The organism is Undibacterium sp. RuRC25W (assembly GCF_049339825.1).
Taxonomy (GTDB): Bacteria; Pseudomonadota; Gammaproteobacteria; order Burkholderiales; family Burkholderiaceae_D; genus Undibacterium.
The window spans coordinates 1-57671 of the sequence record NZ_JBMPPD010000015.1 but is presented as its reverse complement, the minus strand read 5'-3'; the positions used below and the strand labels follow the sequence as shown (position 1 = coordinate 57671).

Annotated in this window: 48 protein-coding genes; 27 read left to right on the top strand and 21 right to left on the bottom strand. The window is 46.6% G+C overall.

Going from position 1 to position 57671, the window contains the following annotated elements:
* Positions 1-452: 452 nt before the first annotated feature.
* The gene (locus tag ACO0KV_RS08980) at positions 453-1772 is read left to right on the top strand and encodes a dicarboxylate/amino acid:cation symporter (protein WP_423041979.1); all 1320 of its coding nucleotides are present in this window, start codon (positions 453-455) and stop codon (positions 1770-1772) included.
* A 92-nt stretch (positions 1773-1864) separates the two neighbouring features.
* Here the strand turns inward: ACO0KV_RS08980 and ACO0KV_RS08975 are convergent, their stop codons facing one another.
* Entirely contained in the window at positions 1865-3121 is a 1257-nt protein-coding gene (locus ACO0KV_RS08975; protein WP_423041977.1) for a TCR/Tet family MFS transporter, read from the bottom strand.
* Between the two features lie 302 nt (positions 3122-3423).
* Here ACO0KV_RS08975 and ACO0KV_RS08970 point away from each other — a divergent pair, with 302 nt between their 5' ends.
* From ACO0KV_RS08970 to ACO0KV_RS08960, 3 genes are all read left to right on the top strand, one after another.
* Positions 3424-4728, top strand: a complete 1305-nt coding sequence (locus ACO0KV_RS08970) for a hemolysin family protein (protein WP_423041975.1) — start codon at positions 3424-3426, stop codon at positions 4726-4728.
* A 71-nt stretch (positions 4729-4799) separates the two neighbouring features.
* Positions 4800-6074: an Hsp70 family protein gene (locus tag ACO0KV_RS08965; RefSeq protein ID WP_423041973.1), complete on the top strand. Its 1275-nt coding sequence runs from the start codon at positions 4800-4802 to the stop codon at positions 6072-6074.
* 76 nt (positions 6075-6150) lie between these two features.
* Positions 6151-8373 (top strand): EAL domain-containing protein, encoded by a 2223-nt coding sequence (locus tag ACO0KV_RS08960; RefSeq protein WP_423041971.1) that lies wholly within the window; start codon positions 6151-6153, stop codon positions 8371-8373.
* Positions 8374-8415: 42 nt separating this feature from the next.
* Here ACO0KV_RS08960 and ACO0KV_RS08955 read toward each other — a convergent pair whose 3' ends face one another.
* Positions 8416-8940 (bottom strand): Spy/CpxP family protein refolding chaperone, encoded by a 525-nt coding sequence (locus ACO0KV_RS08955; RefSeq protein ID WP_423041969.1) that lies wholly within the window; start codon positions 8938-8940, stop codon positions 8416-8418.
* A 374-nt stretch (positions 8941-9314) separates the two neighbouring features.
* Here ACO0KV_RS08955 and ACO0KV_RS08950 point away from each other — a divergent pair, with 374 nt between their 5' ends.
* The 3 genes from ACO0KV_RS08950 to ACO0KV_RS08940 all read left to right on the top strand — a co-directional run bounded on the left by ACO0KV_RS08950 (position 9315) and on the right by ACO0KV_RS08940 (position 12264).
* Positions 9315-10043, top strand: coding sequence for a response regulator (locus ACO0KV_RS08950; RefSeq protein WP_423041967.1), 729 nt, complete (start codon positions 9315-9317; stop codon positions 10041-10043).
* Positions 10040-11395, top strand: coding sequence for an ATP-binding protein (locus ACO0KV_RS08945; protein ID WP_423041965.1), 1356 nt, complete (start codon positions 10040-10042; stop codon positions 11393-11395). The genes ACO0KV_RS08950 and ACO0KV_RS08945 overlap by 4 nt, the downstream gene beginning before the upstream one ends.
* Positions 11396-11793: 398 nt before the next feature.
* On the top strand, positions 11794-12264 hold the full coding sequence (locus tag ACO0KV_RS08940; RefSeq protein ID WP_423042023.1) for a DUF2721 domain-containing protein: 471 nt from the start codon (positions 11794-11796) through the stop codon (positions 12262-12264).
* A gap of 11 nt (positions 12265-12275) precedes the next feature.
* On the opposite strand, the gene ACO0KV_RS08935 is transcribed toward ACO0KV_RS08940, so the two are convergent.
* Positions 12276-13706 carry a hypothetical protein gene (locus ACO0KV_RS08935; protein WP_423041963.1) on the bottom strand — a complete coding sequence of 477 codons (1431 nt, stop codon included), beginning with the start codon at positions 13704-13706 and terminating at the stop codon, positions 12276-12278.
* Positions 13707-13959: 253 nt separating this feature from the next.
* On the opposite strand from ACO0KV_RS08935, the gene ACO0KV_RS08930 reads away from it, so the two are divergent.
* From ACO0KV_RS08930 to ACO0KV_RS08920, 3 genes are all read left to right on the top strand, one after another.
* Positions 13960-15621: a long-chain fatty acid--CoA ligase gene (locus ACO0KV_RS08930; protein WP_423041961.1), complete on the top strand. Its 1662-nt coding sequence runs from the start codon at positions 13960-13962 to the stop codon at positions 15619-15621.
* A gap of 326 nt (positions 15622-15947) precedes the next feature.
* Complete coding sequence (locus ACO0KV_RS08925; RefSeq protein ID WP_423041959.1) at positions 15948-17618, top strand: methyl-accepting chemotaxis protein; 1671 nt, start codon at positions 15948-15950, stop codon at positions 17616-17618.
* A gap of 62 nt (positions 17619-17680) precedes the next feature.
* Positions 17681-18526, top strand: a complete 846-nt coding sequence (locus ACO0KV_RS08920) for an HDOD domain-containing protein (protein ID WP_423041957.1) — start codon at positions 17681-17683, stop codon at positions 18524-18526.
* Positions 18527-18580: 54 nt separating this feature from the next.
* On the opposite strand, the gene ACO0KV_RS08915 is transcribed toward ACO0KV_RS08920, so the two are convergent.
* Together ACO0KV_RS08915 and ACO0KV_RS08910 are read right to left on the bottom strand one after the other, a co-directional pair.
* Positions 18581-18796: a SlyX family protein gene (locus tag ACO0KV_RS08915; protein ID WP_423041955.1), complete on the bottom strand. Its 216-nt coding sequence runs from the start codon at positions 18794-18796 to the stop codon at positions 18581-18583.
* A gap of 343 nt (positions 18797-19139) precedes the next feature.
* Complete coding sequence (locus ACO0KV_RS08910) at positions 19140-19454, bottom strand: hypothetical protein (protein ID WP_423041953.1); 315 nt, start codon at positions 19452-19454, stop codon at positions 19140-19142.
* A 533-nt stretch (positions 19455-19987) separates the two neighbouring features.
* Between ACO0KV_RS08910 and ACO0KV_RS08905 the strand changes: the two genes are divergently transcribed.
* Both ACO0KV_RS08905 and ACO0KV_RS08900 read left to right on the top strand, forming a co-directional pair.
* Positions 19988-20488, top strand: coding sequence for a chemotaxis protein CheW (locus ACO0KV_RS08905; protein WP_423041951.1), 501 nt, complete (start codon positions 19988-19990; stop codon positions 20486-20488).
* A gap of 90 nt (positions 20489-20578) precedes the next feature.
* Positions 20579-22111: a DUF4080 domain-containing protein gene (locus tag ACO0KV_RS08900; protein WP_423041949.1), complete on the top strand. Its 1533-nt coding sequence runs from the start codon at positions 20579-20581 to the stop codon at positions 22109-22111.
* Positions 22112-22166: 55 nt separating this feature from the next.
* On the opposite strand, the gene ACO0KV_RS08895 is transcribed toward ACO0KV_RS08900, so the two are convergent.
* Positions 22167-22988: a substrate-binding periplasmic protein gene (locus ACO0KV_RS08895; RefSeq protein WP_423041947.1), complete on the bottom strand. Its 822-nt coding sequence runs from the start codon at positions 22986-22988 to the stop codon at positions 22167-22169.
* Between the two features lie 73 nt (positions 22989-23061).
* Positions 23062-23376: a metal-sensitive transcriptional regulator gene (locus ACO0KV_RS08890; RefSeq protein ID WP_423041945.1), complete on the bottom strand. Its 315-nt coding sequence runs from the start codon at positions 23374-23376 to the stop codon at positions 23062-23064.
* Between the two features lie 427 nt (positions 23377-23803).
* Here ACO0KV_RS08890 and ACO0KV_RS08885 point away from each other — a divergent pair, with 427 nt between their 5' ends.
* Both ACO0KV_RS08885 and ACO0KV_RS08880 read left to right on the top strand, forming a co-directional pair.
* On the top strand, positions 23804-25693 hold the full coding sequence (locus tag ACO0KV_RS08885) for an IucA/IucC family protein (protein ID WP_423041943.1): 1890 nt from the start codon (positions 23804-23806) through the stop codon (positions 25691-25693).
* A 256-nt stretch (positions 25694-25949) separates the two neighbouring features.
* Complete coding sequence (locus ACO0KV_RS08880; RefSeq protein WP_423041941.1) at positions 25950-27092, top strand: PepSY-associated TM helix domain-containing protein; 1143 nt, start codon at positions 25950-25952, stop codon at positions 27090-27092.
* A 28-nt stretch (positions 27093-27120) separates the two neighbouring features.
* On the opposite strand, the gene ACO0KV_RS08875 is transcribed toward ACO0KV_RS08880, so the two are convergent.
* On the bottom strand, positions 27121-27993 hold the full coding sequence (locus ACO0KV_RS08875) for a Dyp-type peroxidase (protein WP_423041939.1): 873 nt from the start codon (positions 27991-27993) through the stop codon (positions 27121-27123).
* A gap of 256 nt (positions 27994-28249) precedes the next feature.
* On the opposite strand from ACO0KV_RS08875, the gene alaC reads away from it, so the two are divergent.
* Positions 28250-29500 (top strand): alanine transaminase, encoded by a 1251-nt coding sequence (gene alaC, locus ACO0KV_RS08870; protein WP_423041937.1) that lies wholly within the window; start codon positions 28250-28252, stop codon positions 29498-29500.
* Positions 29501-29595: 95 nt separating this feature from the next.
* On the opposite strand, the gene ACO0KV_RS08865 is transcribed toward alaC, so the two are convergent.
* Positions 29596-30090, bottom strand: a complete 495-nt coding sequence (locus tag ACO0KV_RS08865; protein WP_423041935.1) for a hypothetical protein — start codon at positions 30088-30090, stop codon at positions 29596-29598.
* Between the two features lie 11 nt (positions 30091-30101).
* Positions 30102-30587, bottom strand: a complete 486-nt coding sequence (locus ACO0KV_RS08860) for an asparaginase domain-containing protein (protein WP_423041933.1) — start codon at positions 30585-30587, stop codon at positions 30102-30104.
* A 134-nt stretch (positions 30588-30721) separates the two neighbouring features.
* Between ACO0KV_RS08860 and ACO0KV_RS08855 the strand changes: the two genes are divergently transcribed.
* Both ACO0KV_RS08855 and ACO0KV_RS08850 read left to right on the top strand, forming a co-directional pair.
* Positions 30722-31498, top strand: a complete 777-nt coding sequence (locus tag ACO0KV_RS08855; protein ID WP_423041931.1) for an L-asparaginase — start codon at positions 30722-30724, stop codon at positions 31496-31498.
* Positions 31499-31556: 58 nt separating this feature from the next.
* A complete protein-coding gene (locus tag ACO0KV_RS08850) occupies positions 31557-32108 on the top strand; it encodes a GNAT family N-acetyltransferase (protein ID WP_423041929.1) in 552 nt (183 codons plus the stop codon).
* Between the two features lie 36 nt (positions 32109-32144).
* Here the strand turns inward: ACO0KV_RS08850 and ACO0KV_RS08845 are convergent, their stop codons facing one another.
* Positions 32145-33119, bottom strand: a complete 975-nt coding sequence (locus ACO0KV_RS08845; RefSeq protein ID WP_423041927.1) for a D-2-hydroxyacid dehydrogenase family protein — start codon at positions 33117-33119, stop codon at positions 32145-32147.
* A gap of 351 nt (positions 33120-33470) precedes the next feature.
* Between ACO0KV_RS08845 and ACO0KV_RS08840 the strand changes: the two genes are divergently transcribed.
* Complete coding sequence (locus ACO0KV_RS08840; RefSeq protein ID WP_423041925.1) at positions 33471-35321, top strand: phosphoenolpyruvate carboxykinase (GTP); 1851 nt, start codon at positions 33471-33473, stop codon at positions 35319-35321.
* Positions 35322-35437: 116 nt separating this feature from the next.
* On the opposite strand, the gene ACO0KV_RS08835 is transcribed toward ACO0KV_RS08840, so the two are convergent.
* Both ACO0KV_RS08835 and ACO0KV_RS08830 read right to left on the bottom strand, forming a co-directional pair.
* Positions 35438-35809 carry a DUF2798 domain-containing protein gene (locus ACO0KV_RS08835; protein WP_423041923.1) on the bottom strand — a complete coding sequence of 124 codons (372 nt, stop codon included), beginning with the start codon at positions 35807-35809 and terminating at the stop codon, positions 35438-35440.
* Positions 35810-35844: 35 nt separating this feature from the next.
* The gene (locus ACO0KV_RS08830; RefSeq protein ID WP_423041921.1) at positions 35845-36162 is read right to left on the bottom strand and encodes a hypothetical protein; all 318 of its coding nucleotides are present in this window, start codon (positions 36160-36162) and stop codon (positions 35845-35847) included.
* Positions 36163-36298: 136 nt separating this feature from the next.
* On the opposite strand from ACO0KV_RS08830, the gene ACO0KV_RS08825 reads away from it, so the two are divergent.
* The 4 genes from ACO0KV_RS08825 (at position 36299) to ACO0KV_RS08810 (ending at position 40453) form a co-directional block, all read left to right on the top strand.
* Positions 36299-37279: a LysR family transcriptional regulator gene (locus tag ACO0KV_RS08825; protein WP_423041919.1), complete on the top strand. Its 981-nt coding sequence runs from the start codon at positions 36299-36301 to the stop codon at positions 37277-37279.
* Positions 37280-37444: 165 nt separating this feature from the next.
* Positions 37445-37690 carry a hypothetical protein gene (locus tag ACO0KV_RS08820; RefSeq protein WP_423041917.1) on the top strand — a complete coding sequence of 82 codons (246 nt, stop codon included), beginning with the start codon at positions 37445-37447 and terminating at the stop codon, positions 37688-37690.
* Between the two features lie 46 nt (positions 37691-37736).
* Positions 37737-39641 (top strand): sensor histidine kinase, encoded by a 1905-nt coding sequence (locus ACO0KV_RS08815; RefSeq protein WP_423041915.1) that lies wholly within the window; start codon positions 37737-37739, stop codon positions 39639-39641.
* Positions 39642-39742: 101 nt separating this feature from the next.
* Entirely contained in the window at positions 39743-40453 is a 711-nt protein-coding gene (locus ACO0KV_RS08810; RefSeq protein ID WP_423041913.1) for a riboflavin synthase subunit alpha, read from the top strand.
* Between the two features lie 95 nt (positions 40454-40548).
* Here the strand turns inward: ACO0KV_RS08810 and ACO0KV_RS08805 are convergent, their stop codons facing one another.
* The 3 genes from ACO0KV_RS08805 to ACO0KV_RS08795 all read right to left on the bottom strand — a co-directional run bounded on the left by ACO0KV_RS08805 (position 40549) and on the right by ACO0KV_RS08795 (position 43520).
* Positions 40549-40935: a carboxymuconolactone decarboxylase family protein gene (locus ACO0KV_RS08805; protein ID WP_423041911.1), complete on the bottom strand. Its 387-nt coding sequence runs from the start codon at positions 40933-40935 to the stop codon at positions 40549-40551.
* A 92-nt stretch (positions 40936-41027) separates the two neighbouring features.
* Positions 41028-42992: a GAF domain-containing sensor histidine kinase gene (locus ACO0KV_RS08800; RefSeq protein ID WP_423041909.1), complete on the bottom strand. Its 1965-nt coding sequence runs from the start codon at positions 42990-42992 to the stop codon at positions 41028-41030.
* Positions 42993-43061: 69 nt separating this feature from the next.
* Positions 43062-43520 carry an Lrp/AsnC ligand binding domain-containing protein gene (locus ACO0KV_RS08795; protein WP_110254407.1) on the bottom strand — a complete coding sequence of 153 codons (459 nt, stop codon included), beginning with the start codon at positions 43518-43520 and terminating at the stop codon, positions 43062-43064.
* Between the two features lie 150 nt (positions 43521-43670).
* Between ACO0KV_RS08795 and putA the strand changes: the two genes are divergently transcribed.
* The 4 genes from putA to ACO0KV_RS08775 all read left to right on the top strand — a co-directional run bounded on the left by putA (position 43671) and on the right by ACO0KV_RS08775 (position 50716).
* A complete protein-coding gene (gene putA / locus ACO0KV_RS08790) occupies positions 43671-47330 on the top strand; it encodes a trifunctional transcriptional regulator/proline dehydrogenase/L-glutamate gamma-semialdehyde dehydrogenase (RefSeq protein WP_423041907.1) in 3660 nt (1219 codons plus the stop codon).
* A 408-nt stretch (positions 47331-47738) separates the two neighbouring features.
* Positions 47739-49301 (top strand): alpha/beta hydrolase, encoded by a 1563-nt coding sequence (locus tag ACO0KV_RS08785; protein ID WP_423041905.1) that lies wholly within the window; start codon positions 47739-47741, stop codon positions 49299-49301.
* Between the two features lie 15 nt (positions 49302-49316).
* Positions 49317-49991 (top strand): OmpW/AlkL family protein, encoded by a 675-nt coding sequence (locus ACO0KV_RS08780; protein WP_423041903.1) that lies wholly within the window; start codon positions 49317-49319, stop codon positions 49989-49991.
* Between the two features lie 518 nt (positions 49992-50509).
* The gene (locus ACO0KV_RS08775) at positions 50510-50716 is read left to right on the top strand and encodes a hypothetical protein (RefSeq protein WP_423041901.1); all 207 of its coding nucleotides are present in this window, start codon (positions 50510-50512) and stop codon (positions 50714-50716) included.
* A 226-nt stretch (positions 50717-50942) separates the two neighbouring features.
* On the opposite strand, the gene ACO0KV_RS08770 is transcribed toward ACO0KV_RS08775, so the two are convergent.
* From ACO0KV_RS08770 to ACO0KV_RS08755, 4 genes are all read right to left on the bottom strand, one after another.
* Entirely contained in the window at positions 50943-52247 is a 1305-nt protein-coding gene (locus ACO0KV_RS08770; protein WP_423041899.1) for an amidohydrolase family protein, read from the bottom strand.
* 1080 nt (positions 52248-53327) lie between these two features.
* On the bottom strand, positions 53328-54452 hold the full coding sequence (locus tag ACO0KV_RS08765; protein ID WP_423041897.1) for a hypothetical protein: 1125 nt from the start codon (positions 54450-54452) through the stop codon (positions 53328-53330).
* A 32-nt stretch (positions 54453-54484) separates the two neighbouring features.
* On the bottom strand, positions 54485-55699 hold the full coding sequence (locus ACO0KV_RS08760) for a DUF3419 family protein (RefSeq protein ID WP_423041895.1): 1215 nt from the start codon (positions 55697-55699) through the stop codon (positions 54485-54487).
* A 248-nt stretch (positions 55700-55947) separates the two neighbouring features.
* Positions 55948-56310, bottom strand: a complete 363-nt coding sequence (locus ACO0KV_RS08755; protein WP_423041893.1) for a hypothetical protein — start codon at positions 56308-56310, stop codon at positions 55948-55950.
* A gap of 269 nt (positions 56311-56579) precedes the next feature.
* On the opposite strand from ACO0KV_RS08755, the gene ACO0KV_RS08750 reads away from it, so the two are divergent.
* Complete coding sequence (locus ACO0KV_RS08750; protein ID WP_423041891.1) at positions 56580-56843, top strand: hypothetical protein; 264 nt, start codon at positions 56580-56582, stop codon at positions 56841-56843.
* A gap of 392 nt (positions 56844-57235) precedes the next feature.
* On the opposite strand, the gene ACO0KV_RS08745 is transcribed toward ACO0KV_RS08750, so the two are convergent.
* Positions 57236-57565 carry a DUF5672 family protein gene (locus tag ACO0KV_RS08745; RefSeq protein ID WP_423042021.1) on the bottom strand — a complete coding sequence of 110 codons (330 nt, stop codon included), beginning with the start codon at positions 57563-57565 and terminating at the stop codon, positions 57236-57238.
* Positions 57566-57671: the final 106 nt, after the last annotated feature.

Below are 57671 nucleotides of genomic sequence, written 5' to 3'. Positions count from 1 at the left end.
CGTGTTGCAACCTGTCGCGTCCCATACAACACTTTGGTTTCTAAGGGTTAAAATGAAGAGAACGTTTGGAGTTACCTCTTTTTTACAAAATATTTTTTGAAATAAATGATATAAAGCCAATTTTCAACGGAGCTATATAAAAGCAATTTCTTTGAAAATCTGATAAATGTAACTAAAAAACGTTTTAATTAGCAAAATACCTATATTTAGTTGTCTTTAAACTATTTAAGTTATTAGCTTATAGAAAATGGTTCTGCTTGCAGCATTCGTGTTTACCTGCAATCGGTGTGGAAAGCCACAATAGCCGCTGAGTGCTTAATTTTTGATAATGGGTTTTGATAGACAATGTTAACAATACGTTGAGATAACGTATCAGCCGACGGAACATGAGTCCGCAACGGCGTTGCCTGTTTTGATCAAGGCAACACCTTCCTTTATAACGGAGACACAATATGCAGCAACAACCGATCTACAAATCCCTGTATTTTCAGGTGATTGTCGCCATTCTTTTAGGCGTCATGCTTGGACATTTTTATCCCCAATCTGGCGCCGCCATGAAACCGCTCGGTGATGGATTCATCAAGCTAATCAAAATGATGATCGCGCCGATCATTTTTTGTACGGTCGTCATCGGCATCGCCGGCATGGAAGACATGAAAAAGGTTGGTAAAACAGGCGGTATGGCATTGTTGTACTTTGAAATTGTCAGCACCTTGGCACTGATCGTTGGCTTATTTATGGTCAACATTCTGCAACCAGGTGCAGGGATGCATATTGATATACATACCCTCGATACCAAAGGAATCGCCGCTTATACTGAACCAGGCAAAATGCAAACGACTGTCGATTTCTTGATGGCGATCATTCCTTCGACTCTTGTTGATGCGTTTGCCAAAGGCGAAATTTTGCAGGTGTTGCTCATTGCGGTGTTCTTTGGCTTTGCATTACATCGCTTTGGTGGTCGTGGCACGCTGGTATTTGATTTCATCGAAAAAATCTCCCAGGTCCTGTTTGCGATCGTTGGCTACATCATGAAAGTGGCACCAATCGGTGCATTCGGTGCGATGGCGTTCACGATCGGTAAATTCGGAGTTAAATCTTTGCTGTCGCTGGGTTACCTAATGGGGACGTTTTACGGTACTTGCCTCGTGTTCATCTTCGTCATCCTTGGTCTGATTGCGCGTATCCACGGTTTTAGTATCTGGAAATTCGTTAAATATATCAAAGAAGAGTTGCTGATTGTCCTCGGCACGTCGTCTTCCGAATCCGCATTACCAGGGATTATCGGCAAGTTAGAAAAACTTGGCGTTAAAAAATCCGTCGTTGGTCTGGTGATTCCTACGGGCTATTCGTTCAATCTGGATGGCACATCGATCTATCTGACCATGGCAGCCGTCTTCATTGCGCAAGCGACCGATACGCCAATGACGCTGGTTCAGCAATTGACCTTGTTAGCCGTCTTGTTGCTGACTTCCAAAGGAGCAGCAGGCGTGACAGGTAGTGGTTTTATCGTTCTGGCAGCAACGCTGTCCGCAGCGAGTGATGTTCCAGTAGCGGGTCTGGCGTTAATCCTCGGTATCGATCGTTTTATGTCCGAAGCGCGTGCCTTAACGAATCTGATCGGTAACGGCGTAGCAACGGTGGTTGTGGGCAGATGGGGTAATGACGTTGACATGGATCGCCTCACGAAGGTCTTAGACAACAAGCCAGTCGCGGAAATGACACAACAGGATGAACATGAAGCAATGATCTCAACTGCAAAGCATTTGTGATTATTATCAGATAACAGATCAACTGAGTCAGACAAAAAAATAGCGAACCGTCGGTTCGCTATTTTTTTTGCAGTAACATTGGCATTACCGTTTTACTGGGTTTTTTTTACTTTCCGCATATGAAGGTAAGCCATAATTAATGCTAACAACTGCACGGAAGCTGCCATAAAAAATGGCGCACCCAGCAATAGACTTCCGCGCGGGGCATGACTTACCTGGGCTAACAGGGTTGTTCCAGCAAGTGTCGCAGCAACGCTCATAATGCTTGCCAGTGCACTCAATGAACCCATCGCAACGCCCTGAGAACGCGCATCCACGGCCCGTGAGAAGTATGCCTGCAACGCGGGTCCCGCCGCAAAGGCGAGTATATTGCACAGAATCAGGACATACATCATCCACCCCTGAGTGACCAGACCATATAAGGTCAGCGCTGTACATGAAGAAATCAGTCCAAACAGAATCGCGTTCGCATCACCGACGCGTTTAATGTAACGCCCCAAAAATACCCCTTGCATGACCACGCTGGAGATACCCACCATAAATAACGAAAGACCGTTTTGCATGGGTGTCCAGCCAAAGCGCAACTCCGTGGATAACACCCACGTGGTCTGAAGGGTAAATTGGGCAAACATGGTCAACCCGTACACCCATACCAGCGAACCCACGCCACGCAAATGTGCCAGCCCGCTCAGACCGGCAAACGGGTTCGCTGATGTCATGGAGAATGGCTTACGGTTAGACAGTGGCAAAGACTCCGGCAAAGAGAAATAGCCATACACAACATTTGACAAAGATACGATGGCGGCCAGGTAAAACGGATAATGGATATTCGCCTCACCAAGCAATCCACCCGTGACTGGGCCACAGATGAAACCCAACCCAAACATCGCGCCGATCTTACCCAAGGCTTTGCTGCGATTTTCCGGTGAAGAAACGTCGGCAATATACGCATTAGCGACCGACAAATTCCCTGCGGTTACGCCACCTAATGCACGTATGATAAGAAGCCAGTAAATGCTGGTCGCTTGTGTAAGCAATAAAAAGTTCAACCCCAGCCCAAAAACACATGTCAGCAATACTGGACGACGCCCATACCGATCACTGAGTGCACCAATGACTGGCGCAAAGAAAAACTGCATCACACCGTAGATAGCAACGATAGCGCCATACCACTGCGCCTGCGCATCGGCTTGTTGCGTAAAACTACCGACCAAGCGTGGCAATACCGGGATAATCAATCCAATCCCCAGAATATCGAGAAATACCGTAATCAGTACAAACCGTACATTCGTTGAAAACGTCGTTGTGGTCGGTCCAGCAGTACTGGTAGAAAGATCAGGTGAAGTCATCCTTGCAAGCTTTCAGTGAAGACAAAAGAGGAGTGGCGTCAGGGTCACGCTTGTGCAGCTAAGAAACAACACTGAACAACAATGTGCATTGCTGGGTTATCTCTGGCTGTCATTTTGATGCAATTGCAATAGTATATGATTCAAAGAATAGAACCCGTACAGAATTTTTTTGCACCGAGTTCTTTTCTCCGCTTTAACGATGTCCTTCCAGCATGCGCCAACATAATGCACACGTGGAAAGTAAATCGTTTGCTGATCGTAAAGCGGAGTTAACACGACCTCACATGGATTTCGGAGTACTTATGCCTTTATTTGATCACTTTCTGGTGATTGCCTTGTTAGTGGCAATCAGCGCATTTTTCTCGATGTCAGAGATCTCGCTGGCGGCTGCGCGCAAAGTGAAATTACAGATGCTGGAATCTGAAGGAGAATTACGTGCCGCCAAAGTATTAGAACTACAACAAGCACCGGGACATTTTTTTACGGTGGTGCAAATTGGTCTCAACGGTGTAGCAATTCTCGGCGGTATTTTGGGTGAGCAAGCGTTGACCCCCTATTTTGCGAAGGTGTTTCATACCTTGTTGGGTGACGATGCATGGATTGATACCGCTGGCTTTCTGAGTTCTTTTTTGTTTGTCACGTCAATTTTTATTCTGTTTGCTGATCTGATGCCAAAAAAACTAGCCATGATTGCACCCGAATCTGTCGCTATTGTCGTTGTCACACCGATGCTGCTCTGCGTCCGCTTATTTAAGCCTTTAGTCTGGGTATTTAATGGACTCTCGAATCTAATTTTTAATTTATTAAAGTTGCCCATGGAACGCAACGAGCAAATCACCTCAGATGAGATTTACGCCATGGTTGATGCTGGTGCCGAGGCCGGCGTCTTGCAAGCGCGTGAACATCACATGATAGGCAATGTGTTTGAACTGGAAAGCCGCACGGTACCAAGTGCGATGTCGCAGCGGGATAGTATTGTGTATTTCACATTGCAAGACAGTGATGTCGTCATCCGGCAAAAAATTGCTGAGCATCCGCATACAAAATTTCTGGTCTGTGACGGCCATATTGATCACGTCGTCGGCTACGTCGAATCCAAAGACATCTTAAAGCGTGTACTGACGAACCAAGCGTTTTCTAAAGTGCAGGAATTATCCATCCGTACCGCATTAGCAGTACCTGACTCGCTGACATTATCAGAGATGTTGGAGCAATTTAAGGGTACACGCGAGGATTTTGCCGTCATTTTGAACGAATATGCGCTAGTCGTCGGTGTCATCACACTCAACGACGTATTAAGTACGCTCATGGGAAATCTGGTTCACCCCTTCCTTGAAGATCAGATCGTTCAGCGCGACGCGAATTCATGGCTAATTGACGGCGCGACAACAATTGAAGATGTCTGCCGCGCGCTGGATATTGATTCCTTGCCGGAGCAGGGCAGCTATGAGACTATTGCAGGATTCATGATGACGATGCTCAAGAAAATACCAAAACGTACGGATTACGTGATGGTCGGCTCGTACAAATTTGAAGTTGTCGATATTGACCATTACCGTATCGACCAATTGCTGGTAGTACGCGTCGAAGACGTTCCAGCCTCCTAACAATTATTTGCAGAATTCTAACGCCGCCAGCATCAGGTTGACGGCGTTTTCGTTTTAATCAGGAAAGTTTCATGTCTCAAGCTTGCGGAGTAGATTTTGGCACCTCAAATTCAACAGTGGGTTGGCATCAGGCCAATCGGCCAGCACTGTTAACCCTCGAACAGGATAAGCTGACCCTGCCATCGGTGGTCTTTTTTAATGCTGAAGATGAGGAAGTCAGCTATGGCCGCGCGGCGCTGAGTAACTATCTTGCGGGCTACGAGGGACGCCTGATGCGTTCCATGAAAAGCTTGCTGGGAACGAGTCTGATGGATGGTCAGACTGAAGTACTAGGAAAAAGTATCGCATTTCGTGACTTGTTAGGACAGTTTATCGGCGAACTCAAACACCGCGCCGAAACCTCTGCGGGTCAGCAATTTGACTATGCAGTTCTGGGGCGTCCTGTGCATTTTATTGATGATAACAAAAATGCTGACCGCATAGCGCAAAATACCTTAGAAGATATTGCGCTGGAAACGGGCTTTAAAGAAGTTCACTTCCAGTTTGAACCCATCGCTGCCGCGTTCGACTACGAGTCACGGATCACCAAAGAAGAGCTGGTGCTCGTCGCCGATATTGGCGGTGGTACCTCTGACTTTTCACTTGTTCGGCTGTCACCTGAGCGCTCGCATGTCCTGGACCGCAGTGCGGATATTCTGAGCAATGGTGGCATTCATATTGGCGGTACAGATTTTGACAAGTATCTGAGTCTGGCACACATCATGCCGTTGCTTGGACTTGGTGGAAAATTGTCAAATCTGACGGATATTCCCTCCAGTTATTACTATAATCTGGCAACATGGCATACCATCAATCAGGTCTACACCCAAAAGGTTGGACGAGAGCTGGCTGACGTGTACCGCGATATCCAGAATCCTGAATACCGGATGCGTTTTGACCGTTTAATCAACCTTGTCGAAGACAAGGATGGACACTGGCTCGCGATTAAAGCAGAGGAAGCTAAAATTTTGCTTTCTGACAAAGACATGGTAACTTTACAACTAGAACGTTTACGTAGCAAACAAGCATCAACTGCCTGTTCCTTAACTATCGAGCAAACAGGTTTGCAATCAGCAATCGGTCATTTAAGTGTCAGTATCGCCAATGCAGTATCGGCTGTCATTGACGATGCAGGAATCCGGCCTGACCAGGTCGATACTGTATTTTTTACAGGCGGTTCTAGTGGTGTACGTGGTCTGCGCCAGCAAATTGCAGCCATCGTCCCCAACGCTCGTAATGTTGAAGGTGATTTATTTGGAAGTATTGGTGCCGGGCTTGGCTTGGATGCTGCACGCCGATTCGCCTAAGCCTGCGCTTTTCGTTTTTTCGTATAAGGCTATACTGAAAAGCTAGTCCTATAGATGTCCCCTCTTGGGAGGTTGCATGGCGATCGATGACGACGATTTGTTCATTGAAGAAGACTTAGACGAAAGCCCATTATCAGCGCCGTCTCATCGCCAGCGAAGCTGGAAAATTGCCATTGTTGACGATGATGATGACGTCCACAAAACAACCTGTTTTGCACTTCAATACACGCAAATTCTGAATCGTCCTCTAGAGTTTATTCATACCTACTCCAAAGAAGAAACCCGGCGCGTATTTGCCACTGAATCTGACATCGCCGTCGTTCTGCTCGATGTCGTGATGGAAACGGAGCATGCTGGTCTGGAGCTCGTCAGCTACATCAGAGACGAGCTCCGATGGCACGATACGCGAATCATTCTGCGCACTGGTCAGCCAGGCTATGCCCCAGAGGAAGATGCGATTCGTGATTATGATATCAACGACTATAAAACAAAAAACGAACTCACCCGTAAAAAGTTGCTGACATCCTTAACTGCCGCCATCCGCTCTTACGATCAGATCCGGACTATCGACGCCAGCCGTCGCGGTCTGCATCAAATCATTATGTCGAGCGCCTCATTTACCGTTGAACATGGTATTGACGCTTTTGCTGCTGGTGTGATCACCCAAATTGCAGCCCTCTGCGGCGTCCCACCAGAGGGACTGTTGTGTGCGCAAGGAGAACCCTTCGAAAGTAATCATCGACAGCAATTTAATGTCATTGCCTCGGCTGGACAATATAGTCGACTCATGAATTGCGCGATCGACGATATCGGTGACAAGAAAATTGAGGATGCACTTCACTATGTCCTGACCAATCGCGAATCGCTATTTAGTGAGCATCATATGACCTTGTATTTTTCGGGTCGTGGAAATCGCCCACTAGCAGCATATATAGACCTGCCATATGCGTTGTCAGAAATCAACCATCACTTATTGGAAGTCTTTTGTTCAAATATCGGTGTATGCCTCGACAACCTCAGCCTCGTGAATCAGCTGAAAAATCATGCCTATCGGGATCAATTATTGATGCTGCCGAACCGCTTGACATTTATCGACCACATCAATGAACTGATCAAAAATAAAGTCCCGCAGCAAATGCTGGCATTAATTGATATCGACGACTTTGCAGAAATTAATGACGTACTAGGTCACCATTACGGCGACCTTCTATTGCAAGCGGTTGCTGACCGGTTACGTACCGATCTCGGCGACGAGATTTTCTTGGCGCGTATATCCGGTGACGTCTTTGGCTTGCTGGGTCATCAGTCACAATTACTGCCCGAAAAAATAAAACAATTATTCAGCTCCCCTTTTATTTTTGATGACACCGCACACGCAGTGTCGACGTCGACGGGTATGGTCGAGCTGGCTGGCTATGAAACTGACGGGGCTGAAGCATTAAAAGATGCCAGCATTGCCTTAAAACGGAGTAAGATCTACCAGCGCGGTAGTTACACGTTGTTTACCCGGAAGATGGGTCTGGAAATACGCGAACGGGCAACACTGATGCAGCATTTGCACGAAGCATTTGATGCCGAACGTCTTTTTTTAATGTATCAACCACAGATTGATCTCAGTACCAAACGCTTTATTGGTCTAGAAGCATTGATACGCTGGCGCACGGATGATGGCCAGATGATTCCACCAAACGATTTTATTCCATTGGCCGAATACTCAGGTCTGATCATCAGTCTGGGTGCCTGGGTCTTACGTACCGCCTGTTTTTTAATGGTCAGGCTACAGCAGGCTGGACTCGCACCGGAGAGAATGGCCGTCAATGTCTCCGTCGTTCAGTTCAGGCAAGATGATTTTGTCGAGAATGTACGTAAAGCGCTCGCTGATAGCGGTTTAAGGCCAGATAGTCTGGAGTTAGAGATCACCGAATCGGTAACGATGGCCAGTGCCAGTATGTTTGAATCACGCTTACATGATCTGAAAAAAATGGGGATTCATATTGCAATTGACGATTTTGGTACCGGATTTTCATCCCTCAGTTATTTAGACAAGCTGCCTGTCGACCGTCTTAAAATCGACCGCGCTTTTGTCCAGCAGATTGATACACCAACCGGTCCGAGGATTGCAGAACTAATTACACAACTAGGTAAAAAATTAGGTCTGAAAGTCATTGCAGAGGGGATCGAGACGCAAACTCACTGGGATATTTTAAAAGCAATGGGATGCAATGAGGGGCAGGGGTTTTTCCTCGGTAAACCGATGTCTGAGGATGTGTTGTTGGAATGGGTTAAGGCGCGCATTTAAAAAACAGGCGAGGGGTGGATAAAATACGCTCGCCTGTCTTATTCAGTGTGCAATCAATGACTGCTTATCCATTTGTCTAGCCATCCGCTCCTGCATTTCTTTTTGCGCACGAGCGTGAGTTTCATCAAATATTTTCTGTTGCTCCGGTGTCAATGCAGCATAAAACACTTTGACGGCTTCTAACCTCGTCTGCATTAAGTTTTCACGATGCTTCATTTTTTCCAACGAGCGTGCCATTCTCTCAGGCGTACTTAATTTATCGGCGTCTTGATTGAACGGTTCCTCCACCACTGATGCTGGCGTCATTGCCTGTGTAAAAGTTTTCCATGCTGGCTCCTGAGCTGGCATAATTTTTAATTTATCATGCAGTTCAGATTGATGTTTTGCCATTTGCTCTTTCCGCTTTTCTTGCCATTTTTCAATCTCTTGCGGAGAACGAATTGGAGAATGCTCTCCATTCATGGAAGCAACAGGAAGAGTGGCGTTTGTTTGAGCAAAGGCTCCGCCAACGACGTTCACACCTGCAATAGCAAGTAGGATTAATAATGTTAATTTCAATTTTTTCATGTCTATCACTTTTCAAACTGACAGGACTTACGCAGAACTACCATTGTGGAGCACGGCAACAGATAGCCTTTAGGGGACAATGACAGTTTTGCATAAATCCTCATTGAAACAATTTTGATTCTCTGATGTTCACAATAATTCAGCATCAATAATTCGGCATTTATGAGGATTCACCAGACGGTACTAACCTGAGCATATAGTGCGCTTTGCTTGTATCTTGCGATTATCTATTTGCTGCTCTTTGTATCCGTGCGTAACATAGAAGAAGCAAATTGCAAAATTGATGATGCTAAGTTTCCAGACAAAGGTTTATCATAACAAGCTGATACAAAATCACCATTTTTTTGCGGGGAACCAAGCTCATAATGGGACATATGGATACATCAAATAAAATTCTTATCGTTGACGATGACCGTGAGATCCGTAATCTACTCGCGGAATATCTTGATCACAATGGCTACACCGCAATTATGGCGGCCGACGGTCCCACCATGTGGGCAGCTATGCTGGAACATCACTTTGAACTGATTGTTCTTGATCTGAACCTGCCTGGTGACGACGGATTAACGTTATGCAGAAATTTGCGTGGCAAGTCGAATGTTCCGGTCATCATGTTGACAGCCCGCGGCGAACCACTCGACCGAATTATTGGTCTGGAGATGGGTGCCGATGATTATTTACCAAAACCATTCGAACCACGCGAGTTATTAGCGCGTATTCGGAGCGTGCTACGCCGCACGCAGCATACGAACTCTCATTCCGGCGGTGATGCTGCCCAGAAAATCAAATTCGCTGGCTGGACGCTGGACATGACAGCACGGCATCTGATCAGCCCAGACGACATGATCGTTTCTTTATCCGGTGCAGAATTCAGAATGCTGAACATATTTCTGGAGCATCCAAACCGTATCCTCAATCGTGATCAGTTATTAAACATGACCCACGGTCGTGATGCTGATCCGTTTGATCGCTCGATTGATATTCAGATCAGTCGTTTAAGACAAAAATTACGCGAAGATGCTCGGACACCGCAAATCATCAAAACTGTACGTAATGGTGGCTATGTGTTGGCTGTTAGCGTGGTGACAGAAAAAAATACATGAATATTCTGTCGTCAATGTGGGGGCGGGTGTTTTCCGTACTGATGGTGGGTATGGTTTCTTCCACCGCATTGACTGGCTGGCTGGCCTTTGGTGAGCGTGAAAGAACGCTCATGCAATACCGAGTTTCACACAATATCGAACGTACGGAACAGATGGCGCGCGCCTTGGACGTGTTACCAACGTCCAGCCGAGAGCAATTTTTGGCGGCAGCGCCACCAATGGGTCTGCAGGTTGCCTCCGCACCATCAGAAAGCACGCCTGCGACGCCTGAATCCGATTATGCAAAAGCCGTTAGTGAAAAGCTGGGAGAAAGTTTCCATGTCACCTCATTACCAACGGATGCAGCTTTATGCCCACGCCAGCCGAAAGGAACAAACGTACCCCATCTCCCGTGTGAAACACTAGGGATTACCTTGCATGATGGTACGGGCCTGCGTTTAACGGTGACGCCACCTCGCTCGACACCGCCATTGCATTCTGATTTTGTACAGTATTTGCTCATGTTTTTGGTCAGCATCGCAATTTTGTCCTATGTCATTGCAAAAATGGCGATGCGTCCGCTTCAACAAATGGCTGAAGCAGCGATGGCACTCGGGCAAGATATCAATAGTCCGGCACTACCTGAAAAAGGTACGAGCGAAATTCAACAGGCGACACGGGCTTTCAATGCCATGCAGGGGCGTATTCGCCACCATATTTCACAGCGCACACACATGCTCGCAGCGATTACGCATGATTTACAAACGCCATTAACACGTTTGCGGTTGCGCTTAGAAAAAGTGAGTGATCCAGAGTTACGTGACAAGCTCATTGGTGATCTCTCGGCCATGCAAATGATGATACGCGAAGGACTAGATTTGGCTCGTAGTATGGACAGTAGCGAGGCACTCCGGCCACTGGATATTGACTCATTGATCGACAGCGTTTGCAGCGATGCAGTCGAGGCTGGACAGCAAGTGAGCTTTTCAGGCCTTCCAGGAATTACCATTCTGGCAAAACCGCAGGCATTGCGGCGCTGTCTGACCAATTTGATTGATAATGCAGTCAAATATGGTCATTATGCAAAAATTAGCCTGAAATTAGAAAAAGATGACGCAACTGACGTCCTTAAAATCTTGATCCATGATGGGGGAGCCGGTATTCCAGCCGACTTTCAGAGAAAGGTGTTTGAACCGTTCTTTCGTATGGAAACCTCCCGCTCGCGCGAATCTGGTGGTACCGGCCTCGGTTTAACCATTGCACAAAATATTGCCCAACAACATGGTGGACAACTTCAGTTAAGCAATCTGCCAGAGGGTGGCTTAGAAGTGGCACTCACCCTTCCTGTTCATCAGTCTTCTGAAAGAAGCTGATTCTCCTCTCCTGACAAAATTCTTCTCAGTAACCCTCTGAGAGGATAAACGATCATCTCAGCCACACTTTGTGGTTCAATGGCAGACTTGAGCACGTCATCGACATCGGTTAACATAGCGTTGTCTATAGCATGAAGGCTATCAGCTATGTCTGGAGACCTTTCGGTCTGAGCTCACGTAGCCGAGAGATATCTGCTTTCTTTGATGTATCCTGCACTCATCGCTAACAAATAAATATCCAATGTAACCGGTGGCGTTGTCTTGTAATTCAAGGTAAGTCAGAAAATTGGTCAGACAATTGCTATGAACACTATCTGTCACTCTGCTACGCAGCTGAGCGCCACACCACTAAAGTAATTTGAGCGTTAATCCTAACAATAAGAGAAAATATAATCATGATTAATTTACAACTAGGTGATGTGGGTCATACTATCCAGCTGGCGATTGCGCCTGTGTTTTTACTCACGGGTGTTGGAACGAAACTCTCGGTACTCACCAGTCGCCTAGCGCGCATCATCGACCGCGCGCGCGTCGTTGAACAATTGCTGCGTACAGAAGAAGGTAAACGCATCGAGATGGAAGCGGAGCTAGAAGAAGAACTCGATGAGTTATATCGCCGTTCGCATTTGATCAACCGAGCAATCACTCTCAGTACGACAACGGGCTTGCTCATTTGTCTGGTGATTGCAGCATTGTTTTTAGGTGATGCGACGGGACTAACACTTGATAAATTGATCGCTGCCTTGTTTGTCGGCGGGATTTTATCGCTGATCGGCAGTTTTATTTTTTTCATGAGAGAAATATTTGTGGCAACTCTCACACTCTCCCGCCAACATCAGCGCGACAAAATTAGACGTTTGCCGCGCTGAGCCAGTGGATGTTACGGACTAACGACGACTAAGACATTCGAGGACGAACTGGCAACGCCTGGGCATGGTGCTGGTGATTCGTAGGAAGCGCATACTTGAAATGTAAAAGTCAGCGGCTTAGTTCCCGGCGTAAGCGACGGCGCGATAAATCCAGTTGACTGCGCATTGTAATTGACGAGACTCACCGTAGTCTGCCCACTCGTCTGAATCCAGCTATAGTAAATTGGTGTTGACGTCGTGGAGCTCGTCGTTGAACTGGCAACCAGATAAACCGTTGCGCCACTCGTCACCTGCTGAATCGGATTATTGACCGTCACAAAAATAGGCGGCAGAGCGCTGACGTAGAACACTACAGGATACTGTTTAACGGAACTACTCGATAAGTTCGTCGAATCAATCGGTGAACTAGACGCATACAACGTAAAGGTGTACGTCGTTGGGGTCGTTACGACACTTGGAAAAACGACGCTGGCAATCGCGCTGTTCGGGTTGATCACTGTGATCGGGGCTGCTGTTGATGGCGATGCGGAAGTATATCGCCATAAATAATAAATCGTCCCCGTCGTGACTTTGCCATTGGCATCATACAATTTACTTGGCGTCCCATCTAATGTCTGCGTGGCACCAGGCAAGATGTTACCGCCACTGCCAGAGATCGGTACCGCAGTCGGCAACACAATCGGGTTAATGGTGATTGTTTGAATTGCTGTGCCCGTCTTTTGATTGCTGTCAGTCACACGGCATTGCAATTTGACGGTGGTTGCCTGCGTCACCACTGGCGCCACAAAACTACTGCTCGCGGATGTCGAATTAATCAGATTCAGAGTCAGCCCTGCAGCGTCGTTGACTGCCCACTGATAAGAAAACGTAACGCCACTTGCTTCCGTCGTTCCTGCGGTTGCCGAGCAGGTTAGAGGCACAGTGTCCCCAGATGTGACGCTGGCGTTTGCACCAACGGTCACAACAGGATTGCTGGTGCTTGAGGCCGATTGCAGCACCTTGAGCGAGGTGGACGTGTTGCTAGTATTGCCTTTCGCATCTGTCGCGTAGAAAGACAGCTGATACGTATTATCCGCCGTCAGCAATGCTGGGGGCGTCAACTGCAACGTGCAGCTCACGCCGCTACCAGTCGCATCTGCCTGCGTGCTGGTGCAACTACTGTTAGCCACCGCCGTCACTGGATTAGCACCTAGTGTCAGCGTTGTGATTTGCCAATACATACTGGTAATAGCTCCAGCACTGCTGCTGGCATGTCCGACAAAACTCAATGGATTCCCGCTAGAGACCGTCGTTGGTGCTGGTGCAGTGACCGATACCGCACTGCTCGACGAACCCGATCCGCTACTTCCACTACTACTGCTGCTACCGCCCCCACATGCAGACAATATAAAACTAAGCGTTGCGACAAGCGCGAGATGAGCAAATCTGGGCTGGGAATTCACAATGGCTCCACGAATCAAAAATTAATCAACAGTTGAGAACCGTAGGGCTATCGTCCCAAGAAAGGGGCTCCAGCTTTCCAATGTCAGTCCTTAACATACGTAAGAAACGCATTGTATCTTTATAAGCAAGCATCCTAGTTACCAAAATCGCAAATGAAAGAATCTTTATACATTCATCGTTGCAAAGACTAGTGCAAATAACCAATAAATGTGGCAATCTCGACTTTCGGTTTTCATCATACGGAGACACCCCATGAATACCTTGCATTATCCGCATTGGCCACAAGGCTTGCCGTATCAACTGATCGCGCCCGCCACCAGCGTTTATCAGAATCTGCATATTTCAGCTCTCCGTTACCCTGACAAGCCTGCATTGATCTTTTATGATTCTGTGCTGACGTATCGTCAACTACACGCAGAAGTCGTTGCTCTGGCGGGTTATTTGCAACACGCATGTGGTGTCAAGCGTGGTGATCGTGTTTTACTGAACATGCAAAACTGTATGCAATTTGTGATCAGTTATTATGCGATTTTAAGAGCTGATGCAATGGTCGTTCCTGTTAACCCCATGTTGATGAGCGATGAACTAACGCATTATGTACGTGACAGCGGCGCAAAAACTGCCATCGTGGCACAAGAGGTGTTGCCCCGATTCGCTGAACTACTCAACCAGTCCGATCTACAACACATCATTGTCAGTACGTATTCCGATTATTTACTTAACGACACCAGCCTCAACGTACCCGAATTTGTAAAGGCGCCAGTGGATGTTCCCGCCTTAGATGGTATGACGTCTTGGAAAAAAGCATTAGCGACAACGATGACGCCGGGTGAGCATGTAGCAGGGCCAGACGATCTAGCTTGCATGCCATACACCTCAGGTACAACGGGACACCCTAAAGGTTGTGTCCATACCCATAGTACTGTGATGTTCAACATCGCAGCCAGCCCAGTGTGGACTGGTGTCGGCGTCCCGAACCAGGTTACCTTAGCGGTCCTGCCGTTCTTTCATGTGACTGGGATGCAGTCGGTCATGAACGTCACGCTCTATTGTGGTGGCACGCTGGTTATCTTGCCGCGCTGGGATAGAGACGCAGCGGGACAATTGATTACGCGTTATGGGGTGACTAATTGGACGTTAGTGCCGTCGATGATGATCGATTTTTTATCGAATCCTCGTCTCGAAGAATACGATATTTCCAGACTCGCTCGCGTATCTGGCGGTGGCGCGGCCATGCCCGCAGCGATTGCTCAAAAACTCAAAGAACTTACGGGGCAAGTCTACATGGAAGGCTACGGGCTCTCCGAAACTATGGCACCTTCGCATGTCAATCCTCCCCACCGCATGAAGCAGCAATGCCTCGGTATCCCGCTGTTCAATGTTGATGCGCGGGTTGTTGATCCCGGAACAGGTAAAGAGGTCGCCCAAGGAGAGCAAGGTGAAATTTGGATTCATGGTCCACAAGTCTTCAAGGGTTACTGGAACGATCCCCAAAAAACAGCCGAAGCATTTGCCGAACTAGATGGCAAACAATTTTTCCGCTCAGGAGATCTGGGCTATATCGACGACGAGGGATTCTTTTTCTTTACGGACCGCCTCAAACGAATGATCAATGCCAGCGGATTTAAAGTCTGGCCTGCTGAGGTAGAGTCGATGATGTATCAGCATCCGGATATTCTCGATTGCTGCGTGATCGCCAGTCGCGATCCCTACCGTGGCGAAACAGTGAAAGCGGTCATCGTTAAGAAAATCAACTCCACTGTGAACGCAGAAGATATTATTTTCTGGGCCAACCAAAAAATGGCTGCCTATAAAGTACCAAAAATGATCGATTTTGTAGAGGCTTTACCAAAGTCAGGAACGGGAAAAGTGATGTGGCGCGCATTGCAGGAACAGGAATTCAGTAAAAAATAAACCTTGTAAATGTTCCTATCACGTATGCCTGAAACAACAAAACAGGCTTTGCATCATGTAAGTTTTGGCATAGTATGGAAGACATATCGGGTCTGAATTTCAACAGACGCCGATACGTTCTCATGGCATGTTGACGTGACTATGATGTCTATCACAATTTGGTTCTTTTTCTCATTGTTGAGCTTACATTTTCACGAACGTCATCTGCAGTTCCCAAATGGCATGCCACGCTTTCTCGTCATTTTTCCTGCTACCAAATCTAGCAAAATTAATGATGTAAGCGATGCTGTTTAACAAAAAAATTAACTCATAGTTAAGGGGTCGTAATGAATTTTCGTCAACTTCGCATAGGAACGCGTCTCGCTATTGGCTTTGGCGTCATTTTGATTTCTTTTGTTCTGATTTTAATTGTCAGTAGCGTCTTCAATGCCAGCAATCGTCAGACCATGATGAAAGGCATCGAACTTTCTCAGAATAAAACCGCGTTAGCAGCTGCAATGAAAAGCAGCATGTTAGAAGGGGGATTGGCGATTAGAAATATTGGCCTACAAACAGATCTCGGCGAGATAGAAAAACAAAAAATAATTATCAAAAAACAACGTGAACGGTTTAACGAAGCACGCGACAAACTAGTGGCATCAGGCCTCAACGACGGTGAGAAAAAAATTCTCGATACCGTCGCAGGCTATGATCAGCAAGTAGACACACCAACCAAAGAAGCCATTAAATTGCTGCTCGCGTTTAATGGCGAAGAAGCCGTCAAACTCATCGCAACACAAATTGATCCATTGCAACAAAAAGCTTTGCTTGAAATCAATAAACTCGTCGATCTCCAAGATACGGCATCGATGGATCTGAGAAGTAATGCCGAAAGTAGCGCGAACAAACTGATTGGAGCACTGACAGCAATTGGTGTCATCGTTCTCCTCGCAGGTGTCGGCTTCTCTATTATTCTGACACGCAGTATTACTAAGCCACTTGATGATGCAGTACAAATTGCAAAACGGGTGGCTGCTGGCGAATTATCTCAACGTGACGCTGCTGATGGCAATGACGAAATCAGTGAGTTGTTAAATGCACTTAAAGAGATGAGCGACAACTTGTTTAACATCGTCAGTGAAGTGCGACAAGGTACTGATGCCATTGCCATTGCATCGAGTGAAATATCCACCGGGAATGCGGATTTATCATCGCGCACAGAAACACAGGCAGGGGCCTTGGAAGAAACGGCCAGTTCAATGGAACAAATTACTGCTACTGTGCGGCATAACGCCGATAACGCTCGTCAGGCTAACGATCTGGTAACGTCTGCGTCCAACTTTGCGGTTCAAGGTGGAGGAGAGGTCGGTAAGGTCGTCGACACCATGAATTCAATTAAAGAGAGCTCACGTAAAATTGTTGACATCATCAGCGTCATTGATGGCATCGCCTTTCAAACAAATATTCTGGCCCTAAACGCAGCCGTTGAAGCAGCGCGAGCAGGCGAACAGGGGCGTGGTTTTGCGGTAGTAGCATCGGAAGTCCGAAACCTAGCCCAACGGAGTGCAAGCGCTGCGAAAGAAATCAAAATCCTCATTGGCGACTCCGTTGAAAAAGTAGATAGCGGAAGTAGACTGGTTGACGCCGCCGGTAAAACGATGAACGAGATTGTCACGTCTGTTAAACATGTGGCAAATATTATGTCTGAGATTACTGCCGCAGGTCAGGAACAAAGTACAGGCATTGAAGAAGTTAATCGCGCCATTACCCAGATGGATGAGATGACACAACAAAATGCGGCACTCGTTGAACAAGCAGCTGCAGCCGCAGAAAGTATGGAAGAACAAGCAGCAAATCTCGCACATGCTGTTTCCGCCTTTAAATTAGGGACGCAAGGCAGTCAGGTCACAATAAACCGAGGAAGCACAATACGCAAAGTCGAGGCAAGAACAGACACCAGTGTATTGGCTGAAACCAAAGGAAAATTAATCAAAGCCCTAGGTCTTCACGATCGTTAATTTTGCAGTGGCTGTATTAACAATAACGCACCAACGCGCTGCAGCTACACCAAGCTAAAACTATGAATAAATTGGAAGCATTAAAAAAGATTGTCGCGGAGGCAAAGGTAGGAGAGCTAACTTTTCCAACGAATGTTCACGCGACACTGAAAATACAAGAAGCGCTGAATGACCCAGAGTGTGGCATCGAAACAGCCGCCACACTCGTCATGCAAGACCCGCTAGTGGCGACGCGGGTAATTGGCATTGCCAATTCGATTGCTTATAGTCGATTTGGAGGAGGCATCACCAATGTTCGTACTGCTATTAGGATCCTCGGTTTTAATACGTTGCGTTCAGTTGTCATCGCCGTAGCCATAAAACAACTACATCAAGCGGTCAAAAACACGCAAATCAAAGAACGAATGGAGCAACTATGGCAGCATTGCGCACATGTTGCGGCGATGGCTCATTTACTGGCAAGACATGTCAGCAACATTGATCCGGAAACGGCGTTATTTGCAGGCGTAGTGCACGAGGTGGGGGGATTTTATCTTCTTTCTCGTGCCGAAGAATTGCCGTCGTTGTTAGACTATACGCCGTGTGAGACCGCTGATGCGCTCGATGGAGACTATGATATTTGTCTTTGTCGCGCAGTGCTCCGGCAATTACTCGTTCCGAAGCGCGTCGTCAGCGCCATTGAAAGTCTGCGGTACGGGACACCAACACTGCCTCCGGAATCACTCGACGACACCTTATTTCTCGCCAACGAACTGGCCGATGTCGTATCACCATTAGACCACCGAGAAGAAAGTGCCATTGAGCAAGCAGCAGAACTTGATTTTACGGTTAAAGACTCAACCCTACGTCATATTCTCGATGAGTCAACCGATGATTTACATTCGCTCATTGCAAGTCTAACCCACTAAAAACGGGTTAAAGAACATAGCGACATAAACCACATTGGCCTATGTTGTGTGCATTTAATAATGCGGCGGTCTTTCATCGACCACGGTATTGCGCTGGCTTGCAGTGATAGCTAGTTCACGCATTCTGGCAGCCATTGCTGTCAATAATGCTTCCAAGTCATCTATTTTCTTTTGCTGCCGATACACTTGTGTGTTCAGGGTTTCAACCAAATCATCCTGCCGCGATAAGCGTATTTCAAGATCAACCAGACGTTCTTCGATATGCATCATAAGCTACTTTCATCAAATGGATCCGTAGTATGCCATAGCCGCCTAGCCGCAGATGCACGTATTCGCTCCTGTGTAGGATCGACGATATCGGCAACCATCAACGGGGATAAGAAAAACAGTCCATCAGTGATGATGGCTAGCGTAGCGAATAATCAAACCAAAAATAGCGGCGATACCGACATAGGCAAACAACTATTTTTGCTTTGATCATTCGATGTCGTTGGCTGAACCTGAGCCTGAACCTTATCTGAGCGTCGAATCATCCCCAAAATCGGGGGCCAGATCGTTGAATCCATGAACAAAACTATCGTCTTTTTCCTCATTACTGTCATCACCGTACCAATCAAATGGAAGTACGGTGATTGGTTGCAGCGGCAAGACGCTGTGCGTTATCCTGTTCATCACGGTCCATTGTCATTTTTTCTTGCATAGTTAAATGTCTGGCGCTAATCACGACTGTTTGCATACGAAACTCCTCTGCATCAAATGCGATTTTTTGCTCTTCATTCATCCGCTGCGCAGTAATAACGACGGTAGGAATTGCACTTGCGACGTTATTGTTTGTAGTGAAATGCTCAGTGAATGCATTGCCGACAGCAAACACGCCAGCGACCAATGCGGTTGCGAAAAGAGCGCTGTTTTTGATTGATGTTTTCATGTTGTTTCTCCTGTTGTGGTTGGTTGATGTCTCCACTGTAGACACTCAGCGGTCAAGCTGCTACCAAGATGCGACGAACTGCAAAATTGGGGGGATGAAGCAAAAAAAACAGGGGTTAAAGCAGTACTAGAACGCTAACGAAAAATAGGCCAAGTCAATCCCCGTAGGTAAGTAAACTGGTGCTGTGCCGAGGCTAGTCCACACTAACAACGTAAAAAAATACGCGATCAGTTGAGCAGAAAATTGGTCATGAACCCATCGCGTTTGTAGACTAGTTTTTAAGGACGCCAGCTACTACAAAATACATATTGTTGTCACTTTTAAGCGCATTTTTTGTGAAATATTTTGTTCTTTAGGGCAATAAGAACGTTTGTGCTGGAAATTAAAATCCCGTTGAACTACTATGAAGTGCATTCTGTTTGCGGAGCGTTTTGGTATCGCCCAATGAAAACACCCGGTAAATCCCGAATCCAACAATCAAACTGACCACCGCGTATATTGGATTAATGTGCGCCCTAAGGAGGAATGTCAACATGTCAAACGGTAATAGTATCCATACTGATGCGGTAAGCAGCAATCAGCCACCCTTGGAATTTCTGTCTTTTACCTTAGGTAAAGAAGAATACGGAATCGACATTCAGCGGGTACAAGAGTTACGCGGCTACGAGGCAGTGACACGTATCGCTAATGCCCCGGACTTCATGAAGGGTGTGATGAACTTACGTGGCGTGATTGTACCTATCATCGATTTACGCATGAAGTTTGAGCTGGGTAACGCCGTCTATGACGACTTTACCGTTGTCGTTATTCTTAATGTCTCAGGGCAAACCATCGGTATCGTGGTGGATAGTGTTTCTGACGTGATTACCTTAGAACAAAATCAGATCAAACCAACGCCAGAGATTGGCTCCAACATCGACGCCAGCTTTTTAATTGGCCTGGCACCGCTTGACGAACGTATGTTAATCCTGATGGATATAGAGAAATTGATGTCTTCAGACGACATGGGCTTACAGCTGGCGCATGTAAATTAGGCAAGCATGACAGTGATTTGAGTGGCTTAAGTCTGTAGAACAGGTTGCTGGCGCGGTACAATACGCCATCCTTCGCTTTTGTGCCGTGCCATGACTATCCTGCTGACTACCCTCAATGCCCGTTACGCCCACGCCTCTCTGGGCTTACGCTATTTGCTCGCCAATATGGGGGATCTGCAAAACGAGACCCAAATTCATGAGTTTGTGATCGGTGCCCGGAGCACCGATATCGTTGAAAAGATTCTTGCTTATCGCCAACCAGACCAACCACTGATCGTGGGCTTTGGTGTCTACATCTGGAACGTCGTCGAAATCACCCAGGTCGTTGCGATCTTAAAACGTGTTGCACCTGATATTGTCGTTGTGCTCGGTGGGCCTGAGGTATCGCATGAAACGAATGATCAGGAAATTATCCGCTTAGCCGATTACGTGATTACAGGATGGGGCGATGTCACGTTTCCTGCCTTGTGTCAGCAACTCATTCATGGTCCAAAACCATTGATGAAAGTACACGCAGGACAACAGCCCCCAATGAGCGAGATCAAACTGCCGTACACGTTATACAGCGACCAGGATATCCGTCATCGCACGCTGTATGTCGAAGCGTCCCGCGGCTGTCCATTCAAATGTGAATTCTGTTTATCGGCACTCGATAAAACCGCCTGGCCTTTTGATATCGATACTTTCCTGCTTGAAATGGAAAGTCTATATCAGCGCGGCGCGCGCTTATTCAAATTCGTCGATCGCACTTTTAATCTGAATATCAAAACCAGCTTAAAGATCATGCAGTTTTTTCTGGATAAATTGGCGGCCGCACCAGACGACCCCGTATTTGCGCACTTTGAAGTCGTACCGGATCATTTACCTGATGCGTTAAAAGAAGGCATACAAAAATTCCCTGACGGTACATTGCAATTTGAAATCGGTATTCAGAGCTTTAATCCGGAAGTACAAGCACTGATCAGCCGCAAACAAAATAATGATAAAGCGGCTGAAAATATCCGCTGGTTGTGTGAACATTCGCATGCCCATTTACACGTTGATCTGATTGCAGGCTTACCCGGTGAGACGATGGAAAGTTTTGCGGCGGGTTTTAATAAACTAGTCGCACTCGGTCCGCACGAAATTCAGTTTGGTATTTTGAAACGCTTACGTGGCACACCAATTATCCGCCACACAGAAGCGTATCAGTTGGCATTTGATCCGATGCCACCGTACACCATTCTGGCAAACAAGGATGTGCCTTTTGCGGAGATGCAAAGACTGGTGCGGTTTGCGCGTTATTGGGATATGGTGGCTAATTCAGGACGATTCGCTAATACCCTGCCGGTCATGCTCGGAGAAACACCATTTGAGAACTTTATGGCATTTTCTGACTGGACTTACGCCAACACCGATGCAACGCACAGAATCGCGCTGGATCGCCTTGCTGGGCTAGTATCAAGGTGGCTGCAGGAAGAGCGTGGGTTGAGCAAGGAAACTGTTTTAGCATTCGTGTCGAGCGATTACGCAGGTCATGTGAAACATAAACAAGGCGGCGAAAGAAATAGTATCGCGGCTGACATCGTCACCCCTGTAGCGAAGGCAACGCCGCAAAGACAAAGCCGTCATCTGGCTGCATAACATCATTACCTGCTTGCCGTCATTGGCCATGAGGGCTAGTTACTGCAAGCAAGTTTTACTTCATCGGAGCATTAAGTAGACGGCTGATTTCGCCTGATTTTTTGCCAGCAATAATTGCTCGGTTCAATTTAACAATCCACTTTTCGCTATCGCCAGGCGCAGTGGCAAAATGCAAGTCGTCTTTCATGAGCGGCTTTTTTAAGACAGAGAAACCCGTCTGCATCGTTTTCTCATCCGTTGTGTCATCGCTGCGTACCATCTGGCGCAAGTAGAAATCAACATCAGCAGGCTGTGACAGATAGGTACTTACCAACATCATATCCATCCGCTTGCCCATCAGTTTTTTTACGCGTGAAGAATACGAATTAGTGTCTTCCTCGACTTTAAACAAGACTTTACTTTGCTTATCAAACTCGTCACCGTAACTAACTCCGCGTTCAATGCCAATCGTTTTACCTTTGAGGTCATTCAGCGTATCAAACGTAGAGCGGTCATCACCCCGTTTGACCAACCACACAGTATTAGCGTAGACAGGTTCAGAGAAGACGTACTGTGCAAGACGTTCACTGTTTTTTGATAGTCCAAAGACAATTCCTTCGCCATTTTTTACATTAACTAAAATGCGCGGCAATGGATAACGGTGGATTTCAAACTGAATATGTACTTGCTGCTCAAGATAACTCAACACGTGACGTACATTCTCACGTATTGGAATAATATCGCCACTCTCATTTCGTTGTTCTCTCATAAGTAAAACAACTTTGTCAGGTTCTGCGGCAACGATATCCGCCAGGGAAATCAAACAAACGAAGATCAACAAGTAACGCCTACTTTGCCGTAAAAAAACTTGCCATCGATGCTTCATTATTGCTGTCATACACATCTCTTTACTTTATCCAATTCAGACCGACTTGCCATCGTTTTTTCTCTCGCTTTTCTCATCTCTATCGTTACGCGAATTTTTCAAGCAAGGCGGCAACACGACGACTGCTTTCTAAAGACTCCTCTGGTGTCGCCGCTTTTTCGGTATGTGTGATGAGGGAATGGGTGAGCAAGGTGACAAAGGAACGATCAAGCGCTTTACGCGCGGCCGACATTTGTTGCGCAATGCCGTCGCAATCGGCTGGGGATTCTGCTTTTGCAATCAGTTTTTGCACGCCACGTAGTTGACCCTCAATTCTAGCAAGTCTATGTAACAAATCTTTTTTCTGCACGTCACTCAGCGCTGTTCCCTGAACGATTTTTAGTGGGGGAGTATCGGCCATGTTTATTCTCCTAAGCGTTGTTTTAAAGAGGGTTCGACACTGAAGATCATACTCTACTGAGTATGCATAGAGAATACTCGCGATCACATTAGGCTGCCAAGTACTCTATTTCTAATTGCAACATTTGGACAAACTTTTTTTTTGACACCTTGCGTGCTCACCCCGTAGGCTCGTAAAGAAAGGGAGCAAACAATGCAAACCGCCAAGACCGCTCGTTCCAGTAGCCCGTGAACTATCCCTTTGTCAATCTTGTGTTGGACTCTATGCGAATCTCGTAGCACCCGTGTCATCGACCATCACTCGCCTTATCAATCGCGCTTTCACCACGAAAAAATTTGTCTATCTCGCTACATCACAAAGTCAGTAGTTCATTGCGAAACATGGTTATTTGCAATGAACCGATATCGTGTTTTTGAAAAGGTTATCTATGCATGCAATTCTCAATTTAACAGCCGGTCAACGTTATCAGACACCTGATGAATGTCTGCTCCTCAATAGCGAATCAGCTCAGGGCAGAAGCCTGCATCGGGTTGTACAAGCTTTACTAAGAGAAGGCTTTCTGAACCGTATGGACATCATCAATGACGGCCCTACCAGCTGGTTACCATTGTGGGGTAAAAAAAAGATGCTGCGCATCGAAGGCTTGCACTTAGGACGTGCCGGACACTGCACTATTGACGGTGACATCGCATTACACCAAGGGACACAAAAGCCAAGCGTGATCAGCGATGCCAATGATTTGCTCAGTGCAGTTCTGTCCGACGATAACGCAATCGCATCAGAGAATTTACAACGACTGTACGATGATATAGCGAACAGCATCATTAATGACATCGCATGTCACCAGTATCGCGCGCAATGGGGACGTCTGTTGCATCAGCATGTTGTCGAAACTAGTCAGAGAGATTTGTGGTCGGTCATGGTGCAGTCCAGAGGTGCGATCGCTGATAACGCCGTCTTATTTTTCGAACAATGGGGATGTATTGGTCACCCATTTCATCCGTGCCACAAAAGCAAACCAGGTTTAAACGAGGAGGAGGTTCTTTCCTATTCCCCCGAATTCCAGCCTCAACTGGAGTTACTGTTAGGGGCCCTTAAAGCAAATACCGCGCTGATATCGAGTATCCATAACGATTTCAACTACCCCAATTGGGTAGCCGCGCAGTTTCCTGAAGAAATGGCACACTGGTCAGACGCCTTGATCGCGCGAGGTGAAGATCCGAATGCATGGTTGCCATTACCAATCCATCCGTACCAAGTAAAACGGGTGTTACCGCAAAAATTTGCTGCCGAAATAGAAGCTGGTTCACTGTTGATCAGCGATGATTTTCCGCGATTAATCACAACGCCTACGATGTCGTTCAGAACCTTAGCGAGTATTCATAATCCGATTGCTGCCCATATCAAATTACCCGTTTCAATACAACTCACAAGTGCGCAAAGAAATGTCTCTCCCAAAGCGACAATCATGGGGCCAAGGGTAAGCGCTTTGCTACATGACATCATCGCTTTAGAAAATGGTTTTAACAACACGCTCGATATTCTGGCCGAAGATGTTGGTCTGCATTACATCGATCTGAATAACGACGGAGACCGAGGACATTATTTATCTGTGCTCTTCCGCGAAAATCCGATGACCCGCTGCCAGTCAGGGCTATTACCGGTGCCAGTTGGCGCGCTGTTTGCCGACTCGCCGATCAGTGGCAGAGCATTCGTCACCGAGCTCGTAGCCAGTGCTTACGGTGATCACCACATCGGAGCTATCAACTATTTCAATGACTATGCGAAAACCATATTACAAGCCAGTCTGAGTGCTTATCTCATCTACGGTATCGCGTTTGAAGCGCACCAACAAAATAGTCTGGTTTTATTCGCGCAGAATGGCAAAGCGGAGCGCTTGTTGCTACGTGATTTTGGTGATATACGAATATTCTCCCCCACCTTTGAAGCGTGCGGACTACCACTGAACAATTACCTGTCTGGTCCTATTGTATGTGACAAGCCAGAGACCGTCCGGGAAAAATTCTTACATACGACAATGCTATGTCATTTAGCAGAACTCGGCATTCTACTGGCGAAATCTTATCAACAGCCCGAAGATATTTACTGGCGCATTTTGCAGCAAACCTGTGAACAACTTTTTGACCAATTACGCTATCGTTGCAATCCACAGCGATGGGAAGAAGAGCGCACTGCCATTCTGCATCACAAATGGCCGGTCAAATCCTTGCTACGTATGCGCCTCTACAATGTCATGGATGATATCTGTTTAACGATGCCAAACCCCTTGTCCATGTTTTCTGCGTATAAAACGTGAACAACATACCGCCGATCAGTACGCGGCCGTGGTTATTCGTGATTCTGGTGTTAGCGACTGACTGTATTGGTTTTACGTTTTCAATCCAGGCACAACATGGTAACGTGTTGACCGTCACGTTTATCTGGCAGAATACTAACTCGATTAGTATGAGTATTTGCGGTAATTTTTGCTCAGATTATGCTCCCGAATTTTTTGTTATTAGTGCCTGTAGTTACTCTCCGCGTTGCAGGTACTTTTTATTTACGACTCGTTTATGCCTGCCTTTCAATATCAATTGTTACGCCGTATTCATTTGTGGCTTGCCTTACCATTCGCATTTTTCTTGATTATTCAGGGTCTGTCTGGTGCAGTTATCATGTGGAAGTATGAATTGGATGCGATGTTAAATCCGGATCTGCTGCGTGTCGTGGTACCGAGGTCTGATATGCCGGGCAATCGTAACCGACTACCATTATCCTTGCTTCTGACACACTTAGAGCAGGATAAAAAGTACGGCGAGCCATCGATGCTCGAGTTACCGATTCACGACGATGAAGTCGTGATTGCTTGGTACCGCAGTGGAAAATCGCCAACCCGTCAGGTCATGCTCAATCCATATAGCGGCGAAGTACTTGGCGAACGGATCTCGGGTCAAATAGGTTTATCACGTGCATTGTTTATCCCCACCGTCTTATCATTGCACCGTCAACTACTGAGCGGTAATAACGGTAAATTAATGGTCACGTTCAATGGTGTAGTGCTAGCGATCATGGCGCTCAGTGGGATTTATCTCTGGTGGCCGGTATGGCGAAAGAAAGCCGTATGGCAGGCACTCACTGTTTCCTATCAGGGCTCTTGGAAACGATTTAACTATCGCTTGCACAGAGCAACAGGATTTTATGCGGCGCCGGTATTTTTGATGTTCGCCATCACGGGCGTTTATTTTAATCAACCAGAGTGGATATCGACAGTCGCCTCCCCCTTCGTCGCTGTCCTGGTAAAAAACACACATATAACAACGTCGGCACCCATCACCAACGAAAATGCAGCGGCCGTACAACTGAACCTAGACCAAATTATCGCTCTGGCGAAACAACAGTTTCCACTCGCTTATGTGGGCAGGATTAGTCTTCCGCGTGGGTCTGATAGCAACTATGAAGTACGCTTACACCAGCCAGGAGAATTAAGAAAAGGTAGCGGTGCGACCAAGGTGAGTATTGACGCGGATCACGGTGTTGTCGTCAACACCCGGGATCCCTTGAAAACACAAGGAGAAGCACTTTTTTACAGCTACTTTTTCCCGCTACATAACGGCGAGCTATTCGGCACGATAGGAAAAATTATCCTTAGTATCGTTGGCTTACTCCCGATACTTTTCGCTGTCAGCGGCACCCTGATCTGGTTAAGGCGCCGCTAACTCAACGCTTAGTGCTCAGTTGCACATATCAGGACGGTAGCCAATCTAAAGACAACTGTGTGCCATTCATTGGAGGACACCAGAAGTAGGCGCCCGTGATTGGCTGAGTGAATTGGAACAAGGCATCAGTGATGCCATCTTCAGCGCCGGACATGCGACGTAATTGCGCTTCAAATGCCAGAAACGAGGTCGCGAAGGCGACAAAATAAAACCCAGCCTCGGCGCCTGCTGACCATGGCATCGAGCGACGTACAACAAAGGCTTCCGGTTCAAAGTCTTCTTGCGCCGTCCGCTTTACATGCGCAGAAACGGGAGCATCATCGAGTTCTTCGTTATCGGATTGACGACGACCTATCATATTGTCCTGCTCGTCACGCGACATCTGGGCAAGCTTGTCGAAATGGTGCTGCCACTGTTGAATCGCAACAAAGCTTCCATCGTCGGCATTGATGGCAACAGCCAATGCATGCGCGTCTTGTGGGTTCTCAGTACCATCTTCGTATCCACTCAGATCACGGCCATCGGCGTACTTAAAGGCATCGACTTGCTGCTGTAATAAAAAGACGGGCGCTAAGGCTTGCTGAACCATTCGCTGTTGCTGTACCAGCGCGCCACGTTCGGCTTCGCGCAGCCACAACCATACTGCGGCGGGTGTTGAGGGAAGCGCCACTTTGCTCTCAACGATTCCAGTAAAATCGCGTAAGCCGTCGATGTGGAGTCCTAAAAACGTCGCTAAACTTGCACCGACGCCTAACACAATGCGTTCACCATCAATCAAGCCTTGCACGCGCTGCAAGGCTGCTTGCACTGCGGTGCGATCTGCTTGCGCGGCCAATTCAAAATGCAAATACGTAGCGTGGGCTGGCAATGCTTGCAAAATCCCTTGTTGGTGATGTGACATATAACTCTCCTTGAACTCACATAGTATGAAACAGATAGCGCGTGAATTTTTATCGCGCCGATAGCATAGCGCAGGATGAGGTTTAACGTTATCACTAACCATACTCAATGTTCACTCTTTTTCTATTTTTCTGTTATCGAATAAATGTCTTGTCTCGATCAAAGTTTGCGGCTTACAATCAAGTTATCCCTGCCATTCATGGCATGGATGCGTCGCTCGGACGGTTCCGGGCGTAACGTTTTGAGACAATTTAATCATGACCACGACATTAACTCCGCCGGGCCGGGGTTTAGCAGGTGAGGACAATACTGTGTCCAAACCTGACTTTTCCTTCGCTCGTATCAATCGCCTTCCCCCTTACGTTTTCAATATTACTGCCGAGCTAAAGATGGCGGCACGCCGTCGCGGTGAAGACATCATCGACATGTCGATGGGTAACCCCGATGGGGCGACACCAAAGCACATTGTGGATAAATTAGTTGAAGTTGCACAGCGTCCGGACACCCATGGCTACTCCGCTTCAAAAGGGATTCCTCGCTTGCGGCGCGCTATCGCACGCTGGTATAAAGACCGCTACGCTGTCGATATTAATCCCGATAGCGAAGCCATCGTCACCATCGGTTCCAAAGAAGGTCTGGCACATCTGATGCTGGCCACGTTAGATAAAGGCGACACCGTATTAGTACCCAATCCCAGCTATCCGATTCACATCTATGGCGCGGTGATTGCTGGCGCTGATATTCGCTCGATTCGCATGAGTCCAGGTGTGGATTTTTTTGCAGAATTAGAGCGGGCGATACGTGAAACCTATCCAAAGCCAAAGATGATGATTTTTGGCTTTCCATCCAATCCCACAGCGCAATGTGTTGAATTGGATTTCTTTGAGCGTGTTGTGAAGCTGGCAAAAGAACATAAAATTCTGGTGGTCCATGATCTGGCCTACGCCGACATTGTGTACGACGGTTGGAAAGCGCCATCGATCATGCAAGTCGAAGGTGCAAGAGATGTTGCCGTTGAATTTTTCACCATGTCCAAGAGCTACAATATGGCGGGCTGGCGAATCGGTTTTATGGTCGGCAATAAAGAATTAGTCGCAGCCTTAGCCCGCATCAAAAGCTATCACGATTACGGCAGCTTTACGCCTGTACAAGTCGCTGCGATTGCTGCACTGGAAGGGGATCAAAGCTGCGTTCACCAGATCCGCGATACATATCAGTCCCGTCGCGATGTACTGGTCAAAGGCTTACACGAGCTGGGCTGGATGGTCGAAAAACCGAAAGCGTCGATGTACATCTGGGCACATATTCCCGAACGCTATCGCCACTTGGGATCACTAGAATTTGCAAAGCAAGTGTTGGAAAAAGCCAAACTCTGCGTTTCACCAGGAATTGGATTTGGTGAATATGGTGACGAGTATGTCCGCTTTGCGCTCATCGAAAACGAGGCCCGTATCCGGCAGGCATTGCGGGGCTTGAAGACGATGTTCAAAGAGGACGGGATTGTGTAGTTTTTCAAGATGATGGAAATGTGGCGGACAATGGATGTACTAATCCTCCACATTTCACATTCATTTAAAACACGTTTCCCGATGACATTACCTGGTTACTCAGGCCAGATCGACAACACCAGTTGTTCAACATCATTAGGATTGCTGATTTTTTTCTTGGCTTCGACCCAATCGGCGGGCTCTGGCACCGCTTTTTTGGTAAAGACAGGCGTATCAATCGACATCTTGATGGCAAATACAAAGACGCCACTCTGTACATCAATCACCGGTAGTTTTTGGACGATATCGTAAATCTGATTGTCGTAAAACTCGTGGATCGCCGGTTTCATGTCTAACCACGAAGTGACGACGCCGTCAGCACGCATCGCGATAACCAGATAACCAGAACTTGGCGGCACCTTTGCATTTTTGAGTGAGCGGTAAATCGCTGACTGTAACTTGCGTGAATAACGCCCGAGATTATCAATCGTAATCCCTTTGGCCTGTAGCGTTTGTTCCGACTGAAAAAAATATATCGAATCAAAGCGGGTTTCTGCTGCAAAAACCAGCGTGGAAAAACTCAGCAGGAGAGTAGCGAGCAGCAATCTCATTGTGGTTATCCTTATTTGTTCACAAAGACACCGGCACTCCGATTCTTTTGAACGTCATCCCATGGGAATATTTTACCGTTCATCGCTACATGCACACCTGCTGGCAATAATTGTGCGGCAGCACAAGCAAAACCAAGATTAAAAAATGCGTCTGAGTTAGCGATATCGTAAGGAATCATTGCCCCTGTGAATACTACCGTTTTACCAAGATTGGCGGCACCTAACACTTCGGCTGTTTCACGCATCGTATCTGTACCATGAATGATCACGATCGCTTTTTCAGGCGAACGTTGGCATGCCTCTAAAATAGTCTGACGATGGTTATCGTCCATGTCTAATGAATCCATTAACATGCACACTTCGAGCTCAACTGGCACGGTCAAACGCGCGCGTTGAATGACTTCTGGCAGATGACTTTCAGAAAAACTCAGTTTGCCCTGGATTTCGTTGTAATGCTTATCAAACGTGCCGCCGGTAGCGAGGATGCGCAGTGTCATGATCTGGTTATATGTTGATGTTGGAATTGGCTCATTGTAGCGCGGCTATAGTGCTCCTGAAAACTGCTACACTACCGCGTTACGTATAAACACTAGCTCGTCAGCAACATCTTGACTGTCGCAGAAACCACAACATGAAAGTCATCGCCCCAGGAACTGTTATTTTTCATCGTCATCGCGGCTATGGCGTCCTGACGTCTGTCAATTTACTGACAGGGTGGGTCGCAGCACGGTTTGGCGATGAGAAGCGAGTCATTGATCTGAACTTATCCACAGATGAAGTCCAACACGCCGATGGTGAACCGATTTTGTTCCGCCGACATCCGCCCGAGCGTATGCCACATGCCCGTCTCATGGCGATGGTACGCGCTTTACATGCCGCTGGTTATCAAAAACTGTACTTATACAGCTGGCCTAAACCTTCCGGCTTGCATTGGCGCTGGCAGTTATTCACAGGCGCGCGCAACTGGATGGCGCGGCCGTGTCGCGAGGGCTGGTACGGCTCCGGTGCTGACTATAACTTTAATCCCGTCATGGGATGGGGTGACGCCCCAGGTGCCAGTGCTGAGGAATTAATCCGCGCCTTGGCGCAATTTGATCCGGCCGGTCTAGCGCAGGCTTTAGGCAAAGATGAAGACCATACCGCGTGGTTCGCTGCGGTGTGCGATAAGTTATTGCCGGATTATGCTTATAGTCTGGGAGCCGATAGTCCCGGGAATCCGTTATCGTTGCATCTACCCGTCATCGGTGTGCGCCAGCGTCAGACCGTACCTGTGGATATCGAGCTAAGTTATCCACCAGGCTGGGAGCAAACCTGGAGCCCAGAAAGCCGCGCCCTTCATTACCAGCAACGTGCTGTGGTGAGGCACGACGTCATTCCGAATGCGTGGTCCTTGCCACTGGAACTTTGATTGCGCTATTTGCTTGTTTTGCAGACAAAGAATTTATTAAAGACAAGTCAGGATAACGATGACTGCCAATCTCCAACGCTATCATTTACGCTCGGCAGGCTCGCATGATGCACAACGACTTGCCGTTCTAGCCTTACAAGTATGGCTGCATACCTATGCGTGGTCAGGTGTATCCGACCTGATTGCCTCGTATGTGCTGTCTGAACTAACGCCCGCAAAATTTGTGGGCTTGTTAGCCGACACCAAGCAGCATGTGATCGTGGCGGAACATGAAGATCATTTATTAGGCTTTGCAGTGATCAACAGCGCATCGGCATATATCGGTGAGGAGGCCGTTGGGGATACCGGTGGGAATACCAAAGCCATTGAATTAGCTACGCTGTATGTGCAGGCGCATTTCATTGGTCAAGGTGTCGGGCGGGAGTTGATTGAGGCTGCCCAGAATTGGGCACGTGAACACGATGACAGCGTATTGTGGCTCAAGGTCAACGCCCAGAATCATCACGCCAAGGCGTTTTATTCACGCCTTGGCTATATTAAAACAGCCAGCGTGGATTTTATGCTGGGCGATCAGGCCTATGCCAACGATGTAATGTTGGGGTGTGGATAGGTAGCGACTTATCCACATTAGCATGCCGCGGCGGCGTCAGCTTCCCAACCTATTTTTTGGTGTGCCTTGCGCAAAGTCGAGGATATTCTGAAAAGCGACCGAGAAATACAACTCGTAACTGTCTTTTTCCACATAGCCTAGATGCGGCGTCGCCAGGACGTTTTCACGTCGAAGCAGCGGATGATCTGGCGCGACAGGCTCAGACTCAAAGACATCGATTGCAGCAAAACCGGGGCGTCCGCCATCAAGGGCCTTGAGCAATGCGTCTGGCTCGACCAATTCAGCACGGCTAGTGTTGACGAATAGCGCGTCCGGTTTCATGCGTTCCAGATCCGTTTGTAAGACTATGCCGCGTGTAGCGTCATTTAAGCGTAGATGCATGGAGATAACATCTGCTTCTGCAAAGAATGCTTCTTTTGAGTCAGCCGCCTGATAGCCATCCGCTACCGCCTGCGCCAGACTTGCTGGCCGTCCCCAGACCACCACTTGCATCCCAAAGGCTTTGCCATAGCTGGCCACGAGTTTGCCGATTTTTCCGTAGCCCCAGATGCCAAGAGTACGTTTTTTGAGAATACGACCCAACTGATTATGCTGCGGACGAATAGACGACGCTTGCCAGGTTCCTTGTTGTAATAAGCTGGCGTAGTTGGTTAAGCGACGCGATGCGGCCATGATCAGCGCCCAAGTCAATTCAGCGGGTGCGGTCGGGTCACCAACGCCCTCAGCAATTGCGATACCCATTTCATTTGTCGTTTCGATATCAATATTGCCTGCAACTTTTCCGGTCTGTGAAATCAGTTTTAAGTTCGGCAAACGCTTCAACAACTGCCGTGTCATACGAGTTCGTTCGCGGATCAATACCAATGCATCAAATTGCGCCAGTCGAATTGCCAATTGACCGACGCCAATAGCGCGGTTATTGAACACTTTGACCTCATGGTCTTTCAGTAGTTCGAAACAGTCCAGTTGCCGCACTACATCCTGGTAGTCGTCCAAAATTGCAATTTTCATGAAAATTTTCCTCGGCCCAAGTGAACAGATGAAACTGTTTCACTTTCATAATTAGTATTACTATGTTAATAATTTTGATGCAAAGTTAGCCGTAATCACGACTCGCGTGTACAATTATCGTTTAAGTAGCTTTTTGATTCTTCCGTTTGCCGCCCTTACATCAAATGGCAGACGCTAGTTGGAATCGGGATTATCATCCTGATGTCCTATTATCCGACAGAACCGCCGCGATGGTGTACGCCTTGCTCGAGCCGGGAAATTCTCCCCAGTGCTCGCAATCCTGCAACATAAGAACGACGATCCTGCCGTGCCGCTACACCGGTTTTTTATTGAAATGGCATTGGAGGCAGTATGAATCAACCTATCATGCAAGGCGTGGCTGCAGTAAACGCACCCGCTTACGTGAAACATCAGAAACTGATCAATTGGATCGCAGACATTGCGGCCTTGACCAAACCAGCAAATATCGTCTGGTGCGACGGCTCGCAAGAAGAATACGACCGTTTGTGCGCTCAGATGGTCGCTGCCGGTACCATGAAAAAACTCAACGAAGCCAAACGTCCGAACAGCTATCTCGCTTGTTCCGATCCTAGCGACGTTGCCCGCGTTGAAGACCGTACGTATATCTGCTCTGAAAAGAAAGAAGATGCAGGTCCAACCAACAACTGGATGGCCCCTGCAGAAATGCGCGCCACCTTAAATCCATTGTTTGATGGCTGCATGCAAGGTCGTACGATGTACGTCGTGCCATTCTCGATGGGTCCATTAGGTTCTCCAATCGCGCATATCGGCGTTGAATTGTCGGATTCGCCTTACGTTGCAGTCAATATGCGCATCATGACCCGCATGGGCAAAGCCGTGTACGATGTTCTGGGCACTGACGGTGACTTTGTTCCTTGCGTACACACTGTTGGCGCACCGCTGGCAGCAGGTCAGGCTGACGTGGCATGGCCATGCAACAGCACCAAATACATCGTGCATTATCCAGAAAGCCGTGAGATCTGGTCCTTTGGTTCCGGCTACGGCGGTAACGCGTTGCTCGGTAAAAAATGCTTTGCGCTACGCATTGCGTCCACGATGGGTCGCGATCAGGGTTGGCTGGCTGAACATATGCTCATTCTTGGCGTTGAATCTCCAGAAGGCAAAAAACACTACGTTGCCGCGGCATTCCCATCTGCATGCGGCAAAACCAACTTTGCGATGCTCATTCCTGCCATCAAAGGCTGGAAAGTAACCACCATTGGTGACGATATCGCTTGGATCAAACCCGGTGCAGATGGTCGCTTGTATGCAATCAATCCGGAAGCAGGTTATTTTGGCGTGGCGCCAGGCACCAACGCAGCAACCAACTCCAATTGCATGTCTTCACTGACAGCAAACACGATTTTCACTAACGTTGGTTTGACTGACGATGGCGATGTCTGGTGGGAAGGCATGAGCAAAGAAGCGCCAGCACATCTGATCGACTGGCAAGGTAAAGACTGGACACCAGAAATCGCCAAAGAAACAGGTCGTAAAGCCGCGCATCCAAACGCACGCTTCACGGTCGCAGCAACGCAAAACCCGGTGATCGACGCGGCATGGGATGATCCAGCTGGCGTACCTATTTCTGCATTCATCTTCGGTGGCCGCCGTTCAACGACCGTACCACTGGTGACAGAAGCACGTAACTGGATAGAAGGCGTCTACATGGCCGCAACCATGGGTTCGGAAACGACTGCTGCCGCTGTGGGTCAGCAAGGTGTGGTCCGCCGTGATCCGTTCGCGATGTTGCCATTCATGGGTTACAACATGAGTGACTACTTCCAGCATTGGTTGGACATGGGTAAAAAGATTGAATCCATGGGTGCAAAGCTGCCAGCAATCTACTGCGTGAACTGGTTCCGCACCGATGAAAATGGTAAATTCGTCTGGCCAGGTTTTGGTGACAACATGCGCGTGCTGAAATGGATGCTGGAGCGCATTGAAGGTTCTGCCAATGGCGTTGAAAACGTGTTTGGTTTGACACCAACCTTTGGCGATCTGAACTGGGATGGTCTGAATTTCACGCAAGAACAATTCAATACCATCACTTCCATCGATAAAGCTGCATGGCAGGCTGAACTGGCACTGCATACCGAGTTATTCGAAAAACTCGCCTATCACCTGCCACAAGAACTGGAAGCGACCCGCGTCGCACTGGAAAAACGTCTGCTGGCCTGATGATCATTTAGGTGCATCCTGACAAAGGCGCGACTTCGTCGCGCTTTTTTCCACCTATAAAAAAACCGCGTCTCACAGAGCGCGGTTTTTTATTTGATTCAGCGAAAATGTCACACTCAACGGAAATGCGGTGCATGTGGTGGAGCACGTCTCGCCAGGCTGTTATTGATGGTAGTGTGAGGTTTCCGGGTACTGTTTGTTTTTGTTGCCATCCGGAACAAAGGTTTGCTGATGTATACCAGCGGGAAAGCGATGGGCCAGGTGGTGAGCCATGCTTCCATCCATGCAGCGAAAAAATCGTTGTTAAAACCAATCCAGATCAGGCGCAAAATAGCGCTTACCACCAGCGTAATAACACCTGTACTAATTAGGCTTGGCAACATTGAAGTAAGACTGCGCGAGCCTGCCAGCAAAGAGGGCGCTTTGTGATATTTCGTTGCGCGTTGCGCAGAAGATGGTTTATCACTGTACACTGGCAAATGCTGCATTGCAAAATCCTGTTCTAGAATAATGACTTGCTCAATTAGCCGCGTGATGCCAGTGCGCGCAATTCGGCGGCCATGTTTGGTGAACTACGGTCCAAATCATTGGCGATATGGTGAATTGCTAAAGAATTACGCAAATGACGCAGCGCTGTTTTTTCTTCGCGTGTTTTCTTTGGTGCAACAACAAGCTTTAACGCTTGGGCAATACCGGATAACAGCGGCTTAAATACGACGAACATGGAGGCGAACAAGCCTAAACCAAGCAGCGGGCGGACGGAAGCCATGATGGAACTGATCGCAACTTCAGCCATTGGGATAGCGCTAGTAGCGGGGAATGCAATTGTAAGGAAGCTCATGATGATCTCTACGATATATTTTGTCTGATGTGTGCATTTTATTGCATCGCAACATATACTTCTAATTTCTATTTCCTATAATTAATATATCGTTTGTGAATAATTGCTTTTAATAATATAAACGGGGACAAGTAATATGAATTTTTTGACACTGGATCTCAATTTATTACGGGTATTTGACGCAGTCATGGTGGAACAAAATCTGACGCGTGCCGCAGATAAGCTGGCGATGACGCAGCCGGCAGTGTCGAATGCCTTAAAGCGATTACGCTATTCACTCGATGATGAGTTATTGATACGGACGGCCTACGGCGTTAAACCGACACCACGTGCAGAATTGCTGTGGCCGACCATTCGTGAGGCACTCTCAAAGCTCGAAACAGCCATGGCGCCGGGTAATTTTGATGTCTCTAAAGCCCAGATGACGTTTCGCATGGCCATGGCGGATGCCACAGCAGCGCTGTGGATGCCGACACTGGTAGGGGCCATTCAAAAAGAGGCTCCGGGAATTAACGTCAGAATGGTGCCTCTGACCACCCGCGAACCAAGACCGATGCTATTGCGTGGTGATATTGATATTGCAGTGGGGTTTTTCCCGGGTGTGGTGGCACAATTATCTGGTGGACAGGCAGCGGGTAACAGTGCAATTCGGCACGAACGCTTATATTCTGGGCATTACGTCTGCGTCATGCGCCAGGGTCATCCACTTGCACATTCAAAGCTAACTCTGGACGATTATTGTGCGGCGAACCATTTACTGGTGAGCTTTTCTGGCCGTGCTCACGGTCTGATCGATGAAGTCTTGGAGAAAATGGGACGCGAACGACGTATTTTGCTCACCATCAACCAGTTTTTTACCGCCGGACGAGTCGTTGCCCATTCCGATCTGCTCACCGTGCTGCCACGCCACCTGATTTCAGCCACCGGCATGACCGAAGCACTGGTATGGAAAGAATTACCCTTTGACACGCCAGAAGTGCATGTCGACATGTTGTGGCATGAGCGTGACAGTCGTAATCCTGCACATCTATGGCTGCGCGACAATCTGATGAATATGACACATTCTAATTTAGTACCAGAATTAGAGCGTGATGCAGAACTAGGGCATGAGAATTAACTCACCAGATTGACCGAGGGTCCCAACGACGCAAGCCCCATTTGTGTCGTAACGTATCAGGTTGTTACAAATATTTATAATCCGCTTGTTGCCTCTAAAAAAGAATATTGATAATCTCTCATTCAAGATTTAACATTTTATAACAATTATGAGATAGTGATTGTTATGGCTAAACATTTACCATGTCAGACGCGGCTGTGGTTACAAGCACCAAACGAGCAGGATGGCAATATCGCATTGAGACAATGTTGTGGCAGGCTTTTTTGTCATACTTTTGCCTTTCATCAGGCTGTCTTCGTTCTCATTTCTACAAAAAATGTCATTTTTATTGTTGCGGCGTTGGCTCTTCTGCCTCCTGAGTTTGTCATTTTTCTTGCTAGAAGCAATGACAGCGCAGGCGACTACTCTTGAGCTAAAACAAGAGACGAAGAATATTTCACTTCAGTCTCAATTTGAGATGTTTGAAGATGTCTCAGGCAAACGCAGTCTGCAAGAACTCATGCGGCCAACACTACAACAACAGTTTGTACCTTTGCATGGCAACCTGAACGCTGGTTACACGCATTCTGTCTATTGGCTGAAAATGAATTTGCAAAGGGCAGATGACGCAACACCCCGTCGTTGGCTCATCGAGATGACGCCTGCGATGCTTGATGACATTCGTCTCTATCAGACGGTCACTCACGGCGAACCATACATTCACCTTGCCGGAGACCACATCGCGTTTAATCGTCAGGAAATTCGCCATCACTATCCGTTGTTACAGATTTATCTTGATGATACGCAAGTACATACGCTCTATTTCCGCTTACAAACTACTAGTGCCTTATTCTTCCGCGCGAATCTATTCAACGAGACGAGCTTTACCGAAGAGTCCAACTTTCTATCGGGCTTAATGGGTATCTATTACGGTATTATGCTGGCGATCATTGTCTACAACGGCTTACTCATGATGAGCGACCGTGATGTATCGATTCGGCATTATTTTTTGCTTTCAATCAGTACCCTGATCGCAGGCATGAGCGTCAACGGTCATGTGGCGATGTATCTGGCACGTGACTGGCCGTGGCTGGTCGATATCTTGCCGGCAGTAACGCCACAACTGATTGTATTGAGCTCGTCGATGTTCATGTGTAGTTTTTTAAAACTAAAGTCCAGAACACCGAAGGCAAATCTCGTTTTTCGTCTGTTGCAAGCTTGTTCGGTCGTGATGGTGACTTGTATGCTGGCTGGGTATCAACCGCAGGTTGCCACCATTGCACAGTTATTGGGTTTGATTCAACTAAGTCTATATGTGCCGGTATCATTGCTGGTTGCACGTCGTGGCTATGCTCCGGGATATATCGTGTTACTGGCATCAGCCGTCTGGCTTTCCGGCACCGTATTAATCCCCTTACGAAATCTCGGTGTGCTCGACTCTAACTGGTTAACTGATTTTGGTTTTCAGATCGGATCAGCGCTAGAAGTGATTTTTCTGGCGCTGGCGCAGGCGTATAAAGTCCGCTTGCTACAGAAAGAGCATGATCAAACCCAAAAACAATTATTAAAACTATCTCAACGGACAGGGTACGAGCTTGATGCCAAGGTAAGATTACGTACTGCTGAATTACAGCAGTTGATACAACAACTAGAAAAATCAGACAAAGAAAAAAATGATTTTCTAAGTATCGCTGTGCATGACTTAAAAAGCCCACTGACAAGTATGATCGGGATGAGCGAGCTACTGCTTAACTTGTATCACCGGATTCCCAAAGAAGAACAACAAAGTTATCTGAGTCGTATCAACGCCAATGGTAAACGGATGATGCATATCGTCACGAACTTACTCGATATGAATGCAATGGAAAGCGGTGATTTAAAACTACAAAAACATACCGTTAATCTTGGTAAGTTATTAAACGAGATTTCACTGCAATATGAAGAAATGCTCAAAGCCAAAGATCTGACCGCCATCATTCATTGTGAAGAAGAAGTACTGGTCTGCGCAGATACCAATGCGATGACACGGGTACTAGATAATTTGATTTCAAATGCGATTAAATTTTCACCTGCTGGCAAATTTATCTGGCTGACGGTGAGCCAAATCGATAAAAAAGGCCGTTTTGAGGTACGCGATCAGGGACCTGGATTGTCTATCAAGGATCAACAATCGCTGTTTACTAAATTCTCAAAATTATCGGCGGTACCGACTGCGGGTGAACATTCAAGCGGCCTTGGTTTGTCGATCGTCAAAAAATTAATTGAAGCACAAGGCGGTGCTGTTTATTGCAACAGTCATACCGGTGAAGGTGCAAGTTTTATGATCGAATTACCTTTGGTTCCAAGCGTTCTCGCCCAGAGCACAGTTGCCCGTGCAGGCTAAACTGGCGCATTGCATTTTTTGTTACCGTATCGATCTTGTCAATTCGATTTACAATCACGATTGCAATCTCGCTTAATCACCAATCATTACCTTATTCAATTATGTTCACAGGCATCGTACAAGGTGTAGCCCGTATCGCTGAGATCAGCGACAAACCAGGCCTACGCACATTTAATATCGTCTTTCCTGATGGTTTTGCCAATGATCTTGAAATCGGCGCCAGCGTCGCTGTCGATGGTGTTTGTCTGACCGTCACGCAGTTACATGGCTCAAATGCTGCAGACTTCGACGTCATGCAGCAAAGTCTCAATATCACGACGTTAGGTAGTTATGGGACAGATGGTGCGATCAACGTTGAACGTGCCGCCAAGGATGGTGCAGAAATTGGCGGCCATCCGCTGTCTGGTCACGTCGACTTTACTGCTCATATCGGTGCAATTCGGGAATTAGAAAACAACTACGTTATCCGAATAGCCGTACCATCGGAATGGTTGCGCTATATCTTTGCAAAAGGCTATATCGCGATTAATGGAGCGAGTCTGACGATTGCGGAAGTAAATCGCGAAGAAAGCTGGTTTGAGGTCTGGTTGATCCCAGAAACCTTGCGTATGACGGTGTTCGCACAAAAGACCGTTGGTTCAACGCTAAATATTGAAATTGAACGTTCGACACAAGTTATCGTTGATACCGTACGCAACATGCTCACTGAGACCTTAGGCCCACTGGTACCAGCGCTAGAAACATTGCTGAAACAGCAGGGGATATCGACAGATCACTTGCTTCAGATTGTCCATCCGGCAGGCAAAAACTAAGAACGTTTTTACTATTGAGCAATATCGGCGACTTATCATCGTCGCCTGTTTTGCTCTCCGTACGACCAATCACCTGAACAATCTCTGCCAGAATCTTATTCGTCAGCGACTTTACCCATGTCGATTAAAACTTCATGCGCAGAGCGAAATGCGTCAATTGCTAACGGCATACCGCAATACACACTGGCATGCAGTAATACTTCCTGTATTTCTTTCATCGTGGCGCCATTATTGATCGCACCACGCACATGACCTTTAATTTCATGTGAGCGACCGAGAGCGGTCAACATCGAAATGGTAATCAGGCTACGTGTCTTTAATTCCAACTCGCCCCGACACCAAACAGTACCCCACGCATTGCGCGTGACAAATTCCTGCAAGGGTGCAGTAAATGCATCAACATTGCTGAATGCCTTTTCCACAAAGGCCTTGCCCATCACTTGTTGCCTGACCTGCAAACCGTCGTCGAATTGTTTGTCCATTTGTTTTACTTTAATAAAATTTTTAATTTACTACGAGGCTTGATGTCATCCTCAATAGCAGACTTTCTAGGTAAAAATCATTCCAGAACCACTCAGACTGATGATACTGAGGATGCTTCTAAGTCGCGTGGAAAGCACATCCGATATTGCAAACCATGACCTTCCTGACTGCTCACGTTAACCTGACCAGCCAATGAACCTGTCACTAGGTTATAGATAATATGTGCACCAAGACCACTACCACCCTGACTACGTTTAGTTGTATAAAAAGGCTCGAACAATTTTTCAAGTTGGGCGGAACTCATGCCTTTACCATCATCCGAATACGTCATCATTAGATTATCTGTATTTTCTTTATCCCACGTAACCTCAATCTGGATCGTGCCAGAATCAGCACCATCAAAACCATGTAGCAGCGAATTCATAATCAGGTTGGTGACAATCTGAGAAATGGCGCCAGGATAGGTTTTCATCCGGATATCAGACGGGCATTCCAATACAACTTGAAATTTTTTTCCTTTTAATTTTGGTTTTAAAGAAAATAAAACTTCTTCTAAATAGAAACGTAAATCAAATTCGCGCATATTCTCAGATGACTGATCAACTGCCACCTGTTTGAAACTTTTGACTAACTCCGCACCACGGTGAATATTGGTTGTCGTTATACGCAATGCTTGATCTAAAGTATCGAAAAACTTGGTGAGATGGTCTTTCTTCAAGAGGCCTTCTTTGAACGCTTTATTGATCGTCTTAAGTTCTTCTACGGCGTGACTCGTTGCCGTCACACAAATGCCTAACGGCGTGTTGACCTCATGCGCGATACCAGCAACAAGCGCACCCAACGACGCTAATTTTTCACGGCTGATTAATTCATCCTGAGTCGTCTTCAATGTCTCTAATACCTTATTGAGGGCATCGTTTTTTTGTTCTAATTCTTGTTTTGCTTTCAGTAAATCTTCACTGGATTTCATCCGTTCAAGAGCGACTGCGACATGATTCGCCACGAAGGCGATCAGTTCTAGATCTGCCTGCGTATAAATCAATGTTGGTTGATAGCTTTGAATAATAATGACACCAAACAAACGGTCATTCGCGAACAAAGGCGCACCAATCCAGCTATACGATGTTGAATTACCAAGTACTTGAACTTCGCCCTGTTCTACCAATTCTGCGATAGTTTCCTTGGTCACTAATTGCGCTTGTTTTTTGCGTACGACATACGATGTCATTCCTACCCCAAGCGGAAAACGTGAACCAATCGCGATATCGTCAAACTCGTCAACAGCATAGGCAATGCTAAATTCCTGGGCGTCTTCATGGAACAAGGCAAGGACAAAATTAGGTATTTCCATGAGCTCGCCAAGAATGTCGTGCAAGCGAGAAAATTGCCAATCGTTGGCAGAAGACAGCATGGATAATTCAGCAATCTGATACAAAGCTCTTTGCAACGTTTCTGCTTTACGTCGTTCTTCGACTTGATGTTCTAACATGGCCGTACGTTGCTTCACTGCACGTTCCAGACGGTCTAAACTCATCAGACTTTGTAGTGCAGTAGAAACGTGGCCCGCGATAAGACCAAAGAGCTGCTGATCTTCCTGTGTATAAAGATGATTTTTGTCGTAAATCTGAGTGACCATGGCGCCTAATACACCACGCTGCTGATCCAATAAAGGATGTCCCATCCAGTAATGGGCGCGTGCACCATGGCCCCAGGCGCCATTGTCCCGCTCTCTCGCTTCATGTTCTTCCGCCGTCATCAACAACGGTTGACGATGTAAAATCACCCATGCCGTCGGTGACTGTTCAGGGCTGGCTAAAGAAAAATTTTTTGTCGATGGCGGAAAGACATCAAGCTCGTCGACGCAATAGACAAAGCGCAGCGATTGTTGCTCGTCATCATAAATGGCGACATAAAAATTAGCCGCATACATAATGCGGCTAATTGTTTGATGCACAGCTTGTAAAAAATCGGCAATATTGTCCGAGGACATAGAAATGCGACTGATTTCTAGTACTGCCTCTTGTACTGCCTCCAACCGCTTCAGACGATTTTCCATAGAAGCTCCTCAAGCTGAATTTGCCGATAAGTTACGCTGCTTTTTTTAGGATTTTTTGCAGCTCTTATCTTACTTGATCGGCAGGCAGCTAGTATTTTTCACTTCTTCCATCACGGCATAAGTGTGGGTTTCACGCACACCGTTGAGCTGAAGCAAAGACTTACCAAGAAAATCTCGATACGCGTTCATATCTTTAACACGGGCTTTAACGAGATAATCAAAACCTCCGGCGACCATGTGGCATTCCAATACCTCGGGAATAGCCTGAACACCACGCCTAAATGCGTCAAACACGTCAGGTGTTGTGCGATCTAAAACAACTTCAATAAACACTAACAAAGCAACGTCGAGTAAGTGTGGGTTGAGCTGCGCTGTATAACCAAGAATGTACCCTGACTCTTGCAGCTTGCGCACGCGTTCGAGACAGGCGGCTGGAGACAGATTCACTCTGGTCGCCAGTTCTACATTGCTGATACGGCCATCATTTTGTAATTCGGCCAGAATTCTTTTACTGATTTTGTCGAGCATAAGAAGTCAAAAATCGTCAAGTAAGGGGTTAATAATATTCGGTAATATTTTCTCATAAAAAAGAAAATTTCGATATATGTTCTCAATACCAGAATTAATCATCAAAGAGCATCTATACAATGAAATCATATTTGTTTTGATTATTTTTATATGATTGCGACCACTGTGCCTACTACTTCTACCCCTTTTTCTGTCCTCAAATCAGAGCTTCTGCCTGCCCCCAGCCCTTTGAGATTAGCAATTACGCAAGTTTATCGCCGAAACGAAATTGATGCAGTGCAATGGTTACTTTCTGAAGTCAATCCACATGAAAATTTACAAAACGATGTTGCACAACTTGCACACAAGCTGGTAACTGCGGTACGTGAGCAACGTACCCGTGCGTCCGGTGTCGATGCGCTCATGCATGAGTTCTCATTATCGTCTGAAGAAGGCGTCGCGCTGATGTGCCTTGCCGAAGCCTTATTGCGCATTCCCGACCATCAAACAGCTGATCGCCTGATCGCCGATAAAATCAGTAAAGGGGACTGGGCCAGACATCTAGGCGAATCACCGTCCTTGTTCGTCAACGCAGCGACCTGGGGCTTATTGGTCACAGGCAAATTGGTTAGCACCAATAGTGAAACTGGCTTGGGCGCAGCCTTAACCCGCTTAATTGCCAAAGGCGGCGAACCGTTGATCCGTAAAGGCGTCGATCTGGCAATGCGTATGCTAGGTAATCAGTTTGTGACGGGGCAGACGATTGAAGAAGCGATCAAAAATAGTCAGGATAACGAAAAACGCGGCTATCGCTATTCTTACGACATGCTGGGAGAAGCAGCATTAACCGCAAAGGATGCCGCTTTTTACTATCAATCCTATGAAACAGCGATTCATGCCATTGGTAAAGCCTCCAACGGCCGCGGCATCAAGGATGGTCCAGGTATTTCTGTCAAATTATCCGCATTACATCCACGCTATTCGCGCGCGCAACGTGATCGGACAATGAACGAATTACTACCATTATTGAAAAAATTACTGCTCCTCGCTAAACAATACAACATCGGTCTCAATATCGATGCGGAAGAGACCGACCGTCTGGAATTGTCACTCGATCTGATGGAGGCACTAGCATTTGATCCCGATCTAAAAGGTTTTGAAGGTCTCGGGTTTGTGGTGCAGGGTTACCAAAAACGTTGTCCATTTGTGATCGATTACCTGATTGATCTGGCACGGCGCAGCGGTAGTAAATTCATGGTGCGTCTGGTCAAAGGCGCGTATTGGGATGCTGAAATCAAGCGCGCTCAGGTGGATGGGATGAGTGATTTCCCAGTCTATACACGTAAGGTCTACACCGATCTGTCTTACCTGACTTGTGCACAAAAATTGTTAGGCGCGACGGATGTGATTTATCCACAGTTTGCAACACATAACGCGCTGACATTGTCCACCATCTATACTTGGGCACAACAAGCTGGCGTCACTGACTACGAATTCCAATGTCTGCATGGCATGGGAGAAACGCTGTACGATCAAGTCGTTGGCAAAGACAAACTTAACAAACCATGTCGCATTTATGCACCGGTCGGCTCGCATCAAACTCTGCTCGCCTATCTGGTCCGCCGTCTGTTAGAAAATGGCGCCAACTCTTCATTCGTGAATCAAATTGTCGATGAAAATGTATCGATTGATACACTGATCGCCGATCCGATTCACCTCGCGCATGAGCTTGGTGGTCGTCCGCATGCCGGCATTTCTTTACCTGCCGATTTGTTTGGTACTGAGCGTAAAAATTCAGCGGGGCTGGATTTTTCAAATGAGCTTACGTTGCAGGAAGTCGCTGCGCATTTTGAGCAAACAGCGCAACAAAAACTAGTCGCTACGTCGCTCTTGTCCGGTGAAATGAGCATCGGTCCGAGTCGGCCGATACTGAATCCGGCGAACCAACTGGACCACGTTGGCGAGGTCATGGAAGCCACGACGCAAGACGTACAAAATGCCTTGGAATCGGCACAGCAATTCGCTTTAGACTGGCAAGCAACCGCGCCGGTGACACGTGCGACCTATCTCAAAAAAGCAGCTGATCTGCTCGAATCGCAAACCCTGGATTTTATGGCACTGGCGATTCGTGAAGCAGGAAAATCGCTCCCGAATGCCTTGGCTGAAGTTCGCGAAGCGGTCGACTTTTTGCGTTATTACGCAGCACAAGTTGAAGGTCACGTGAACACACAAGCATTGGGACCTGTGGTTTGTATTAGCCCATGGAATTTCCCACTGGCGATTTTTATCGGTGAAGTCAGTGCTGCGTTAGCTGCTGGTAACGTTGTATTGGCAAAGCCCGCTGAGCAAACGCCATTGATCGCGTTCAAAGCTATTGAGCTCTTGCACGCAGCAGGTGTTCCACGCGCTGCGGTGCAATTTTTACCAGGTACAGGAGAAATTGTCGGCGCACAATTAGTGGCTGACTCACGTGTCAAAGGCGTCATCTTTACTGGCTCAACAGAAGTCGCGCAGATCATTAATCGCACACTGACCAAACGTGCTATTGCTGAAGGCATTGATATTCCATTGATCGCGGAAACAGGCGGACAAAATGCAATGATCGTTGACAGTAGTGCATTGCCAGAACAAGTCGTAAACGATGTGTTGTCTTCTGCGTTTGATAGCGCAGGACAACGTTGTTCAGCCTTGCGTGTTTTGTGCCTGCAAGAAGACATCGCAGATAAAACCATAGAAATGCTACGCGGCGCGATGCAAGAATTACGCGTAGGACAACCGGATCGCTTGGTCACGGATATTGGTCCGGTGATTGACGCAGAAGCACAAAATAATTTGTTGCAACATATTGCGAACATGCGCGATAAAGCAAAATCCTTCTTCACGCTGGACCTGGCATCTGCTTGCCGTCAAGGGACTTTTGTGGCACCAACCGTGATGGAAATCGCAACTCTGTCAGAGTTAAAGAAAGAAGTATTTGGTCCGGTGTTGCACATCTTACGTTTTAAGCGCGATCAGTTACCTAATCTGATTGATCAAATCAATGGCACTGGTTTTGGTCTGACTTTAGGTATTCATTCACGTATCGACGAAACCATCAACTTCATCACCAGTCGTGCCCACGTTGGCAACATTTATGTTAATCGTAATATCGTCGGTGCAGTGGTTGGTGTCCAACCATTTGGTGGTGAAGGTAAATCCGGGACAGGGCCAAAAGCGGGTGGTCCGTTGTATCTGAAACGTTTACAACGCACACCACACATTGGTCTCGGTGGTCATACCGTCTATGAGCGCCAAGCACCAACACCACTCGATGGTTTGCTAGTGTGGGCAAAGACCAAAAATCTGGAACACTTGCAGACATTAGGTGAACAATACATCCACCACAATCCGTACAAAATCACTCAGGTGTTACCTGGTCCTACTGGCGAAAGAAATACGCTCTCTTTTGCGCCACGCGGCACGATCTTCTGTGCAGCAATCAGCGTCGATTGCCTATTAAATCAATTGGCAGCCACACTAGCGACCGGTAACACCGCTGTTGTACCACAACAATCTGCAGCGTTATTACCAGCTGACTTTCCTGATGCATTACGGGCTCTAGTCAAAACAGGCGAAGCATCATCAAGCCATGCGCAAATTGCATTGATAGAAGGCAGCTTAGTGAACACGTATAAAGCAAGCTTTGTAGAACAAGATGGCGCGATCGTTTCTGTCATTGAAACGCACGATAACATCGAAATTCCGTTATGGCGCCTGGTTGCTGAACGCGCTTTGTGTGTCAACACCACAGCAGCTGGTGGTAATGCGAGTCTCATGAGCATGGCAAGCTAGATTTTTGTCGCTCGCCGAGTATCACGCAATACTGGAGAAAACCCTGCTCAGTAGCAGGGCTTTCTCAGCTTAACAATTCTTGTTTAACAGGTGGTATATTGCTGCCTTTTTAAAAGATTAGCAGGCCTTATAAGGCCTTTAAACAAACACTGAAATCAACGGTTACTTACCCAAAGCAACTGTAACAAGGAACGAAACTGGTCGTCAGTTGGTAAGTATTGTTAACAAACCTTGGAATACTTCATCCTCACTGTTAAAAAGCATGAGGGACGTTGTTTTTTTCAAGAGTATTTACTCTAGAATTGCTTTATTAGCTATTCACTAGTAATACTGGGTGAGATACTACACGATGAGTTTTAGGACGACCGTTCCATTACTTGCAAATAATTCTACTTAGGAGACAAAAAAATGCGTCAAGTCAATTTGACCTTGGGCTTAATCACGGCCGCTCTATTGAGCGCTTGCGGTGGCGGCGGTTCCGCTGGCCCAACGATTAACAGCAGCACTGCTCGCGGTGTCTTAGTTGCTAATCCACCAAATTTGGTACCCATTCCACAAGCAAACGGTACGGCAGTTCCACAACTCGACCCAGTAACGTTTGCCGCAATGCTTAATGCAGCACAGCCAGGCCTGACACAAGTGACTGGCACACCAGTCTGCTCGATTTCTACGTATTACATGAAATACAACACTGTCGGTAGCAAAGGCGAAGCGACAACAGCAACTGGCGCGATTTTCGTACCGTCTGGTACAGCAACACAATGTTCCGGTCCACGTCCAGTCGTCGCGTATGCACATGGCACAACAGTGATGCAGTCTTTCAACATGGCGAACTTGCAATCTAACCAGGAAGCTGTATTAGTTGCCGCAACGTTTGCTGCGCAAGGTTTCATCGTCGTTGCCCCTAACTATGCTGGCTACGATTTGTCTTCGCTGCCATACACAGGCTATCTGGATGCTGCGCAACAATCTAACGATATGATTGATAGCTTGCGTGCTGCACGTCAGGCATTCCCAAATATCGGCGCTCAAGATTCCGGTAAATTATTCCTGACGGGTTATTCACAAGGTGGTTTCGTTGCATTGGCTACACAGCAATCGATGCAAAACAACTACGCAAGCGAGTTCAAAGTCACTGCACTGGCTGGTGGTTCAGGTCCTTACGCGACTGAATTGTTAGCTGATGCCATTTTCGCGAAGCAACCAAATTTAGGTGGAACCGCGTTCTTGCCGCTGATTACTAACGCTTGGCAGGCACACTACGGCAATATTTACACTGGCGGTAACCCGTCTAATATTTATGCATCGCCGTATGCTGCAAATATATTAACTGCGGTACCTGGCAACTATGCAAGTATCAACGCAATGTACGCCACCGGTGTGTTGCCAACAACAACCATGTTCTCATCCACTTATGCTGCAGTAGTTGCAAACGCCAGCTACGGTGGTCAATTGCCTGCCCAGTTAGCAGCATTTTATGGTGCGACTAATTTAGTCAATGATTCATTCGCTTTAGGATTTTTACAAGATGTTGCTCAATATCCTTGTAACCTGACTGCAGCAACGCCTTTGAACTGCAAACCGCAAAACACTGTTCGTCAAGCTGCGTTGGCAAATGATTTGCGTACATTGCCTGTACCAACTGTTCCAGTATTGCTGTGTGGCGGTAACTCAGATCCGACGGTGTTCTTCCAAAGTACACTGGCTGAAAAAGCGTTCTTGAATGCGAATGGTTTTGGGGCACCGTACTTAAGCGTGCTTGACGTTGATTCGACGCCAACCAGCACTGCTGATCCATTTTATGCAGCAAAAGCAGGCTTTGCAGCGGCAAAAACAAAAGTGATTACCGATGCGATCACCGCTGGCCAATCTCCAGCGGTAGCTGTTGCAAGTGCTTACCATGGCGCTTTGGTTCCACCTTTCTGTAACGCTGCTGCTGCTGGTTTCTTCAAAAGCGTTTTAGCACAATAATAAGGAGACGCAATCATGAAAAAAATACAAATAGCATTGTGCGCATTATTCGGTTTGACTTCAGTTGCAGCCATGGCTGAAGATCAAAATCTGGTTGCCGCTGGTATCGGTTATATCAGTGTTCATTCTAGTTCGCCTGACTTTTCTTCTAACGGTCCCGCGTTCTTGACACCACAGCCAGCGGGTATCACTGTAGCTAGCGCAACGACCTTGTTGTTTGGTTTCTCACATATGCTCAACGATCACTGGGCAGTGGCGTTTGCTGGTGGGATTCCACCAAAACACGATATCAATGGTCGCGGTACATTAGCACCGTTTGGGGTGACGACAACGGTTAAACAATTGGCGCCGACACTATTTGCCAATTACCACTTCTACGAAAGCGGCTCAAAATTCCGTCCATTCGTTGGATTGGGTATTAACTATACAAAGTTCTACGATATTACGTCTCAACCATCTGGTAACCTGGCTTCCGGTGGTCCAACATCGATTACGCTATCATCCTATACAGGTCTGGCTGCTACGGTTGGTATGAACTATAAAATTGCTGATCATCTGTACCTCAATGCAAACATCGCTGCTGCGAATGTCAGCACAGATATGGTGGCAACAACAGGTAGTATTCAACGTTCTACCCACGTTAAACTGAATCCGATTTTGTATTCAGCAGGTCTGGCATATAGTTTCTGATTCAGTACGCAGAACAGATCCAATCAAAAACCGTCGTTTGAAAAAACGGCGGTTTTTTTATTTTTACCGTCGCTGAGGGATAATAAAAAGAGGATCACTGATTAACTCTTACCATCGCCGACAAATGAGCGACAATGACATCTTTACGCATTGCACTCCGCAATAAAACTGGTGAGGCTGTCGTACTTTTGCCAACCAATCAAAGTGCCACATCAATGTAATTAAGCTTCCCATTCACACTTCAAATAAGCCATCGAGTAGCACGGAAAAAACTACTAAACGAGTTCAAACGCATGCTTCAGGTGTCCGTATTCTACGCATAGAAAATTTGTTATTTATTATGTTTTAAATTACTGTTCCTAACCACAACTGGCTGCAATGTGTAGTCAGTGGTCGCTTAGAATTTGAGGCAAATGGCGCTTCTCGGCACAAAGAAGTCTTCGGTGATATGGTGAGTAAATTCTGCTCTGAAGGCTGGATATCATATGTACTTGTTGATAAAGAAAAGACTCACGAACATGAAAATTAGTTTTCTTGGCGCTTGCACTCTCATTATCTGTATGTCGGTCACTGCCCATGCTGCGGCAACCGATCTTCCCACTCCGGTTCCTGCTGCCGACGAGTTTATCGACGCTTTAAAGCATCAGCAATTCAAGGAGGCTACTGCAAAGTTCACGCCAGGTCTAGCGCAAGTTCTTATTTCGTATGCCTTGAAGGATGCTTAGAGTTGAAGCACTTGACCGTTTTTAATAGGGCAGCTTGCAGCACGAAGCAGGCTGTCGCAGCAAAAGATCGATAATGGCAAACTGCTTTTACCACCCCGATAGTCTCCGGTCAAAGGAATTCATTTCTTTGCCTTTTAATCGTTTATTGAAGATGCGAACAAGTGGTTTTTTTTAAATACTAACCACTTGCTCATTGAATACCAATAACAGATGAGAAGGCGAAAGTTTAGCTTGGTTGTTTTACCACATCGCCATTTTTCATAACAAAAACGATCGATTGCAATAACGTTACGTTGGTTAAAGGGTCGCCTTTCACTGCCACAATATCGGCGTAACGGCCAACTTCAATGCCCCCTACATCAGCAGAACGTCCCAACGCTTCAGCAGCATTCACCGTCGCGGCTTGGATCGCCTGCATTGGCGTCATGCCCCAATCAACCATGGTTTTGAATTGTTTGGCGTTATCACCATGCGGATAAATGCCACCATCAGTACCAAACACCATTTTGACGCCTGCCTTCAGGGCATTCCGAAAGCTTTGGCGCTGCTTTAGGCCAATCATGCGTTCTTTTTCCAGCGACTCAGCAAAAGTACCGTTTTTCTCCCCCTCGGCGAGGATGTAATCATCATTGTAGATATCCATCGAAAACCAAGTACCGTGCTGTTTCGCTAAGGTATAGGCTTCATCGTCTGCCAAGCTTGCGTGTTCAATGGTATCAGCGCCGGCACGAATAGCGTCTTTGATACCGCTTGCACCATGGGCGTGTACCGCCACTTTTAAGCCAAGCATATGTGATTCATCGACCAATGCTTTCATTTCTAGTAATGAATATTGTTGGCCACTGACAGAATCAGTCTTTGAAAACACACCACCTGTTGCACAAAATTTAATCACTTCTGCACCATATTTACGTAATTTACGTACTGTGGCGCGAATTTCGTCAGGTCCATTGGCAACGCCGGGTGAAGGTACCGTAACAGAAGGAGGAAATTCTGTGGAATCACAATGACCGCCAGTGGCGCCGATCGCGTAGGTGGCAGGAATAATACGAGGACCAGGAATCTGACGCTCGTCGATCGCTTGTTTGATCGCGACATCGTCATAATGTGAAGAACCAACATTGCGTACCGTGGTAAAACCTGCGTCTAGTGTTTTTCTAGCATTTGCCACACCGACGACAGTCCAGAAATTATCCGTAAATTCCAACCCTCGATAACCGCCATAGCGAGGATCTGATGTTAAATGCACATGCATATCGATGAGTCCAGGCAAGAGGGTCATCCCTGGTAAGTCAATTTTTTTTGCCTCAGCTGGAATGTCTGCGCCCGCTTGTGTAACGGCAATAATACGACCACGACTAATCGTGATTTGTGGATGGTTGATGACGGTCCCCTTTACGACATCAAGCATTTTATCTGCGGTAACAACAATAATTTGTTCTTCACTATTTGCAGCCATTGCCAGGTCGGCGCCAGTGAACATTACTGTATTTACCAACAGACAACTCATCAATAATCGCATTGCTGACATTTATTTTCCTAGAAATGACGTAGAGATAACACTGGTCTCTGTTGAAAACATGGAAGTTGCACACAGGAGTTTTTTGCTGAGCACCTCTTTTTTTTAAAGAATAAATAAAAGTACTTTTTATTACCTTTCATTTTTTGTTTTTTTAAAAAAATTTACTCTCGCAAAAACCACTTGTTCCATCGTTACTTTTAACCTCATCGAAGCTTCTTTTTTTCAGTAAGTAACGGATTTTAAAGGAAATTTTAAAAAAAGAGTTAACGGTGCATTTTGGTGTGTTGTTCGCTTTTAATGTAATAACTTTATATATAAATAGTAGTTATTGTTAACGTAGGTAGTTCGCTGTGGATAACTCGGTATACATCCACATAATCAATTGTTTACACGATTCATAACCCAGTGAAAAAGGTCTGTATATCCACAGGACAGTTTTTGTATAAAAAATTCTGACTGAGGATAAATCTGACTTACGCACAATACATACAGTGGATATACCTTCACTTATCCACAGAAATATTTTTCAATTTGTCGTTTTTTTTAACATTTTTAAGAAAAAGACCAGCAAATTGATTCAAAAATTCGATGGTGGGTGTTTTGAAGACGTGTATTTTTGATCGTTAGAACGAATTTTTAAACGAACACCGAGTGCGATGTTGATAACTAGAAGTCGAAAGGGAGACGTTTGGAGGATGTGATGACTTGATCCCTTTTTTTTAATAACGACAAAAAAAGTCGTTTGGATTTTTATCATTAATCGCAAAGTTTTTTTTTATTCGCTTTGACGGTTTTCAATTGAAATTAAAAGTACTAAAGATCTTTTTTCAAAAAAATCCAGAAACGGTTTACTTAGTTAACTTAGTATATATATACATAGTAGTAATGGTTAACGTTGCGTTTTTTTGTGGATAAGTCTGTATTTGTCCACAGAAACAACGACTTATTTACTGTATAGATGTTCGGATAAGTTCTGTATGTGTTGATGATAGATTTGGGATAAGAAATTGGCTTGTGGATTTATTGGGAGTTTTCCCCAACTTGTGCTGGGGATATGATGACAGTTATCCACAAGGCTTTTGAGAGGTTTTACAGCTTGTCAGCACGTTTGAGCATGCCAGGTGCAAACTGTTGGAAGGCGTTGATAAAGAGGTTGGCGCATTGTTTTTGTCTGTTCGGCAGATGTTCAACGTAAATGGCGGTGTATTCCAGGGCTGGAATACCTCCTCTGGCGCGTTTGAAGCGGCTGGCGCCTGAGCTGTAGTGCAAGCGACATCCGCGGTTTTTTCCTTCTTTTAACAAGATAGCCATTAAGCGACGGTACAAGCCCAGTTCTTGTGGCAAGCTAGTGTCGTAGCCAATTAAGGGCGTCGTCAGCCAGCCACTTTCTGGATGAATGTAGAGGCCAAGCACCCCAACCCAACGTCCTTGCCATCGTAATCCGATGAGCTCAAGGAAGTTTGTTTCGAGGCAGAGTTCAAAGAATGCTGGACTGAAATCCGGATTAAGATGCGAATGTTTGTCGATAAACAGTTGCCGGAAAACAGCACGCAGATCAGCCAGATCGCTCAGATTGAGTTGGGTCTGGGTGACAATTTCTACTTCCCCATCATTGAGCAACCTTGCGTCTTGCTTGACGTGATTATGTTTCCATACGTGCTTTTTCGCGGGATCGCATAGGTAAATCATGCGTGAAGGCATCATTTTCCAGCCTTGTGCACAGAGATTTTCCATCACCGAAGGAGATACTTCGGGACACATATTACGGATCATCAGCGGACTATCACTATGGCGACCACACATGACGCTCGTCATTTGTGCAATGTCATCGGCTTGCCATTCCGGATATAAATTAGTTGATATCAGGTAATTCGCAATAATTGCGGCTTGATCTAATTTACTGGCATGCATAAGCGCCGACAAGGGGCCAAAAATCAGACAGGAACCCGCTTTAACGAGATGGGCCATGGCTGGGGATAAATGGCGTAAGGCTTCGGACCGTGCGTAGCGTAGCCAAGTTGAACGCGGGCTCGACACATAGCTTTCCTTCCAATCACTATGGTCGAGTAGGGAAACGGGATAGCTGTTACCTGCAATGTCAACAGAATGGATATGCGCGTTCGCATTGCTGACCCAATGGTTGCCCCCGCGCGATCGTGCGGTGAGCAGCCATAGGGCATCAGCCACCATGCGAGGTGGGAGTGAAGTAGTCAATTGGTGATGTAATTTTGAAGATGGAATTCTGATTAACGTTTGGTGTACAGATGCATACCGCCATAGATAGCAGACCTATCAGTGGCATATAGCGCACGGTTTTTTTCCACATCGGTATGCCACGAGGCTAGTATTGACGCTGGCAATTGTTGTTCTAGCGGCGAGGTCTCGCCACCAGTGCGGAAAACGACCTTGGCATTTGGCGCTGCGGTGCGAGTCACTTCTTCCCATAGTGCTGTTAATTGTTGTTGATCCATCCAATCCTGTGCGTCAAGAAACAGGTAGGCATCCATCGACTCACGTGGTTGTTTTTGTAAAAATTGTGTGAGGGTTATATGGTGTGGATGTAAGCGGTCAATGTTGTTGCGCAGCGCGTCAAAATGCTGTTCTTGTAAATACAAAGGTAAGGCTTTTTGTTTGTTTGTGTCATAGCGACGTCCCAGTGCTTGTTGCGCAAAACAGTTTTCATCGAGTGGAAAATCGCAGCACAGATGACGCATTCTTTCCTTGAATAAACTGTGTAGACCATCTTTTGCATCATGTTTGAGGGCTTCAAACTGTGATGGTGGGATACCGAGACTGTATAGCGCAAGTGGTTGTTGGGCGAGCAGCTTGAACAACCGCGTTTCAAACGCTGGTGCAACGTATTGTTCAAAATAGGTACGTTGTTCGTCTACATTTTTTGCTTCTAAGACTTTACTGAGGTTGCCGCCCATCATGCGTACAAAGTAATGAGCTAGGCTGATGAAGTTACCTAACAGGCCGTGTTGATAAGCTTGGTTTGCAAAGTAGTGGTAACGCGGTTGACCAGAGATGGAGCGACTTTCCCAGAAAGTGTTGGCATCGTCCGACAAGCGGTCACGGATATGGCGTTTATAGCGTTTGATATTATCGTTGTGATTCGCGTCGCCAAGATAAGCGAGAACTGCTTCATAGTCGGGCAGATGTTTTATCGCCATTTGCTTCATATTGAGCATCGCCAGATGCGCTGCATTGAGGTCCACTGCGTGGACGGCAGCGGGATTGGCGGATAAATAAGCCAGAGCATTGCAACCACCTGATGAAATTGTCAGGATAGTCGCACCGGGCTTAAGTTGAAGTGCATCGAGATCGGACTGCGGGTCTTCCCAGATCTGGGCATACACGAGGCGGCTAAACCAATGGGCAAACAACTGATCAGCGATGCCTTTGCGACCAGAGGTAGTGGAATTGAATACAGCGCTATCAATCAATGCTTTGCTTGACATGGTTGTCTCCCGCGAAGATGTTAACGATGGCGAAATACTGTCCTAGTTGGGTTGACGCGTCGTGGACTCGCTGTCAACCCGTATGGGCCAATGATTTTCGCTGTGGTTTATGTAATCTGTAACGACGACTTTAGGTCGCGGAGGTGACAAGCAAGTGACAGGCAGATGAATATTTAATGAAATAGCTTATTTGTTTTTCTCAGATGACAAGCTGTGGATAAATTTTTGTATAACTCTGATTCTTATGATTAATCTCGCTGATGCCGGATCGTTAATTTGCGGCGACGTGCCTGAATAAACAGAAACAATTGGTAAGCAAAATACAAAGATGCCAGAACAGGCATTGAGGCGATCAACAAGAAAACGATACCAGTCACTGGGACGTCTCCTGACCAGGTCTGGATCGGATCATTTGCGTGAGGATTGCGTTTTTCCGGTGGCATTTTAGGCAAGTCGATTTGTACACCAGAGGCGGCATTGTCTGTTTCCGAGGGAGCAACGAGAATGACCGACTGCATCGTGGTTGGCGCCGGCGTTGCTGGCTTGTCCTCGGCAAACGCAGTGGTAGTAAAGACTTGCAAGGCCAGGATCAGAGCGAGCTTAAATTTCATTGTGGTTCACTTTAGTTGAAATGACGATCCGAATGCTGAAGTCGACGAAGTTTGCTAAGTTTATTCACACACACGCACCGGAGTTCGCATTTTATCGAACATTCAAGTAGTTGGCTGACATATCCAACGTGACTTTGTGCGTGTTTAAGGTCAGATACGCACAAATATGTTGTCGTTAGGTTACGACAATGTATGCTAAAAATAGTAGGTGATTGTGTTAAATATATGCTAATTTCTTATAATAGTGACAAATTATAGAAGGAGGCTTTATGTCCGGGCTAGTTCATTTTTTGCTCTCTTTGTTGGTCATGGTGTTAATCGCAGCAGCGACCGTCCGCCAATCACGTCAGTTAATGAATGCAGCTTTTGGTACGTTGATCTTATCGAGTGTGGTTGGTTGGTATCAAACCATTTTTTCGGCAGGAATAGAGCCACTATTTTTTATCGGCACGCTTGCATTGGCTCTGGCGGTTTGCTGCTTTTTTTATGCGGTCTATTCTTTTGAGTTTATTCCACACGATGACGTGGAATAAAGAGCTCGCCTATATTTCACCCAGTTGTTTGAGTGATTCTCTGAAAAGAAACTGACGGAGGTTATTTCTCGCTATCTAAATGTTGTGAGAGAAATAAAGATTTGTTCAGAGATGATCGTCGCAGTTGAATAGGAATAGAAGTATCGAGCTTTATTATAAAAATCCGCAAGCTTGGGAAAGCCGATATCAGCGCCGGCTGGACTTCGAAAAAATAATCATGATTGATGATGAGTCTTCGTACGTTCTTCCATCAGATGTCATCAAATCAAGTTATGTTAAAGACGATTTAACTAGGGCGCGTTGATATTTATTTTAACTAAAGGATCGAATGCAATTACCGCAAATGAAGCAAATCGCTCAGCAAGTTAGCCGTTATCAGGTAACTTATTGTTCTATGGAGTATTTAAACTAACTAGTCGCCGGAGTAGCTGAGTAGCTCGATATGCATTCAACCATCGCTGCCGAAGAGCTTTAATTTTGCCTGAATGTCCGTGCTGTCCAAATGCTCTACCGGGATTGCCGGCCCACTCCCAGCTAAATTTCGTAGCTATATCAAGTGGAGCATATTTGAAACCCTGCTTTTCTAATTCTGATCTACGAAGTTGGCAAATAATTACATCTTCATTTTCCGTTATTTCGCTTGTCGAATTTTTTAAATATGTTTGAAGTTTCTTACTTCTTAGAGAAAATCCGCCATTACCGACTAGGGCGTGTTGACATATAAAAAGCTGTTAACTTTTCCCGAAGTGTGTTTACATTCTAGATTTTAAAGAATGAAACGATGCTGCGACTGATGTTGAGAGATGATCAATGGGAACGAATTGCGCC

Excerpts from the sequence above, each read along its gene's own strand:
- ACO0KV_RS08785 (WP_423041905.1), top strand. The coding sequence starts at position 47,739 with ATGCGTCAAGTCAATTTGACCTTGGGCTTAATCACGGCCGCTCTATTG.
- ACO0KV_RS08915 (WP_423041955.1), bottom strand. The coding sequence starts at position 18,796 with ATGATGCATATCGAAGAACGTCTGGTTGATCTTGAAATACGCTTATCG.
- ACO0KV_RS08815 (WP_423041915.1), top strand. The coding sequence starts at position 37,737 with ATGTTTGAAGATGTCTCAGGCAAACGCAGTCTGCAAGAACTCATGCGG.
- ACO0KV_RS08760 (WP_423041895.1), bottom strand. The coding sequence starts at position 55,699 with ATGTCAAGCAAAGCATTGATTGATAGCGCTGTATTCAATTCCACTACC.
- ACO0KV_RS08925 (WP_423041959.1), top strand. The coding sequence starts at position 15,948 with ATGAATTTTCGTCAACTTCGCATAGGAACGCGTCTCGCTATTGGCTTT.
- ACO0KV_RS08975 (WP_423041977.1), bottom strand. The coding sequence starts at position 3,121 with ATGACTTCACCTGATCTTTCTACCAGTACTGCTGGACCGACCACAACG.
- ACO0KV_RS08840 (WP_423041925.1), top strand. The coding sequence starts at position 33,471 with ATGAATCAACCTATCATGCAAGGCGTGGCTGCAGTAAACGCACCCGCT.
- ACO0KV_RS08955 (WP_423041969.1), bottom strand. The coding sequence starts at position 8,940 with ATGAAAAAATTGAAATTAACATTATTAATCCTACTTGCTATTGCAGGT.
- ACO0KV_RS08910 (WP_423041953.1), bottom strand. The coding sequence starts at position 19,454 with ATGAAAACATCAATCAAAAACAGCGCTCTTTTCGCAACCGCATTGGTC.
- putA (WP_423041907.1), top strand. The coding sequence starts at position 43,671 with ATGATTGCGACCACTGTGCCTACTACTTCTACCCCTTTTTCTGTCCTC.
- ACO0KV_RS08860 (WP_423041933.1), bottom strand. The coding sequence starts at position 30,587 with ATGACACTGCGCATCCTCGCTACCGGCGGCACGTTTGATAAGCATTAC.
- ACO0KV_RS08755 (WP_423041893.1), bottom strand. The coding sequence starts at position 56,310 with ATGAAATTTAAGCTCGCTCTGATCCTGGCCTTGCAAGTCTTTACTACC.
- ACO0KV_RS08960 (WP_423041971.1), top strand. The coding sequence starts at position 6,151 with ATGGCGATCGATGACGACGATTTGTTCATTGAAGAAGACTTAGACGAA.
- ACO0KV_RS08980 (WP_423041979.1), top strand. The coding sequence starts at position 453 with ATGCAGCAACAACCGATCTACAAATCCCTGTATTTTCAGGTGATTGTC.
- ACO0KV_RS08880 (WP_423041941.1), top strand. The coding sequence starts at position 25,950 with ATGCCTGCCTTTCAATATCAATTGTTACGCCGTATTCATTTGTGGCTT.
- ACO0KV_RS08900 (WP_423041949.1), top strand. The coding sequence starts at position 20,579 with ATGACTATCCTGCTGACTACCCTCAATGCCCGTTACGCCCACGCCTCT.
- ACO0KV_RS08835 (WP_423041923.1), bottom strand. The coding sequence starts at position 35,809 with ATGCAGCATTTGCCAGTGTACAGTGATAAACCATCTTCTGCGCAACGC.
- ACO0KV_RS08895 (WP_423041947.1), bottom strand. The coding sequence starts at position 22,988 with ATGACAGCAATAATGAAGCATCGATGGCAAGTTTTTTTACGGCAAAGT.
- ACO0KV_RS08800 (WP_423041909.1), bottom strand. The coding sequence starts at position 42,992 with ATGGAAAATCGTCTGAAGCGGTTGGAGGCAGTACAAGAGGCAGTACTA.
- ACO0KV_RS08845 (WP_423041927.1), bottom strand. The coding sequence starts at position 33,119 with ATGAAAATTGCAATTTTGGACGACTACCAGGATGTAGTGCGGCAACTG.
- ACO0KV_RS08780 (WP_423041903.1), top strand. The coding sequence starts at position 49,317 with ATGAAAAAAATACAAATAGCATTGTGCGCATTATTCGGTTTGACTTCA.
- ACO0KV_RS08950 (WP_423041967.1), top strand. The coding sequence starts at position 9,315 with ATGGATACATCAAATAAAATTCTTATCGTTGACGATGACCGTGAGATC.
- ACO0KV_RS08890 (WP_423041945.1), bottom strand. The coding sequence starts at position 23,376 with ATGGCCGATACTCCCCCACTAAAAATCGTTCAGGGAACAGCGCTGAGT.
- ACO0KV_RS08865 (WP_423041935.1), bottom strand. The coding sequence starts at position 30,090 with ATGAGATTGCTGCTCGCTACTCTCCTGCTGAGTTTTTCCACGCTGGTT.
- ACO0KV_RS08885 (WP_423041943.1), top strand. The coding sequence starts at position 23,804 with ATGCATGCAATTCTCAATTTAACAGCCGGTCAACGTTATCAGACACCT.
- ACO0KV_RS08965 (WP_423041973.1), top strand. The coding sequence starts at position 4,800 with ATGTCTCAAGCTTGCGGAGTAGATTTTGGCACCTCAAATTCAACAGTG.
- alaC (WP_423041937.1), top strand. The coding sequence starts at position 28,250 with ATGACCACGACATTAACTCCGCCGGGCCGGGGTTTAGCAGGTGAGGAC.
- ACO0KV_RS08795 (WP_110254407.1), bottom strand. The coding sequence starts at position 43,520 with ATGCTCGACAAAATCAGTAAAAGAATTCTGGCCGAATTACAAAATGAT.
- ACO0KV_RS08805 (WP_423041911.1), bottom strand. The coding sequence starts at position 40,935 with ATGGACAAACAATTCGACGACGGTTTGCAGGTCAGGCAACAAGTGATG.
- ACO0KV_RS08750 (WP_423041891.1), top strand. The coding sequence starts at position 56,580 with ATGTCCGGGCTAGTTCATTTTTTGCTCTCTTTGTTGGTCATGGTGTTA.
- ACO0KV_RS08970 (WP_423041975.1), top strand. The coding sequence starts at position 3,424 with ATGCCTTTATTTGATCACTTTCTGGTGATTGCCTTGTTAGTGGCAATC.
- ACO0KV_RS08825 (WP_423041919.1), top strand. The coding sequence starts at position 36,299 with ATGAATTTTTTGACACTGGATCTCAATTTATTACGGGTATTTGACGCA.
- ACO0KV_RS08930 (WP_423041961.1), top strand. The coding sequence starts at position 13,960 with ATGAATACCTTGCATTATCCGCATTGGCCACAAGGCTTGCCGTATCAA.
- ACO0KV_RS08775 (WP_423041901.1), top strand. The coding sequence starts at position 50,510 with ATGAAAATTAGTTTTCTTGGCGCTTGCACTCTCATTATCTGTATGTCG.
- ACO0KV_RS08820 (WP_423041917.1), top strand. The coding sequence starts at position 37,445 with ATGGCTAAACATTTACCATGTCAGACGCGGCTGTGGTTACAAGCACCA.
- ACO0KV_RS08850 (WP_423041929.1), top strand. The coding sequence starts at position 31,557 with ATGACTGCCAATCTCCAACGCTATCATTTACGCTCGGCAGGCTCGCAT.
- ACO0KV_RS08855 (WP_423041931.1), top strand. The coding sequence starts at position 30,722 with ATGAAAGTCATCGCCCCAGGAACTGTTATTTTTCATCGTCATCGCGGC.
- ACO0KV_RS08905 (WP_423041951.1), top strand. The coding sequence starts at position 19,988 with ATGTCAAACGGTAATAGTATCCATACTGATGCGGTAAGCAGCAATCAG.
- ACO0KV_RS08920 (WP_423041957.1), top strand. The coding sequence starts at position 17,681 with ATGAATAAATTGGAAGCATTAAAAAAGATTGTCGCGGAGGCAAAGGTA.
- ACO0KV_RS08810 (WP_423041913.1), top strand. The coding sequence starts at position 39,743 with ATGTTCACAGGCATCGTACAAGGTGTAGCCCGTATCGCTGAGATCAGC.
- ACO0KV_RS08830 (WP_423041921.1), bottom strand. The coding sequence starts at position 36,162 with ATGAGCTTCCTTACAATTGCATTCCCCGCTACTAGCGCTATCCCAATG.
- ACO0KV_RS08945 (WP_423041965.1), top strand. The coding sequence starts at position 10,040 with ATGAATATTCTGTCGTCAATGTGGGGGCGGGTGTTTTCCGTACTGATG.
- ACO0KV_RS08770 (WP_423041899.1), bottom strand. The coding sequence starts at position 52,247 with ATGTCAGCAATGCGATTATTGATGAGTTGTCTGTTGGTAAATACAGTA.
- ACO0KV_RS08875 (WP_423041939.1), bottom strand. The coding sequence starts at position 27,993 with ATGTCACATCACCAACAAGGGATTTTGCAAGCATTGCCAGCCCACGCT.